At 61.5% G+C, this 54,583-nt stretch carries 59 protein-coding genes and 1 other RNA gene (1 of these 60 cut by a window edge); 26 read left to right on the top strand and 34 right to left on the bottom strand.

The genetic code is table 11. The features are described 5' to 3' along the window. The 6 genes from AC2CHD_RS19635 to hutI all read right to left on the bottom strand — a co-directional run. Positions 1 to 6: the 5' portion of a TRAP transporter small permease subunit gene (locus AC2CHD_RS19635; RefSeq protein WP_229449899.1), read on the bottom strand. Its footprint begins 504 nt before the window's first position; the window shows 6 of its 510 coding nt (coding positions 1–6); its start codon is at positions 4 to 6; the stop codon falls past the left edge of the window. A 58-nt stretch (positions 7 to 64) separates the two neighbouring features. After that, positions 65 to 1,156 carry a TRAP transporter substrate-binding protein gene (locus tag AC2CHD_RS19630; protein WP_229449898.1) on the bottom strand — a complete coding sequence of 364 codons (1,092 nt, stop codon included), beginning with the start codon at positions 1,154 to 1,156 and terminating at the stop codon, positions 65 to 67. A 27-nt stretch (positions 1,157 to 1,183) separates the two neighbouring features. Further along, positions 1,184 to 2,857: a urocanate hydratase gene (hutU, locus tag AC2CHD_RS19625; RefSeq protein WP_484554999.1), complete on the bottom strand. Its 1,674-nt coding sequence runs from the start codon at positions 2,855 to 2,857 to the stop codon at positions 1,184 to 1,186. A gap of 3 nt (positions 2,858 to 2,860) precedes the next feature. Continuing rightward, positions 2,861 to 3,664 carry an N-formylglutamate deformylase gene (gene hutG, locus AC2CHD_RS19620; RefSeq protein ID WP_484554998.1) on the bottom strand — a complete coding sequence of 268 codons (804 nt, stop codon included), beginning with the start codon at positions 3,662 to 3,664 and terminating at the stop codon, positions 2,861 to 2,863. A gap of 169 nt (positions 3,665 to 3,833) precedes the next feature. Further along, entirely contained in the window at positions 3,834 to 5,375 is a 1,542-nt protein-coding gene (gene hutH / locus AC2CHD_RS19615) for a histidine ammonia-lyase (RefSeq protein ID WP_484554997.1), read from the bottom strand. After that, on the bottom strand, positions 5,372 to 6,580 hold the full coding sequence (gene hutI, locus AC2CHD_RS19610; protein ID WP_484554996.1) for an imidazolonepropionase: 1,209 nt from the start codon (positions 6,578 to 6,580) through the stop codon (positions 5,372 to 5,374). The genes hutH and hutI overlap by 4 nt, the downstream gene beginning before the upstream one ends. Before the next feature lie 108 nt (positions 6,581 to 6,688). Between hutI and AC2CHD_RS19605 the strand changes: the two genes are divergently transcribed. The 3 genes from AC2CHD_RS19605 (at position 6,689) to rpe (ending at position 9,491) form a co-directional block, all read left to right on the top strand. Continuing rightward, a complete protein-coding gene (locus AC2CHD_RS19605) occupies positions 6,689 to 8,059 on the top strand; it encodes a formimidoylglutamate deiminase (RefSeq protein WP_484554995.1) in 1,371 nt (456 codons plus the stop codon). Then, positions 8,056 to 8,754 carry a histidine utilization transcriptional repressor HutC gene (locus AC2CHD_RS19600; RefSeq protein ID WP_229449892.1) on the top strand — a complete coding sequence of 233 codons (699 nt, stop codon included), beginning with the start codon at positions 8,056 to 8,058 and terminating at the stop codon, positions 8,752 to 8,754. Before AC2CHD_RS19605 ends, AC2CHD_RS19600 begins: the two co-directional genes overlap by 4 nt. 65 nt (positions 8,755 to 8,819) lie before the next feature. After that, positions 8,820 to 9,491 (top strand): ribulose-phosphate 3-epimerase, encoded by a 672-nt coding sequence (rpe, locus tag AC2CHD_RS19595; RefSeq protein WP_229449891.1) that lies wholly within the window; start codon positions 8,820 to 8,822, stop codon positions 9,489 to 9,491. 73 nt (positions 9,492 to 9,564) lie between these two features. Here the strand turns inward: rpe and pal are convergent, their stop codons facing one another. From pal to ruvC, 9 genes are all read right to left on the bottom strand, one after another. Further along, a complete protein-coding gene (pal, locus tag AC2CHD_RS19590; RefSeq protein WP_065818148.1) occupies positions 9,565 to 10,068 on the bottom strand; it encodes a peptidoglycan-associated lipoprotein Pal in 504 nt (167 codons plus the stop codon). Between the two features lie 182 nt (positions 10,069 to 10,250). Beyond that, entirely contained in the window at positions 10,251 to 11,558 is a 1,308-nt protein-coding gene (gene tolB, locus AC2CHD_RS19585) for a Tol-Pal system beta propeller repeat protein TolB (protein WP_229449890.1), read from the bottom strand. Between the two features lie 70 nt (positions 11,559 to 11,628). After that, positions 11,629 to 12,693, bottom strand: coding sequence for a hypothetical protein (locus AC2CHD_RS19580; protein ID WP_484554994.1), 1,065 nt, complete (start codon positions 12,691 to 12,693; stop codon positions 11,629 to 11,631). A 4-nt stretch (positions 12,694 to 12,697) separates the two neighbouring features. After that, positions 12,698 to 13,153, bottom strand: coding sequence for a protein TolR (gene tolR / locus AC2CHD_RS19575; RefSeq protein ID WP_223021723.1), 456 nt, complete (start codon positions 13,151 to 13,153; stop codon positions 12,698 to 12,700). A gap of 9 nt (positions 13,154 to 13,162) precedes the next feature. Then, positions 13,163 to 13,876 carry a protein TolQ gene (gene tolQ / locus AC2CHD_RS19570; protein ID WP_065818145.1) on the bottom strand — a complete coding sequence of 238 codons (714 nt, stop codon included), beginning with the start codon at positions 13,874 to 13,876 and terminating at the stop codon, positions 13,163 to 13,165. Positions 13,877 to 14,158: 282 nt separating this feature from the next. Beyond that, positions 14,159 to 14,626 (bottom strand): tol-pal system-associated acyl-CoA thioesterase, encoded by a 468-nt coding sequence (gene ybgC, locus AC2CHD_RS19565; RefSeq protein WP_484554993.1) that lies wholly within the window; start codon positions 14,624 to 14,626, stop codon positions 14,159 to 14,161. Then, on the bottom strand, positions 14,623 to 15,669 hold the full coding sequence (ruvB, locus tag AC2CHD_RS19560; protein ID WP_484554992.1) for a Holliday junction branch migration DNA helicase RuvB: 1,047 nt from the start codon (positions 15,667 to 15,669) through the stop codon (positions 14,623 to 14,625). The genes ybgC and ruvB overlap by 4 nt, the downstream gene beginning before the upstream one ends. A 55-nt stretch (positions 15,670 to 15,724) precedes the next feature. Further along, positions 15,725 to 16,345 (bottom strand): Holliday junction branch migration protein RuvA, encoded by a 621-nt coding sequence (gene ruvA / locus AC2CHD_RS19555; RefSeq protein WP_229449886.1) that lies wholly within the window; start codon positions 16,343 to 16,345, stop codon positions 15,725 to 15,727. Then, on the bottom strand, positions 16,342 to 16,857 hold the full coding sequence (ruvC, locus tag AC2CHD_RS19550; protein WP_007007075.1) for a crossover junction endodeoxyribonuclease RuvC: 516 nt from the start codon (positions 16,855 to 16,857) through the stop codon (positions 16,342 to 16,344). Before ruvC ends, ruvA begins: the two co-directional genes overlap by 4 nt. Before the next feature lie 28 nt (positions 16,858 to 16,885). Between ruvC and AC2CHD_RS19545 the strand changes: the two genes are divergently transcribed. Then, entirely contained in the window at positions 16,886 to 17,737 is an 852-nt protein-coding gene (locus AC2CHD_RS19545; protein WP_484554991.1) for a sulfite exporter TauE/SafE family protein, read from the top strand. Here AC2CHD_RS19545 and rcdA read toward each other — a convergent pair. The 3 genes from rcdA to AC2CHD_RS19530 all read right to left on the bottom strand — a co-directional run bounded on the left by rcdA (position 17,703) and on the right by AC2CHD_RS19530 (position 21,050). Continuing rightward, positions 17,703 to 18,236 carry a protease adaptor protein RcdA gene (gene rcdA, locus AC2CHD_RS19540; protein WP_229449884.1) on the bottom strand — a complete coding sequence of 178 codons (534 nt, stop codon included), beginning with the start codon at positions 18,234 to 18,236 and terminating at the stop codon, positions 17,703 to 17,705. The genes AC2CHD_RS19545 and rcdA overlap by 35 nt on opposite strands. A gap of 343 nt (positions 18,237 to 18,579) precedes the next feature. Then, positions 18,580 to 20,232: an acyl-CoA synthetase gene (locus AC2CHD_RS19535; RefSeq protein ID WP_484554990.1), complete on the bottom strand. Its 1,653-nt coding sequence runs from the start codon at positions 20,230 to 20,232 to the stop codon at positions 18,580 to 18,582. Positions 20,233 to 20,276: 44 nt separating this feature from the next. Beyond that, positions 20,277 to 21,050 (bottom strand): sulfite exporter TauE/SafE family protein, encoded by a 774-nt coding sequence (locus AC2CHD_RS19530; protein ID WP_484554989.1) that lies wholly within the window; start codon positions 21,048 to 21,050, stop codon positions 20,277 to 20,279. 248 nt (positions 21,051 to 21,298) lie between these two features. Here AC2CHD_RS19530 and AC2CHD_RS19525 point away from each other — a divergent pair, with 248 nt between their 5' ends. The 9 genes from AC2CHD_RS19525 to AC2CHD_RS19485 all read left to right on the top strand — a co-directional run bounded on the left by AC2CHD_RS19525 (position 21,299) and on the right by AC2CHD_RS19485 (position 29,871). Then, positions 21,299 to 21,946, top strand: a complete 648-nt coding sequence (locus AC2CHD_RS19525; protein WP_484554988.1) for a thiamine phosphate synthase — start codon at positions 21,299 to 21,301, stop codon at positions 21,944 to 21,946. Between the two features lie 2 nt (positions 21,947 to 21,948). Then, a complete protein-coding gene (locus tag AC2CHD_RS19520) occupies positions 21,949 to 22,974 on the top strand; it encodes a tetratricopeptide repeat protein (RefSeq protein WP_229449880.1) in 1,026 nt (341 codons plus the stop codon). 110 nt (positions 22,975 to 23,084) lie between these two features. Further along, the gene (gene efp, locus AC2CHD_RS19515; protein ID WP_229449879.1) at positions 23,085 to 23,648 is read left to right on the top strand and encodes an elongation factor P; all 564 of its coding nucleotides are present in this window, start codon (positions 23,085 to 23,087) and stop codon (positions 23,646 to 23,648) included. 51 nt (positions 23,649 to 23,699) lie between these two features. Then, entirely contained in the window at positions 23,700 to 24,503 is an 804-nt protein-coding gene (locus tag AC2CHD_RS19510) for an inositol monophosphatase family protein (RefSeq protein WP_229449878.1), read from the top strand. Positions 24,504 to 24,761: 258 nt separating this feature from the next. Next, positions 24,762 to 25,772, top strand: a complete 1,011-nt coding sequence (locus AC2CHD_RS19505) for a MotA/TolQ/ExbB proton channel family protein (RefSeq protein ID WP_229449877.1) — start codon at positions 24,762 to 24,764, stop codon at positions 25,770 to 25,772. 1 nt (position 25,773) lies between these two features. Continuing rightward, the gene (locus tag AC2CHD_RS19500) at positions 25,774 to 26,805 is read left to right on the top strand and encodes a peptidoglycan -binding protein (RefSeq protein ID WP_229449876.1); all 1,032 of its coding nucleotides are present in this window, start codon (positions 25,774 to 25,776) and stop codon (positions 26,803 to 26,805) included. Between the two features lie 55 nt (positions 26,806 to 26,860). After that, complete coding sequence (locus tag AC2CHD_RS19495) at positions 26,861 to 28,345, top strand: carboxypeptidase M32 (RefSeq protein ID WP_484554987.1); 1,485 nt, start codon at positions 26,861 to 26,863, stop codon at positions 28,343 to 28,345. A gap of 60 nt (positions 28,346 to 28,405) precedes the next feature. After that, complete coding sequence (locus tag AC2CHD_RS19490) at positions 28,406 to 29,101, top strand: GntR family transcriptional regulator (protein ID WP_484554986.1); 696 nt, start codon at positions 28,406 to 28,408, stop codon at positions 29,099 to 29,101. An 80-nt stretch (positions 29,102 to 29,181) separates the two neighbouring features. Continuing rightward, the gene (locus tag AC2CHD_RS19485) at positions 29,182 to 29,871 is read left to right on the top strand and encodes a nitroreductase family protein (protein ID WP_484554985.1); all 690 of its coding nucleotides are present in this window, start codon (positions 29,182 to 29,184) and stop codon (positions 29,869 to 29,871) included. 20 nt (positions 29,872 to 29,891) lie between these two features. Here the strand turns inward: AC2CHD_RS19485 and AC2CHD_RS19480 are convergent, their stop codons facing one another. Then, a complete protein-coding gene (locus AC2CHD_RS19480) occupies positions 29,892 to 31,697 on the bottom strand; it encodes an ABC transporter transmembrane domain-containing protein (RefSeq protein ID WP_484554984.1) in 1,806 nt (601 codons plus the stop codon). A gap of 206 nt (positions 31,698 to 31,903) precedes the next feature. Here AC2CHD_RS19480 and rpmE point away from each other — a divergent pair, with 206 nt between their 5' ends. After that, a complete protein-coding gene (gene rpmE / locus AC2CHD_RS19475) occupies positions 31,904 to 32,125 on the top strand; it encodes a 50S ribosomal protein L31 (protein ID WP_223021740.1) in 222 nt (73 codons plus the stop codon). Positions 32,126 to 32,191: 66 nt separating this feature from the next. Here the strand turns inward: rpmE and AC2CHD_RS19470 are convergent, their stop codons facing one another. Both AC2CHD_RS19470 and AC2CHD_RS19465 read right to left on the bottom strand, forming a co-directional pair. Next, positions 32,192 to 32,476, bottom strand: coding sequence for an Rdx family protein (locus tag AC2CHD_RS19470; RefSeq protein ID WP_229449871.1), 285 nt, complete (start codon positions 32,474 to 32,476; stop codon positions 32,192 to 32,194). 66 nt (positions 32,477 to 32,542) lie between these two features. After that, a complete protein-coding gene (locus tag AC2CHD_RS19465) occupies positions 32,543 to 33,292 on the bottom strand; it encodes a YebC/PmpR family DNA-binding transcriptional regulator (protein WP_484554983.1) in 750 nt (249 codons plus the stop codon). A 148-nt stretch (positions 33,293 to 33,440) separates the two neighbouring features. On the opposite strand from AC2CHD_RS19465, the gene AC2CHD_RS19460 reads away from it, so the two are divergent. Further along, the gene (locus AC2CHD_RS19460) at positions 33,441 to 34,247 is read left to right on the top strand and encodes an MBL fold metallo-hydrolase (protein ID WP_484554982.1); all 807 of its coding nucleotides are present in this window, start codon (positions 33,441 to 33,443) and stop codon (positions 34,245 to 34,247) included. A gap of 108 nt (positions 34,248 to 34,355) precedes the next feature. Here AC2CHD_RS19460 and AC2CHD_RS19455 read toward each other — a convergent pair whose 3' ends face one another. The 4 genes from AC2CHD_RS19455 to ssrS form a co-directional block, all read right to left on the bottom strand. Further along, positions 34,356 to 35,123, bottom strand: a complete 768-nt coding sequence (locus tag AC2CHD_RS19455) for a TerC family protein (RefSeq protein ID WP_229449868.1) — start codon at positions 35,121 to 35,123, stop codon at positions 34,356 to 34,358. A gap of 69 nt (positions 35,124 to 35,192) precedes the next feature. Beyond that, positions 35,193 to 36,017, bottom strand: coding sequence for a TIGR00282 family metallophosphoesterase (locus AC2CHD_RS19450; RefSeq protein ID WP_484554981.1), 825 nt, complete (start codon positions 36,015 to 36,017; stop codon positions 35,193 to 35,195). A 50-nt stretch (positions 36,018 to 36,067) separates the two neighbouring features. After that, the gene (locus AC2CHD_RS19445) at positions 36,068 to 36,649 is read right to left on the bottom strand and encodes a 5-formyltetrahydrofolate cyclo-ligase (RefSeq protein ID WP_484554980.1); all 582 of its coding nucleotides are present in this window, start codon (positions 36,647 to 36,649) and stop codon (positions 36,068 to 36,070) included. A gap of 74 nt (positions 36,650 to 36,723) precedes the next feature. Next, positions 36,724 to 36,880: non-coding RNA, 6S RNA (gene ssrS / locus AC2CHD_RS19440), on the bottom strand. 124 nt (positions 36,881 to 37,004) lie between these two features. Between ssrS and AC2CHD_RS19435 the strand changes: the two genes are divergently transcribed. Both AC2CHD_RS19435 and AC2CHD_RS19430 read left to right on the top strand, forming a co-directional pair. Next, on the top strand, positions 37,005 to 37,841 hold the full coding sequence (locus AC2CHD_RS19435) for an AAA family ATPase (protein ID WP_484555088.1): 837 nt from the start codon (positions 37,005 to 37,007) through the stop codon (positions 37,839 to 37,841). An 81-nt stretch (positions 37,842 to 37,922) separates the two neighbouring features. Further along, on the top strand, positions 37,923 to 38,369 hold the full coding sequence (locus AC2CHD_RS19430) for a GNAT family N-acetyltransferase (RefSeq protein WP_484554979.1): 447 nt from the start codon (positions 37,923 to 37,925) through the stop codon (positions 38,367 to 38,369). Here AC2CHD_RS19430 and AC2CHD_RS19425 read toward each other — a convergent pair. Continuing rightward, a complete protein-coding gene (locus AC2CHD_RS19425) occupies positions 38,366 to 38,860 on the bottom strand; it encodes a hypothetical protein (protein WP_229449863.1) in 495 nt (164 codons plus the stop codon). The genes AC2CHD_RS19430 and AC2CHD_RS19425 overlap by 4 nt on opposite strands. On the opposite strand from AC2CHD_RS19425, the gene AC2CHD_RS19420 reads away from it, so the two are divergent. Continuing rightward, entirely contained in the window at positions 38,853 to 40,043 is a 1,191-nt protein-coding gene (locus tag AC2CHD_RS19420; protein WP_484554978.1) for a vWA domain-containing protein, read from the top strand. The two genes, AC2CHD_RS19425 and AC2CHD_RS19420, sit on opposite strands and share 8 nt — an antisense overlap. Before the next feature lie 21 nt (positions 40,044 to 40,064). Here the strand turns inward: AC2CHD_RS19420 and AC2CHD_RS19415 are convergent, their stop codons facing one another. The 6 genes from AC2CHD_RS19415 to hemC all read right to left on the bottom strand — a co-directional run bounded on the left by AC2CHD_RS19415 (position 40,065) and on the right by hemC (position 46,256). Beyond that, on the bottom strand, positions 40,065 to 40,850 hold the full coding sequence (locus tag AC2CHD_RS19415; RefSeq protein ID WP_484554977.1) for a glutamine amidotransferase: 786 nt from the start codon (positions 40,848 to 40,850) through the stop codon (positions 40,065 to 40,067). A 5-nt stretch (positions 40,851 to 40,855) separates the two neighbouring features. Next, a complete protein-coding gene (locus tag AC2CHD_RS19410) occupies positions 40,856 to 41,320 on the bottom strand; it encodes a tellurite resistance TerB family protein (RefSeq protein ID WP_223021749.1) in 465 nt (154 codons plus the stop codon). 66 nt (positions 41,321 to 41,386) lie between these two features. Then, a complete protein-coding gene (locus tag AC2CHD_RS19405; RefSeq protein WP_484554976.1) occupies positions 41,387 to 43,027 on the bottom strand; it encodes a heme biosynthesis HemY N-terminal domain-containing protein in 1,641 nt (546 codons plus the stop codon). 6 nt (positions 43,028 to 43,033) lie between these two features. Continuing rightward, positions 43,034 to 44,515: a COG4223 family protein gene (locus AC2CHD_RS19400; RefSeq protein ID WP_484554975.1), complete on the bottom strand. Its 1,482-nt coding sequence runs from the start codon at positions 44,513 to 44,515 to the stop codon at positions 43,034 to 43,036. A 102-nt stretch (positions 44,516 to 44,617) separates the two neighbouring features. Further along, complete coding sequence (locus tag AC2CHD_RS19395; RefSeq protein WP_484554974.1) at positions 44,618 to 45,325, bottom strand: uroporphyrinogen-III synthase; 708 nt, start codon at positions 45,323 to 45,325, stop codon at positions 44,618 to 44,620. Between the two features lies 1 nt (position 45,326). Next, positions 45,327 to 46,256: a hydroxymethylbilane synthase gene (gene hemC / locus AC2CHD_RS19390; RefSeq protein ID WP_484554973.1), complete on the bottom strand. Its 930-nt coding sequence runs from the start codon at positions 46,254 to 46,256 to the stop codon at positions 45,327 to 45,329. A 93-nt stretch (positions 46,257 to 46,349) separates the two neighbouring features. Between hemC and tsaD the strand changes: the two genes are divergently transcribed. From tsaD to AC2CHD_RS19350, 8 genes are all read left to right on the top strand, one after another. Then, positions 46,350 to 47,435: a tRNA (adenosine(37)-N6)-threonylcarbamoyltransferase complex transferase subunit TsaD gene (gene tsaD, locus AC2CHD_RS19385; RefSeq protein ID WP_484554972.1), complete on the top strand. Its 1,086-nt coding sequence runs from the start codon at positions 46,350 to 46,352 to the stop codon at positions 47,433 to 47,435. Continuing rightward, positions 47,432 to 48,418, top strand: coding sequence for an NAD(P)H-dependent glycerol-3-phosphate dehydrogenase (locus AC2CHD_RS19380; protein WP_484554971.1), 987 nt, complete (start codon positions 47,432 to 47,434; stop codon positions 48,416 to 48,418). The genes tsaD and AC2CHD_RS19380 overlap by 4 nt, the downstream gene beginning before the upstream one ends. 15 nt (positions 48,419 to 48,433) lie before the next feature. Continuing rightward, positions 48,434 to 48,730 carry a YciI-like protein gene (locus tag AC2CHD_RS19375; protein ID WP_065818117.1) on the top strand — a complete coding sequence of 99 codons (297 nt, stop codon included), beginning with the start codon at positions 48,434 to 48,436 and terminating at the stop codon, positions 48,728 to 48,730. Further along, positions 48,730 to 49,155: an EVE domain-containing protein gene (locus AC2CHD_RS19370; protein WP_223005402.1), complete on the top strand. Its 426-nt coding sequence runs from the start codon at positions 48,730 to 48,732 to the stop codon at positions 49,153 to 49,155. The genes AC2CHD_RS19375 and AC2CHD_RS19370 overlap by 1 nt, the downstream gene beginning before the upstream one ends. 68 nt (positions 49,156 to 49,223) lie before the next feature. Further along, the gene (locus AC2CHD_RS19365; protein ID WP_484555087.1) at positions 49,224 to 49,823 is read left to right on the top strand and encodes a class I SAM-dependent methyltransferase; all 600 of its coding nucleotides are present in this window, start codon (positions 49,224 to 49,226) and stop codon (positions 49,821 to 49,823) included. A 55-nt stretch (positions 49,824 to 49,878) separates the two neighbouring features. After that, positions 49,879 to 50,286, top strand: a complete 408-nt coding sequence (locus tag AC2CHD_RS19360) for a DUF1761 family protein (protein ID WP_065818116.1) — start codon at positions 49,879 to 49,881, stop codon at positions 50,284 to 50,286. A 78-nt stretch (positions 50,287 to 50,364) separates the two neighbouring features. Then, a complete protein-coding gene (locus tag AC2CHD_RS19355; RefSeq protein ID WP_484554970.1) occupies positions 50,365 to 50,697 on the top strand; it encodes a helix-turn-helix domain-containing protein in 333 nt (110 codons plus the stop codon). Between the two features lie 67 nt (positions 50,698 to 50,764). Beyond that, a complete protein-coding gene (locus AC2CHD_RS19350; protein ID WP_484554969.1) occupies positions 50,765 to 52,453 on the top strand; it encodes a SulP family inorganic anion transporter in 1,689 nt (562 codons plus the stop codon). On the opposite strand, the gene AC2CHD_RS19345 is transcribed toward AC2CHD_RS19350, so the two are convergent. Both AC2CHD_RS19345 and ftsY read right to left on the bottom strand, forming a co-directional pair. Beyond that, on the bottom strand, positions 52,454 to 53,101 hold the full coding sequence (locus AC2CHD_RS19345) for a septation protein A (RefSeq protein WP_484554968.1): 648 nt from the start codon (positions 53,099 to 53,101) through the stop codon (positions 52,454 to 52,456). 2 nt (positions 53,102 to 53,103) lie between these two features. Then, positions 53,104 to 54,462: a signal recognition particle-docking protein FtsY gene (gene ftsY, locus AC2CHD_RS19340; RefSeq protein ID WP_484555086.1), complete on the bottom strand. Its 1,359-nt coding sequence runs from the start codon at positions 54,460 to 54,462 to the stop codon at positions 53,104 to 53,106. Between the last annotated feature and the right edge of the window lie 121 nt (positions 54,463 to 54,583).

The following is a 54,583-nucleotide window of genomic DNA, read 5'->3' as shown; positions in this document are numbered from 1 at the left end:
CAGCATGAAGAGCATCCCCGAATTGAAAGGGGCCGGGCACCAAAGCCCAGCCCCATCGTTGGCATCAGCCGCCGTAATTATAGTCCAGCGCCCGGGCGTTCATCTGCCCGTTGTCCGCGTAGACCATGTAATCGGCAATGCCGGAACGATATTCGAGGAAGCTCTCGACAATGCGCTTCACCAGCTCGTCGTCATCTTCGCGCAACTCGGCGATCACCTCGCCTGCCGCATTGCCCATGGCGACGATCACATCCTCGGGAAGCTGCTTCACCTGCACGCCCTGCTCGGCCACAAGCTGCTTCAGCGCAGCGGCATGCTTGGTCGTGTATTCGGTCCAGACGGGATTGTAGAGCGATTCACAGGCATAGGCGACGGCCTGCTGGAGATCCTCCGGCAGCGCATCATAGGCGGCCTTGTTCACCGCGCATTCCTCCGCCGAGGAGGGTTCGCCGACACCCGGCCAGTAGTAGTTTTTCGCGACCTGATAGAAGCCAAGCGCCGAATCCGTCCATGGGCCGATGAATTCGCCCGCGTCGATCGTCCCGGACTGAAGACCCTGGAACATGTCGCCGCCACCCATGGCTTGCACGGCCATACCGAGCTTGGCGCACATTTCGGAGGCCAGACCGGTGGTGCGGAAACGCAGGCCCTTGAGATCGTCTACTGAATTGATCTCATTGCGGAACCAGCCCTGCCACTGCGGGCCGGAGTTGCCGCAAAGGAACGGCTTCAGCCCGAAGCGGCCATACATCTCGTCATAGAGCGCCTGTCCGCCGCCATGGATCAACCAGCCGAGCTGCTCGTCCGCGCGCAGACCGAAAGGCTGCGAACCGAACAGGAGAATGCCGCGCGACTTGGAGCCCCAGTAGGAGGGAACCGCGTGGTAGAGCTCTGCCGTGCCTTCAGACACGGCATCGAACACACCATTGCCAGGCACCAGTTCGCCAGCGGCATAGAGCTTCACTTCCAGCCGCCCACCGGAGAGCGCGGTGATGCGATCAGCCAGCATCTGCGCCGCAACACCCGGGCCCGGCAGGTTCTTCGGCCAGGCCGTAACCATCTTCCAGGTGATTTTATCCTGCGCGATCGCCGGCGCTGCAAGCCCCGTCGCCACACCGGCAACGCCGGCAGTTTTCAGAAATTGACGTCTTTTCATTTTAGACCCCTCTGTGCTGTTGTTTTGTTAATTTCCAAGAATCCCCGGCAGCCGCAAGCCTTTTTCCTTGGCCCAGTCGAGCGCAATGTCATAGCCCGCGTCGGCATGGCGCATCACGCCGGTTGCCGGGTCGTTCCACAGCACCCGCTCGAGGCGGCGCGCTGCATCCTCCGTGCCGTCGGCACAGATCACCATGCCCGAATGCTGGGAAAAGCCCATGCCCACGCCGCCGCCATGATGCAGCGACACCCAGGTCGCTCCGGAGGCACAATTGAGCAATGCATTGAGCAGCGGCCAGTCAGACACGGCATCCGAACCGTCCTTCATGGCCTCGGTCTCGCGGTTGGGTGAGGCTACGGAACCGGAATCCAGATGATCGCGCCCAATCACCACCGGCGCCTTCAATTCACCCTTGGCCACCATCTCGTTGAAGGCCAGCCCCAGACGGTGCCGGTCGCCAAGCCCGACCCAGCAGATGCGCGCCGGCAAGCCCTGAAACGCGATGCGCTCCTTCGCCATGTCGAGCCAGCGATGCAGATGTTCATTGTCGGGCAGAAGCTCTTTCACCTTCTCATCGGTGCGGTAGATGTCTTCAGGGTCACCCGAAAGCGCCGCCCAGCGGAACGGGCCAACACCACGACAAAAGAGCGGGCGGATATAGGCCGGCACGAAACCGGGGAAGGCAAAGGCGTTCTCCAGCCCCTCTTCCAGCGCCACCTGACGGATATTGTTGCCATAATCGAGCGTTGGGATGCCTTGATTCCAGAAGGCAACCATCGCCTCCACATGCTCGCGCATCGAGGCCCGGGCCGCCTTCTCCACGGCCTTCGGGTCACTCTCGCGCTTCTCGCGCCACTCGGCAACAGTCCAGCCCTTGGGCAGATAGCCGTTCACCGGATCATGCGCGGATGTCTGGTCGGTCACCATGTCGGGCTTCACGCCGCGGCGCACCAGTTCCGGCACGATCTCAGCCGCATTGCCGACCAGACCGACCGACTTTGCCTCACCCGCCTTCGTCCAACGGTCGATCATCTCCAGCGCTTCATCCAGCGTGGTCGCCTTCTCGTCCACATAGCGGGTGCGGATGCGGAAATCGATGCGCGTCTCATCGCACTCGATGGCAAGGCAGCAGGCACCGGCCATCACCGCGGCCAGCGGCTGCGCGCCGCCCATGCCGCCAAGCCCCGCGGTCAGGATCCACTTGCCTTTCAGGTCGCCGCCATAATGTTGGCGCCCAGCCTCGACAAAGGTCTCATAGGTGCCCTGAACGATGCCCTGCGAGCCGATATAGATCCACGAGCCGGCCGTCATCTGGCCGTACATCATCAGACCCTTCTTATCGAGTTCGTTGAAGTGGTCCCAATTGGCCCAGTGCGGCACGAGATTGGAATTGGCGATAAGAACACGTGGCGCATCCTTGTGGGTGCGGAACACGCCCACCGGCTTGCCGGACTGGACAAGCAGCGTCTCATCTTCCTCAAGCGTCTTGAGGGTCGAAGCGATGCGGTCGAAATCGTCCCATGTACGCGCTGCCCGACCAATACCGCCATAGACGACCAGCTCATTCGGGTTCTCGGCCACATCGGGATCGAGATTGTTCATCAGCATCCGGAGCGGCGCTTCCGTCATCCAGCCCTTGGCATTCAGATCGGCCCCGCGCGGTGCCCGGACTTCACGAATGTTGTGACGCGGATTGGTCATGCTTTACTTCCCCTTCAAGGACGGCGCGATCTCGGTAAGACGCGCCAGAATGGCTTTGAGATGCGGCCGCAGGCGTGCCGCCTTTTGCTCGGAATAATCGAACGGTACAGCCTCGCTCTTCAGATGCGTTGCCTGCGCCAGCTCCATCTGGATGGCATGTTCACCGCGATCCGGCCTGCCGTAGTGCCGCGTCGTCCACCCGCCGACAAAGCGGCCATTGAGCACGCTCGAATAGCCGTCCGCCGCAACGCAGATATCCGCTGTCGCCGTCTCGATTTCCGGTGCACAGGTCTTGCCGTGATTGGTGCCGATGTTGAAATCGGGCAGCTGCCCTTCAAAAAGGAATGGGCAGTGAGAGCGGATGGAATGGCAATCATAGAGGATCGCCACGCCATGAAGCGCTTTCACCCGCGCGATCTCCGCCTCAAGCGCCGCGTGATAAGGCCGATGAAAGGCATCCACCCGGTGTCTGACATCCTGTTCTGTCGGCTCTTCCCCCTCGCGCCAGATGGGTCGGTTGTCGAAGTCCGTCAGCGGCACGAGGGTGGTGGTGTTCTGCCCCGGATAAAGGCTCTCGCCCGACGGGTCGCGATTGGCGTCGATCACATAGCGGTGGAACGTCGCCCGCACTGTGGTCACGCCATCAAGAAGGGCATCATAAAGCCTGTGCACATGCCAGTCCGTATCCGTCAGAAGCTGGCCCTGTTCGTTAAGCCGGGCTTTGATCGCCTCCGGCACATGAGTGCCCGTGTGCGGCAAGCCCAGAATCACGGGCGACGAGCCCTGATGCACTTCGACGGGGTTCATTCGCAAATCTCCAGTGTTGGCGTTCGCCCCTCACCCTTACCCTCTCCCTGCAGGCGGGGAGAGGGGGGCGACAACGTTGCGGCCATCGTCCTTCTCCCCGCGAGCGGGGAGAAGGTGCCGGCAGGCGGATGAGGGGCAGTCGCCACATCCAAAAAAGACACGCTCCCGATCAAACCTCACTCCTCAATTCAGGCAGAATGTTTTCGGGGATGCTGGCATTCAGCGCGCCCGATCGCACCAGCTCAATCGCCCGCTCCAGATCGGGCGCCAGATAACGGTCCTCCTCCAGATCAGGCACCGCCTGCCGGATCGCGGCATGCGCGGCGGAGAGCGCTGCGCTCGTCTTCAGGGGCGCGCGGAAATCGACGCCCTGTGCCGCCGTCACCGCCTCGATGCCGATAATGCCGTAGAGATTCTCCGTCATCGGGATAAGCCGCCGCGCGCCATGACACGCCATGGACACATGATCCTCCTGATTGGCGGAGGTGGGCGTCGAATCCACGGATGCCGGATGCGACATCTGCTTGTTCTCGCTCATCAGCGCAGCCGATGTGACCTCGGCAATCATCAGTCCCGAATTCAGCCCCGGCTTCTTCGCCAGAAACGCCGGCAGACCGAAGCTCAACGCCGGATCCACCAGAAGCGCAATGCGCCGTTGGGCAATCGCGCCGATCTCGCAGATGGCAAGCGCAATCTGATCAGCAGCAAGTGCCACCGGCTCGGCATGGAAATTACCGCCCGAAACCACCGTACCGTCCGACAATACCAGCGGATTGTCGGTCACCGCATTGGCCTCGATGGTCAGCGTGCGTGCCGCCTGACGCAAGAGATCAAGGCACGCGCCATCCACCTGCGGCTGGCAGCGTATGCAATAGGGGTCCTGCACCCGCTCATCGCCTTCCAGATGGCTTTCGCGGATCTGCGACCCCTCAAGCAATGCCCAAAGTGCCGCCGCCGTGTCGATCTGCCCCTGATGGCCGCGCAATGTGTGGATTTCCGGATGAAACGGCGCGGAGGAGCCCATGGCCGCATCGGTCGACAATGCCCCGGTGATGAGTGCAGAGCGTGCCGCACGGTGCGCCCGGAACAGACCGGTCAGGGCCAGCGCGGTGGAAACCTGCGTGCCGTTGATCAGCGCCAGCCCTTCCTTGGCTTTCAGCACGATTGGAGAAAGCCCCGCCTTGCGCAATGCCTCGGCACCCGTGAGCCGATCACCCTCAAAGAAGGCCTCCCCCTCGCCCATCATGGCCGCAGCCATATGCGCAAGCGGCGCGAGATCGCCCGAGGCGCCAACAGAGCCCTTCTCCGGGATCACCGGCATCACGCCACGCGCCAGCATTTCCTCGATCAGCGTGACAACGTCCATGCGCACGCCAGAGGCTCCACGTCCGAGAGACAGAAGCTTGAGCGACATGATCAGCCGCACAATGCTTTCATCAAGCGGTGCACCGACACCGCAGCAATGCGAGAGAATGAGATTGCGCTGAAGCGTCTCGACATCGTGCGGCGGAATGCTCACGCTGGCGAGCTTTCCGAACCCCGTGTTCACGCCATAAACTGCCGCATTCCCCCGCGCGATCTGATCGATCCGCAAGGCCGCCGTCTCAATGCCGGCGTGGCAACCCTTGTCGAGACGGACAGGCACGCCATCGCGCCAGATGCGCTCCAGATCCTGGATCGTCACCGCGCCGGGCGTCAAAACAAGCGTCATGCCAGCTCTCCAGAAACAAGGCGGTGAAGCGGGTTGAAACCAATGCGATAGGCAAGCTCGGCCGGATGTTCGACATCCCAGATGGCAATTTCCGCGCGCTTGCCGGGTTCGATCGTGCCTATTTCCTCGGCCAACCCAAGCGCCCGCGCGCCTTCACGGGTCGCGCCCGCCAGCGCCTCTTCCGGGGTCATGCGGAACAGCGTACAGGCCATGTTGATGGTCAAAAGCAGGGAAGCAAGCGGTGAGGAGCCGGGATTGCAGTCAGTCGCAACCGCAATTGGCACACCATGTTTCCTGAGCGCTGCAAGTGGCGGATGCTGCGTCTCGCGCAAAGTATAGAAAGCACCCGGCAGAAGCACGGCCACCGTTCCCGCAGCAGCCATGGCCGCGACGCCCTCCTCATCCAGATATTCCAGATGATCGGCCGACAGCGCACCGTAGGATGCCGCCAGTTTTGCACCACCCAGATTGGAAAGCTGTTCGGCGTGGAGTTTCACAGGGAGGTCGAGCGACTTCGCCTTGTCAAACACCCGGGCCATCTGTTCCGGCGAAAAGGCAATCCCTTCGCAGAACCCGTCAACCGCATCGGCCAGTCCCTCGGCCTGGGCCACCTCCATGCCCGGAAGCACAACCTCATCAATATAGGCGTCTTCCTTGCCGCGATACTCGGCAGGAACCGCATGGGCGGCAAGATAGCTCGTCCTGATCCGCACGGGGCGCAGCGTGGCCAGACGGCGCGCGGCGCGCAGCATCTTCAACTCATCTTCTATGGTCAGCCCGTAGCCCGACTTGATCTCGACCGTCGAGACACCTTCGGCCAGAAGCGCGTCGAGACGTTTCAGCGCATCTTCGACCAGCGCGTCCTCACTCATCGCGCGGGTCGCCGCGACGGTAGAAACAATGCCGCCACCCGCGCGCGCCACTTCCTCGTAGCTCGCACCCTCAAGGCGCATCTCGAACTCTTTCGCCCGGTTGCCACCAAAAACAATATGGGTGTGACAATCCACCAGCGCAGGCGTTGCCAACCGCCCCTCGAAACCCACTCGCTCCCAGTCGAGAAATGCGTGGGGCAATTCGCTCAACGCGCCGACCCAGGCAATTTTCCCATCTTGTATCGCGATCGCGGCATCCTCGATCATCCCGTAGGAGCCTGCATCCTCGCACATGCTTGCCAAGCGGATACCGCTGATGACACTCTGCTTCATGACAGGAAGCCCCCTCCATCCTTGTGCAGGGCATATTGCCTAAGCGCGCTTTATTGTCTAGTATTATCCATATATGTATAGACATAATTAATCTAGGACCGGCACGCGATGCAAGCCATTTTTGCGCAGAATGCTCTCACACCGGACGGTTGGCAAAAAGATGTGCTTGTCGAGCTCAATGATTCGGGCCGCATCAGCAATGTGAGCATCAACGCGCAACCGGCCGATGGCAGAACCACCCACGTTCCGCTGCTCCTTCCGGCCATGTGCAATCTTCACAGCCATACCTTTCAGCGCGCCATGGCTGGTCTCGCAGAGCGGCGTGGCCCGGCTGGCCGCGATAGCTTCTGGACCTGGCGCGAGATCATGTACCGCTTTCTCGACCTGCTATCGCCGGACGATATAGAAGCCGTTGCCGCGTTCGCGTTCATGGAGATGCAGGAGGCTGGCTTTGCCGCCGTCGCCGAATTTCACTATGTCCACCACCAGCCGGGCGGCGCGGCCTACAGTGACGTTGGAGAACTGTCAGCGCGCATCGCCAACGCTGCCGAGCAGACAGGCATAGGTCTCACACTTCTACCAGTCCTGTATCGTTATGGCGGCGTTGACCAGCGCCCACTTCAAGGCGGCCAGCAGCGGTTTGGCAACGATCTCGACCGATACCAGAAGCTGCTTGCCCGCGCCGAGGAGTGCGTCGCCAATCTGTCCGCGGACGCGCATCTCGGCGTTGCACCGCATTCGCTTCGTGCGGTCGGTCTCGACGATCTTCGCGAGGCTCAGTCCATGCGCCCGCACGCCCCCCTCCACATGCACATTGCTGAGCAATTGCCGGAAATCGACGAGGTGCGCGCGGCCTACGGGCAGCGCCCGGTGGAGTGGCTGCTCGACAACTGCCGCGTCGACGAGCGCTGGTGCTTGATCCATTGCACCCACATGACCGACGAAGAAACCGCAAATCTGGCTGAAACCGGCGCCGTTGCCGGCCTGTGCCCGGTCACCGAAGCCAATCTGGGCGACGGTATTTTCAACGGGCCGCAATACCGGCAGGCCGGCGGCGCGCTGGGTGTCGGTTCCGACTCCAACATTCGCATCACCGTTGCCGAGGAGTTGCGTCAGCTCGAATATTCCCAGCGCCTGCGCGACACCGCCCGGGTGGTGCTGGCCGACCATGGACAGTCCTGTGGCCGCACACTTTACGAGGCTGCTCTTGCAGGCGGGTCACAGGCACTCGGCCGCGCCTCCGGTGCGATCCGGCAGGGAGGCTGGGCCGACCTCGTCGCAATCGATCAAACACGCTTCGCAGGTGCTGCCGCCGAGGATGGTTTGTTGGACGGCTGGATCTTCACAGGCGACAATGGCGCCGTTAGCGACGTGTGGTCGGCAGGGCGCCACTGCGTACGCGAGGGCATCCACATCGAACGTGAAACAATCGCCGCCCGCTACACGCAGACTATTCAAAAACTGATGGGGTTGCTGTGACCAGCCGACGCGCTTCATTTCGCACCATACGCGACGAGCTTTCCCGGCGCATCGCCGAGAGAATCTGGCTTCCGGGAACGCTCATACCCGGCGAAGAGGCGCTGGCCGAGGAATTTGGTGCCGCCCGTGCGACCGTCAACCGGGCTTTGCAAGAGCTGGCCCGCGCCGGCATCCTCGAGCGAAAACGCCGCGCAGGCACCCGCGTCGCCCTCCACCCGGTTCGGGAAGCCCGCTTCGTCATTCCACGCATCCGCCAGGAGATCGAAGCGCGCGGTTCCGAATATCGATACCGGCTTTTGAGCGTGGAAGAAGCCAATGCACCGGAAGTCATCTGTGCGCGGTTGAGCCTGCTGACGAAGTCCAACATGCTGCATGTTCGCTGCCTCCATCTGGCAGACCGCGTCCCCTATCAGTTCGAAGATCGCTGGATCAATCTGAACACCGTCCCCGATGCCGGCAAAGCGGATTTCAGCACGATAGGGCCGAACGAATGGCTCGTCGGTCATGCCCCGTTCTCCAATGCCGAGTTTACGTTCATGGCTGGTGCAGCAAGCGCCGATGAGGCTTCCCTTCTGCAGATCCGGGAAGGCGATCCTGTCTTTATCGGCGAACGCATCACTTGGATGAAGGGCGCGCCCATCACGCTCGCCCACCTCGTCCATCCGTCCTCCCACCGCATGGTGACACATCTGTAAGGCACCTCGACAAGCGCGGACAGAGGCGTTAGGGCAGGCCAGTCTCATCGTTCCGGGAAACCGCCATGACCGCGCGCAACACGCTCATCGCCCCTTCCATTCTCGCTTCGGATTTCTCTCGTCTTGGCGACGAGGTCGAAACCGTCGCCAAGGCCGGCGCTGACTGGATACACCTCGATGTGATGGACGGTCATTTCGTCCCCAACATCACCTTCGGCCCACCAGTCATCAAATCCATCCGCGATCGCACCGACAAGGTATTCGACTGCCACCTGATGATCACGCCGGCAGATCCCTACCTCGCTGCCTTCGCCGATGCTGGCTGCGACATCATCACCGTTCACGCGGAGGCCGGTCCTCATCTGCACCGCTCCTTGCAGACGATCCGAAATCTCGGAAAGAAGGCCGGCGTCTCGCTCAATCCCTCCACCCCGGAGAACGTCATCGAATATGTGCTGGATGAGCTCGACCTCGTGCTTCTGATGACCGTGAATCCAGGCTTCGGCGGTCAGGCCTTCATCCCGTCCGTGGTCGAAAAGGTACGCCGCATCAAGGCGATGATCGGCGACCGACCTATCGATATCGAGATCGATGGCGGTGTCTCACCTGCAAACGCCGGGGAACTCACTGCCGCCGGCGCCAATGTGCTGGTCGCCGGATCCGCTGTTTTCAAGGGTGAAGGCGAAGAAGCCTACGCGAAGAATATCGCAGCGATCCGCAATTCAGCAAACGGCTGACCCAAAGCTCCTTCAACAAAAAAGCCGCGCGGACATAGTCCGGCGCGGCTTTTTTATTCGTGGAGGCTGAAGCTTAGCTGCTGCCGCCGTTCAGCACCGTGACCGCGCGGCGGTTCTGCGACCAGCAGGAGATATCGTCGCAGGTCGCGACCGGACGCTCCTTGCCGTAGGAGATGGTGCGAATGCGGTTGGCCGCAACGCCGCGTGCCACCAGGAAGTCGCGCGCAGAAGCTGCACGGCGCGCACCGAGCGCGAGGTTGTACTCACGGGTGCCGCGTTCGTCCGCATGGCCTTCGACGGTGATCGAATAATTCGTGTACTTGTTCAGCCACTGTGCCTGGCGCGTCAGCACCTGCTGCGCGTCCGCACGGATCACCGACGAGTCGAGGTCAAAGAATATCCGGTCGCCGACGCTAACGGTAAATTCCTGCTGTGAACCGGGAGGTCCTCCCGCACCGCCCAGACCGATATCTGCCGCGTTGTTGGGAACCTGTTTATTGGCGCAACCGGCCAAAGCAAGGGCCGCTACCAGAGCGATGCCAACCGGGTTTTTGGCGATAGCTGCAATCGACAGCATTGCCACCTCTCCTTCAGATTAGAGATATTTTGTTCAACGATCAGTAACCACGTTGCCGTTAAGGACCCCTCAAGAAACGCGGTTAACAAACCCCTATCGGTGCAAATCAGAACCGTTATTTCGCGCAAACTAGCTTAAAATACGGCGGAAACGCGGCGTTTCAGTCCGAGGTAGCGGCTATCCTACTCAAGGAGCGGCGACCAGGCCGGATCCGAACCGTAGTTCGCGGTCGGGATCTTCTGCTCGTTGCGACCCGTCAGGTCGATAGAATAGAGCTGCGGACCAGCCGAGCCCGCGGGCTGACGGAAGAACATGATCACGCGACCGTTCGGTGCCCAGGTCGGCCCTTCCTGAAGGAAGCCGGAGGACAGAATGCGTTCGCCGGAACCGTCCGTCCGCATCACACCGATCTGAAATTGACCGCCCGTCTGCTTGGTGAAGGCGATCAGGTCGCCGCGCGGCGACCACACCGGCGTTGAGTAGGTGCCGTCACCGAAAGAAATGCGCTTCGCATCGCCGCCACTGGCGCTCATCACATAGATCTGCGCCCGCCCGCCACGGTCGGAGGTGAACACGATCTGCGAGCCGTCCGGCGAATAGGAGGGCGATGTGTCGATGGCATTGGAGGTCGTCAGGCGCGTCGTGTTGCGGCTTCTCAGATCCATGGCAAAAATGTTGGAGTTGCCGTCGTCGCGCAGAAGGCTCATCACGATCTGCTGACCGTTGGGCGAGAAGCGCGGCGCAAAGGTCATGCCGGGGAAATTGCCGACAAGCTCGCGCTGACCGGTCTCTAGCTGCAGAAGATAAACCTGCGGCTGCCCACCCTCATAGGACATGTAGGTGATTTCCTGGCGCGTCGGCGAGAAACGCGGCGTCAGAACGATGGCGCGCCCGTCGGTCAGGAAGCGGTGGTTCGCCCCGTCCTGGTCCATGATGGCAAGCCGCTTCACGCGGTTGTTGCGCGGACCCGACTCGTCGACATATACGATCCGCGTGTCGAAATACCCGGTCTCACCAGTGAGCCGCTGGTAGATCGCGTCGGCGATGATGTGCGCCACACGCCGCCATTTGTCCTTGCTGGTGAAAAACTGCTCGCCGATGAGCTGCTGCCCTGCATAGGTATCCCACAGTCGGAACTCCGCGCGCAGCCGCCCGTCAGGTGTCTCCGAAACCTTGCCGGTCACCAGCGCCTGCGCGTTGATCACCGTCCAGTCCTGAAAGCGTGGTGCCGCATCCGGATTGGAAATCTTCTCGATGAATGCGCCCTTCTCAATCGGCGCGAACAGGCCGGAACGCCGCAAGTCTGCTTCGACAACGCTGGCGATCTCCGCACCTTTGCCATCCGCGGAGATAAACTCCGTGATCGCGATTGGCAATGGTTCAACCACACCCTTGTTGATGTCGATCTCGACCACTGCCCGTGCCGGCAGCACCGCTACGCCAAGCCCTGCGACCAGCGTCGCGATCAGGAAGGTCGCTCTCATGATCATCTGCATTTGCTCCTGCCTCTCCCGCTTTGGTTAGGCTCCAGCCCCCATCGCCTTGCGAATGGTGCTCAGGTTAAAACATGTCGCTTGGATCGAAGTGGACGATGACTTCGGACCAGGTATCGTATTTCGCTGCCGGCAAATTGTAGGGCGCACACTGCAGAACAGCACGCCTGGCGGATTCCGCCGCCGCGCGCTCCACCATGGTCCCATTGCCGCCGGCAATAATGCGCGGACTGCCCTCGATGTTCCCGCTCGGATCCAGTTTCATCTGAACGGAAACCTTGAGGTTTTCCGCGTCCAGCGCCCCGGCGGGCACGTTCCAGCATCGTTGGATCTGGCCTCGCAGCGCATCCATCTCACTCTGTGAAAGCTTCTCGCCCGGCGTGCTGCGGCTGCCGCCGAGAGACGCCTGCTCTTGCGAGCGCTTTGCGCCTCCGCCAGATGCCTTGTCCTTGTTCAGGAGCGCCGCAACCTCATCAAAAAGTTCATCGGAATTTTGCGATTTCGGCTTGGAAGCGGTCTTCTGTGCTGGCTTGTCCGCGTTCTTGCGCTCAGGTGCCTTGGCCGTGCTTGCCTTGGGGGGCTGAGGGCGCGACTGCGGAACCGGCGCGCTGTTGGGCAGCGCAACGCTCTCGGTCGCTTCGGGTGCTTCCGCCACCACCGTCTCTTCAGGAGCGGGGTCCGGCTTCACCTCCTGCTTGGGTTGAGGCTCCGGCCGCACTTCCGTCGCAGGCACCGGCGTTGGCTCGGCCGCCGCCTGCTGCTGCTCTGGTTCGGGCTTTGGTTCCGGTTTGGGGGTGGGTTTGGGCGCCGGCGGCGGCTCCGCCGTCTTCTCCACCTCGCGGTTGCGCGGTTCGGGTGTGGGCGGCGTTTTCAGGTCGACATCATTGTCGCCTGTGTTCTGCGCGTTCTCCACCGGCTCCGGACGCTTGGTCGGCGTCGGCGCGGGTTTCTCGGAGAGCGCAGCCTTCTTGTCGCCTTCCTGCACCTGCGTCATCGATTCGATCGGGATGATGTCGACAGGCAGCGCTTCGACATCCGCCACCTCAAAGGCGCGCGGCGCCGACAGCGAGAACAGGCCGAACCCCAGCAGCGCCGCGTGCATGGTCACCGATGTAACGAGACCCGCCTTCATTCGGTCAATTGCCTTCTTCCTGCAGCGTGACCAGGCCGAGATTGCGATATCCGGCAGCCGAGATGCGCGCCATCACGCGCATCACCGTGCCGTAGTCGGCCGCGCGATCGCCGCGCACATAGATGCGTTCGTCATAGCCCGAGCGCGCAATCGCCTGCAGCTTCGGCACCACTTCTTCGATCGGCACCTCCGTTTCCTGCAGGTAGATCTGGCCCTCATTGTTGACCGAAACCGTGATCGGCTGTGTCTCGGAGTTCAGCGCCTTGGCCTGCGTTTCGGGAAGATCGATCGGCACGCCGACCGTCAGAAGCGGCGCCGCCACCATGAAAATGATGAGCAGCACCAGCATCACGTCCACGAAAGGCGTCACGTTGATCTCGGAGATCAGGCCCGTGCGCGAGCCGCGGCGGCCACGCCGCCGTCCGTTTCTTCCGCCCGCCGATCCGACTGACATACCCATTGTGCGCTCCTAAGCCGCCTTGGCGGCGACCTTCTCGTCGATCTGGCGTGAGAGGATGGTCGAAAACTCGTCCGCGAAGCCTTCCATCCGTCCGGCAAGCTTGCCCGCGTCCGATGACAGCTTGTTATAGGCAATAACGGCGGGAATTGCGGCCAGAAGGCCGATGGCCGTGGCCAGCAGAGCCTCGGCGATACCCGGTGCCACAACAGCCAGATTGGTGGATTTGGAACCGGCAATCGCCTGGAACGAGGTCATGATACCGACCACCGTGCCAAACAGGCCGATGAATGGTGCCGCCGAGCCAATGGAGGCAAGGAAGCCGAGCCGGCTCTCAAGCCGCTCCATCTCGCGCGTCAGCGCCAGGTCCATTGCCTTGTCGATGCGTGTCTGCAGGCCAATGGGCGAGCGCGCGCCTTTCTCGAAGCTTTTTTTCCATTCCCGCATGGCAGCCACGAAGATCGAGCCCATGCCGGTTGTCTTGCGCTCCGAAAGCGCACGATAGAGTTCCTCGAGCGACTGGCCCGACCAGAAGGTCTTTTCGAAACGATTAAGGGCCGTGCGCATGCGCGCATAGGCAATCAGCTTGTCAACGATGATCGCCCAGGTCCAGACCGATGCGACAAGCAGACCGATCATGACCAGCTTGACCACCCAGCCTGCCTGCCAGAACAGAGCCCAGATCGACAACTCCCCACCCGGTGCGGCGAGCGTAACACTTTCCATGGATCAACATCCTCTTAAGATCAGGGCGGCGTACATCTCGGTCTCGGCCGCGCCCCTGCTTGCGTGCCGTTGCCTGCGTCCGATCCGAGGCGTCCCCGCAAGATGCTTCAACGCCCCTTTATCCGGTAAATTTTGGTGAAAGGAAGGCGCACGGATTCGCTACGGATTTCATGGTTTTCTTCATGAACCGTTATGGTTAATTAAGCGTTAGGAAATAGGAGCGTGGCCAGGGATTCCGTATGGAATCAGTGCTGGGTGCATAAAAGCACCCACCGATATGGTTCATGCCCCCTTTGGCTTGAAGGCGGCGATCCACTCTTTCGGAAACCGCCGTGGCCGTCCGGAAGCGCCAATGATTGCCGCTTCGACTTTCGCCTCCACCAGCACGTTCTCGCCGCGCAGCAGCCGTTGCGCCATTTGAATGCGCGCTCCCGATATCGCCTCTGTGCGTGTCTCCACCGTCACGATATCGTCCACCCGGGCTGGCTGGCGAAAATCGATCTCCATTCGCCGCACCACCCAGGAAAGCACCTCGCCATGCTTTCCATCGGCCAGTTCGGTGTGGTGCACACCGGCCAGCCGCAGGAAATCCGAGCGTCCCCGCTCCAGAAACTCCAGATAGCGGGCATGATAGACAACGCCGGTGAAATCCGTATCGGCGAAATAGACCCGCGCCACGAGCCGATGTCCGAAGTCAGTCAGTTCACCGGAAAGCGCGACGTTCAAACTCCCGTCAGCAGCTTCGTTCATTCCCCATTCCCCTCCTGAAACAGGCTGATCTGCGCTTCCGCCACTTCCTTCGGTGGCTGAAGCCCCATGTGCCGCCAGGCCTTGGCGGCCAGCACACGCCCGCGCGGGGTGCGCTGGATGAAGCCCTGCTGGATCAGATAGGGTTCGATGATATCCTCGATGGCGTCGCGCGGTTCGGAGAGTGCTGCCGCTATCGTTTCGATGCCCACCGGCCCGCCACCGAAGTTCTCCACGATCATGGTGAGGTAGCGCCGGTCGAGCTGATCGAGGCCAAGCGCATCGACTTCCAGCCGAGACAAGGCTTCGTCGGCCACCTTCCGCGTCACCTCGCTCGCGCCCGCCACAGTGGCGAAATCGCGCACCCGGCGCAACAGGCGCCCGGCAATGCGTGGCGTGCCCCGCGCCCGGCGTGCGATCTCCTCCGCTCCGTCATTCGCAAGCGGCAGCCCGAGAATGCGCGAACCGCGCGTAACGATCGATTGCAGTTCATCGACCGTATAGAAATCGAGCCGCACGGGAATGCCGAAACGGTCGCGCAGCGGCGTCGTCAAAAGGCCAAGCCGCGTCGTCGCCGCCACCAGCGTGAACTTGGCAAGATCGATCTTCACCGAGCGCGCGGCCGGCCCCTCGCCGATGATCAGGTCGAGCTGAAAATCCTCCATGGCTGGATAGAGAATTTCTTCCACTGCCGGGTTCAGCCGGTGGATTTCATCGATGAAGAGCACATCGCGCTCTTCGAGATTGGTCAAAAGCGCCGCGAGATCACCCGCCTTGGCGATCACCGGGCCGGAGGTGGAACGGAAGTTCACCCCCAGCTCGCGCGCCATGATCTGCGCCAGCGTGGTTTTGCCAAGGCCGGGCGGCCCGACAAAAAGCACATGGTCCAGCGCCTCGCCGCGTCCACGCGCAGCTTCAATGAACACTTTTAGATTGGCGCGCGCCGCCTTCTGCCCAACGAAATCGTCCAGCGACTGCGGACGCATCGTCGAGTCCAGGTCCTCACCGCGCTTATCGGCTGCAATCAGCCTGTCGCCATCCGTCATCCGCAGACTTCCATTTCACAATCATACAGCGCAAACAGCGCGCTCATGGCCCTGACTAACGCGCCAGTTCCTTCAGGCCAAGCCTGATCAGCGTGCCGGCATCCGCCCCCTCGCCCGCTGCCTTCATTGCGGCAGCGACGGCATTCGCCGCCACGTCGCGTGAATAGCCGAGATTGGAGAGCGCCGATACGGCATCGGCGACAGGCGCAGGCGCAGCCCCCTCACCCAGTTCCTGCTTCAGGCCGATCGTGCCGGTTGCCTCTCCGGCATAGGCAGGGGCCTTGCTCTTCAGTTCGGTCACGATCCGTTCGGCAACCTTCTTGCCCACGCCAGGCGCGCGCGCCACGGTGGCCGCATCCTTGAGCGCAATCGCATTGGCCAGTTCCGAAGCCGAAAGTGTCGAAAGCACCGAAAGCGCCACCTTGGCCCCCACGCCCTGCACATTGTTTTGCAACAGCCGGAACCATTCGCGCTCCAGCGCGGTGCGAAAGCCGTAAAGCCGGATCATGTCCTCGCGCACATAGGTCTCGATGAACAGCGTCACAGCCGTCCCCTCGCCGTCGAGCGCCGCCAGCGTCCGCGCCGGACAATAGGCGACATACCCAACGCCCCCCACATCGATGATGCAGTGGTCTTCGGCGATCTCGTCGATGATGCCCTTCAGTTTACCGATCATTTGAGTGCTTCCATGGCCAGTCGGGAGGTGGCGGATTGCCGGTGATGGGCGTGACATATGGCAATGGCAATCGCATCCGCCGCGTCATCCGTGTCAAACCGCGCCTTCGGCATCAGCACCTTCACCATCATGTGGATCTGTTTCTTGTCGCCGTGACCGACCCCGATAACGGTTTTCTTCACCGCATTGGGCGCATATTCGGCCACCGGCAGACCGGCCCGCGCCGGCACCAGCATGGCGATGCCCCGCGCCTGGCCGAGCTTCAGCGTCGCCGAGGCATCCTTGTTGACGAAGGTCGCCTCCACCGCCGCTTCATCCGGTCGATGGTCATGCAGAATGGCATCGAGACCATCATGCAGCTGGCACAGTCTGGAGGCCAGATCGGCCTTGCCGTCGGACGTCACGGTGCCAGCGCCCACAAAGCGCAGGGAGTTGCCCTGCGCATCGATGATGGCCCAGCCTGTGCGCCGGAGCCCCGGGTCGATGCCAAGAATGCGAATCGGTGTGTTCATGGCACTAACATAGCTGTGGGCAGGCCCATTGCCACGCACAAGCAGCACGAGCGAAGAAGCGGGCTCGCCACCGCCCTTTTCAGGAGATGGAAGTCTGCCCGAATTCGACCTCAGTCTCGCCCTTCTGACCGCCACCGTGCTGGCGGCTGGTGTCGTGCGCGGGCTTTCGGGTTTCGGCACCGGCCTGATCGTCGCCCCGATCGCCGGGGCGCTCTACGATCCTGTCACGGCGGTCGTCCTGCTCGTCATCATCGATTCGCTGCCCACCCTGCCCGTGGCGCTTCCCGTTGTAAAACTCGCCCGCTGGCGCGAGGTTCTGCCGGTGCTTGCCGGTCTGGCGCTTTTCGTCCCGCTCGGGGTCTATATCCTGAAAAACGGAGACGAAACCGTTCTGCGCTGGGTCATCTGCGTGATCATCCTCGCCTGCGCACTCACTCTGCGCAGCGGCTGGCGCTATCATGGCCCGCGCAGCCTGCCCCTCTCCTTTGGCATTGGCGGCATTGCCGGAACCCTGTCGGGCATCGCCGCCATTCCCGGCCCGCCCGTCATCATATACTGGATGGCGTCAACGCTACCGGTCGCGGTTGTGCGCGCCAATCTGATGACCCTTTTCCTGATTTCGGAGATCTTCTCCGCCGGCAACCTGTGGGCGGCCGGCCTGTTCGAGCATTCGCGCGTCATGCTGGGGCTTCTGATGATCCCGCCCTACATGCTCAGCCTGCTCATTGGCGGCAGGCTCTATGGCGTCGCCAGCGACACGACCTACCGCCGCATCGCCTTCACGCTCATCATCGCTTCGGCGCTGATTGCGCTGCCGCTCACCGGCATCGTGTTCGACTGGCTGTTCAGCGGTGGCCGAATGCTGTTTTCAGGAGAGTGATCTGCTCATAAACCGGATTGTTGCTGAAAATATCCGTCCCTTCAGCCCGTGCCGGTTCGCCACCATAGATTTCTTCATCCATCCGGCGGACCAGATCCTGAAGCCGCATGGAGCGCACGACGAGGCTCTGGAACTTCTCCGGAAGATCCGACCAGCCCGGCGCCTGTTCCTGCGGTGAGTGCGTGTCGAGGCGCACCTTGGATTTTTCCGCCGCTACCTGCTCACGGGTCATCTCACCGGAATTTGCAGCCCGCTGCAGAAGAAGCCATGAGGCAAGCTGCATGAGGCGCGTTGTAAGCCGCATGGATTCAGCCGCGTAGAGTGCAGCGCCAGCGCGCGTCAGATGTTTTGCATCGGCCCGCCCATCGCCGTCGAGATATTCCGCAGCTTCCTCCACCAGGCTCATTCCCTGGTTGTAGAGAGGTTTGAATGAATCCGAGAACACGCGATGCTCGGCCAGCTTGATCGTGGTCGCGCGACCGTTCCCGTTTTCAATCATTGTGCCTACGCCCCACCAGATACAATTGTTCCGGCCACCGCCGGTTGATGCGTTCAATCACAAGTGCGCCTGACTCTCAATGCCGGCACGTCACTCAAGAATGGGCTTGTGCACAGCTGTTGGCAAGTTCTTCCTTAACGGAGGGTTAACAGTGAATTTGGACAAAAAAAGAGCCGCGAAGGCGGCTCTCAGGAGTTTAAACAGGGAGGCGTCAAACAGAATGGCTCCAGCCACTCGGTAAGAATCCAGATCACTGGATACACACAGTAAACACGCGTAATGCTTAATGGGTGGTTAACGTCCCGGCTATTTCTTGAAACGAATCCCGCGCATCAGCGCCTGCTCACGGCAGCTCCTTGGCCTGTTCCCGCAGACGGAACTTCTGGATTTTCCCCGTGGACGTCTTCGGAATCTCGGAAAAAACAACCGTTTTCGGACACTTGAAATGCGCCAGAAGCGAGCGGCAATGCGCAATGATCTCCTCTGCGCTCGCTGTTCTTCCCGGCTTCAGCTCCACGAAGGCAACAGGCGTTTCGCCCCACTTCTCATCCGCTTTCGCCACCACTCCGCAAGCCGCAACGCATGGATGCTTGTAAAGCGCGTCCTCCACCTCGATGGAAGAGATGTTCTCGCCGCCGGAGATGATGATGTCCTTTGACCGGTCCTTGAGCTGGATATACCCATCCGGATGCATCACCCCCAGATCACCGGAGTGGAACCATCCGCCGGCAAAGGCTTCCTCTGTCGCTTTCGGGTTCTTCAGATAACCCTTCATCACGATATTGCCGCGAAACATCACCTCGCCGATCGTCTCGCCATCATGCGGGGTTTCGGTCATCGTCTCCGGATCCATCACGGTCAGCCCCTCGAGCGCCGCGTACCGCACGCCCTGACGTGCTTTGCGCGCTGCCTGCCCGGCACCGTCAAGCGCGTCCCACGCGCCCTTCCATTCATTCACCACCGCCGGACCATAGGTTTCGGTCAAGCCATAAAGATGGGTCACCGCAAAGCCCGCCTCGGCCATGGCCGAAAGCACCGTCTCGGGGGGAGGCGCCGCCGCAGTGTTGAACGTCACCGTGTGCGAAAAATCACGCTTCTCATCGTCGGGTGCGTTGAGCAGCGCCGACATCACCACCGGCGCACCGCAAAGATGCGTGACGCGATGGTCGGCAATCGCATCGTACATCTGCCTCGCCCGCACCCAGCGCAGACACACATGCGTGCCGGCGGTCAGCGCCAGCGTCCACGGAAAGCACCATCCATTGCAATGGAACATCGGCAGCGTCCACAGATAGACCGAGCCCCGCGCAAGAGCCGCGTGCACCGTGTTCGCATAGGCCATCAGCGCAGCGCCACGATGGTGATAGACAACCCCCTTGGGATTGCCGGTCGTACCCGACGTGTAATTCAGCGCGATTGCATCCCACTCGTCGTCCGGCATGAACCAGGCAAAGCTCGCATCCCCCGATGCTACGAACGCCTCGTAATCCAGGCTGCCGATACGCTCCCCCTTCGGATAAGGCGCATCGTCCGGATATTCGGGATCGTCATAATCGATCACCAGCGGCTTGACCGAGGCCAGCGCCAACGCTTCCTTCATCACTGCGGAAAACTCGCGGTCGACAATCACCACCTTCGTCTCTGCATGGTCGAGCTGAAAGGCGATGATCGCCGCGTCGAGGCGCGTGTTCAGCGAATGCAACACGGCCTTCGTCATTGGCACGCCGTGATGCGCTTCCAGCATGGGCGGCGTGTTTGAGAGCATGACCGTCACCGTATCGCCCTTGCCGATACCGTGGCTGGCAAGCGCGGAAGCCAGCCTGAGCGACCGCTCCCAGAAACGCGCATAGGTTACACGCTGATTGCCATGAATGATCGCCACCTCTTCGGGAAATACCTTTGCGGCACGTTCCAGAAGCACAAGCGGCGTCAGCGGCTGAAAATTGGCGGGATTCCTGTCGAGATCCCGATCATATGCGTTCCCGGTCACAAACATCCTCCCGCAGTTTTTGACTTATAAAGCATAGGCTCTGGAGATCGTCACCATCCCATGAGATCAAAAACCCCATCGTGAATCAGCTTCAGGGACACGATCAGAACCATCACATACATGAACGGATAAAAGACCGAAGGCTTCATCCGTTTGATCACCCACACGCCGGCAAGCGTGGCCAGTGGAGCAAGCGGGATCAGCATCAGCGAAGCCATCAGGTTGGCACGGTCGAACTGGCCGAGCGCAAAATAGGGAATGAGCTTGACCGCATTGACAATGGCGAAAAACACCACGCTCGTTCCCGTGTAAACCCGTGGATCGTGCCCGAGCGGCAGAGCATAGACCTGGTAGGGCGGTCCGCCCGCATGCGCGACAAAGCTGGTGAAACCCGCCACGCCACCCCAGAAGGCGCCGCGCGGCCGGCTCTGTTCTGCAATGCGCGCTCGCCCGGCCAGCTTCTCGAACGCCCATCGTAGAAAGAAGGCGAGTGTCACCAGACCGACGATGAGGCGCACATGGCCTTCCGTCACGATGGCCGCCGTCGCCCAGCCAATGGCGATGCCCACGAAGGCGCCAGGCAGCATGATCCAGAGTGTCCTTCGATCCATGAAACCCCGCCATGCCCAGAGCGAGACTATATCCATCACGATCAGGATCGGCAGGAGGATGGCCGCTGCCTGCACGGGTGAGACAACGAGAGACAGCAACGGGACGCCAAGCAGAGCCATGGCGCCACCAAACCCGCCCTTGGACAGCCCTACAAGGATAACGGCAGGTATCGCTGCAATGTAGAATGCCGGATCGGAAAGAAGTGAAGTCATGAAACGCGTCTGCGCCCCGCTCGTCGGGCCTCACCCCTCATAGCGCCGTTGCTGTGATTTGGCGAGACTTGCAGGAAATGCTTCAATTTTCCTTGTCGTTCACCCCGCTCGTCGTCTATGCCGCATTCAAACCAAATTGACCGGCAAGAAACGGTCCCGACGAGGTTCCGCGCGGACCAGCGCCCAACAATGAGACGGAACCTTTTCGCCACGCGGGCAAATCTCGAAAAGGTTTGAGGAGTTCCTGTATGACCAACCGCTGCCGCCTCGTATTGATCGCACCGCCGCCTGAAACGGCGGCCAATGACGAAGCTCATCTGGAAGCCGCGCTGGCCGCCGGCGATATCGCCTCACTCATCATCCCCGATTACGGGCAGGATGAGGTGAGCTTTCAGGCTCGCGCCGAGCGCCTCACCCCGCTCGCACAGTCGCGCAATGTTGCCGTGATGATTGCTGGCGCTCCCCGCATCGCCGCCCGGGTCAAGGCAGATGGCATTCACTTCGAGGGCGCGCTCGAGGACCTTGCCGAGATCATCGAAAAATATCAGGATCGCATGATGATCGGAGCCGGTGGCGTCAAAACCCGCGATGACGCCCTCCAATATGGAGAGTTGCAGCCCGACTATCTGTTCTTCGGGCGTTTTGGTTACGACAACAAGCCCGAACCGCATCCCCGCAATCTTGCGCTCGGCGCCTGGTGGTCGGAGATGGTCGAGATTCCCTGCATTGTAATGGCCGGCAATACGGTGGCCTCTGTCGAGCCTGTTGCGGCATGTGGTGTGGATTTCACCGCACTCAGCGCTGCCGTGTTTGCTGATGAGGCTGATCCCGCGGCAGCCGTCTCGGAAGCCAATGCCATTCTTGACCGGACCACACAGCAGGCTGAGGGAGCCTGAGCATGCGCCCACGGACCCTTGCTGCATCAGCTCTTGCGGCCGCATTGTGCGGGCTCGCTGGAAACGCCTTGTCTGCCGGCAATGCCACGGGGGAAACGGCGGAATCCGAAGCGCTTCAGACGAGCGATCGCCTGCAACCGCCCGGCGATCGGCCACTTTCAGCTCCCACTGTCGACCAGGTAGATCCTGATCGGTTCGGCAAGCTACCGGACGCAGCCTATGGCGCATTCCAACGCGGCTACTACATCACCGCGCACAACCTTGCCCTACCCCGCGCAGAGGCCGGCGACGCTGCGGCGCAGACACTCGTCGCGGAGATCTACGCGCGCGGTCTTGGCATGCCCCGCAACGCGAAAAAAGCCGCGGAATGGTATTCGAAAGCAGCTCAGCAGGGTGTTCCCGAGGCCCAGTTCCAATACGCGCTGATGCTGCTTGATGGAACTTTCGTCGAGAAAGACATCGATCGCGCTTTCGAACTCATGCAAATCGCGGCAGACAAGGGGAATCGGCTTGCGCAGTTCAACCTCGCGCAACTCATCCTCGACCGGCAATCGAGCTTCGAAAGCCAGCAGCGGGCGGTGAGCTATTATGAGAAAGCCGCAAATGCGGGCTTGGCGGATGCTCAGTACGCGATGGCGCAGGTTTATGCCAACGGCTTTGGCGGCCGGCAGGTCGATGAAAAACTCGCGCGGAGCTGGCTTGAAAGGTCGGCTATGCAGAATTTTGACACCGCGCAACTGGATCTCGGCACATGGCTGGTGGAAGGAAGGGGCGGCCCTCGCAACATGGAGGCCGGTTTCAACTGGTTGAAGCGTGCGGCCGAGGGGGGCAATGTCGCAGCGCAAAACCGGCTTGCCAAGCTTTACCGCGCCGGCGTGGGTGTCGAGGCGAACACCATTGAAGGTGCAGCCTGGTATGTCTCCGCCCGCCGGGCAGGTCTGATCGACCCCGAGAACGAGGATTTCCTGGCTGGCCTCACGCCCGAGGAAATGAAGGAAGCAATCCAGCGCGCAAACCGCTTGCGCTGAGATTTTCCTTGGCCACAATTTGGCCCGCGGCTTGCCTTGACCCGCATTTTATGGTCTTGGAAGCGCCGAAATGCGCGAGACTGCGCGCTTGAGACCCGCAGGACGATCACATGAAAATCAACGGCAACGAAATCCGCCCCGGTAACGTCATTGAGCACAATGGCGGTCTTTGGGTTGCAGTGAAGACCAACGCTGTGAAACCCGGCAAGGGCGGCGCATACAACCAGGTCGAGCTGAAAAATCTGATCGACGGCACCAAGCTCAACGAGCGCTTCCGTGCGGCAGAGACGGTCGAGCGCGTGCGTCTCGAGCAGAAAGACTTCAGCTTTCTGTATGAACAGGAAGATGCTCTGGTGTTCATGGACTCCGAAACCTATGAGCAGCTTGAACTGCAGAAGGATTTCGTCGGCGACCGCGCCGCGTTCCTGCAGGATGGCATGACCGTCACCGTGGAACTCTATGAGGAAAAGCCCATCGGCATTTCCCTGCCCGATCAGGTCACCCTCACGATCGCCGAAGCGGATCCCGTGGTGAAGGGCCAGACGGCGGCCTCTTCCTACAAACCTGCTGTTCTGGAAAATGGTGTACGCGTCATGGTCCCGCCCTTTATCGAGGCCGGTGAAAAGATCGTGGTCGACACCAACGAACTTACCTATCTGCGCCGCGGCGAATAATTCCGCCCCGGCACACTTACCGAAACTTCAAGTCACAAAGGCTCTTCACCCATGGCCCGTTCGGCGATCATCAATGTCATGGTTCAGGCTGCCATGAAGGCAGGCCGCTCCCTCGCACGCGATTTTGGCGAGGTGCAGAACCTGCAGGTTTCGCTGAAAGGCCCCGGTGACTATGTAAGCCAGGCCGACCGCAAGGCCGAGGACATCATCCACTCGGAGCTGTCGCGTGCCCGACCGGGCTATTCCTTCCTCATGGAGGAGAGCGGTACGGTCGAGGGTGACGACCCGCAGCACCGCTGGATCGTCGACCCGCTCGACGGCACGACGAACTTCCTGCACGGCATTCCGATCTTCTCGATCTCGATTGCGCTTGAGCGGCAGGGGCAGCTCGTCGCCGGCGTGATCTACAATCCGGCCATGGATGAACTCTACACTGCCGAGCGCGGCGGCGGCGCCTTTCTCAACGACCGCCGCCTGCGTGTTGCAGCACGCAACAGGCTTTCCGATGCGGTGGTCGGCACCGGCATTCCGCATCTGGGTCGTGGCCACCATGGTACCGCGTTGCTCGACCTGCGCAATGTCATGGGCGAAACGGCAGGCATCCGCCGGCTCGGTTCGGCGGCTCTGGATCTCGCCTATGTTGCCGCAGGGCGCATGGATGGCTTCTGGGAAGAATGGCTTTCCCCCTGGGACACGGCGGCAGGCATCATCCTCGTGCGCGAGGCGGGCGGTTTTGTTACCGACAAGAACGGCGGCGACAAGATGTTCGATACCGGCCAGGTCGTCGCCGGCAACGAAGCCATTCATCGCGCTCTGCTGAAGACGCTTGCCAAGCCGGCTCCTCAAAAATCCTGACCCGCGCACTGGCGTTCATATCCGCAATCCCCTCACTGCGAGCACATCGAGCGGTGGGGGACTGCGTATTGCCTGCCCGATATGACAGGCAAAAAACAGTCATCTCGCCAGCTTCAGGATAGCTATCGCAAGACAAAAGCTGATGCCTGCATCACAAGACGCTGCGTGCGGCTTTCAATTTCGTCATAATTTCGATTAGAATCCCGCGCGATACAGGAATCATCACTGGTTCCGCATCGCAATGGATACGAGGAGCTGATGGCCTTGCTGAAATCGCGTGAGGACGCCGAACCATCCGTTGGGCTTGATTACGACCCGCATACACTGTCGAGCCCGCAGGTCTTCCTCTATTCCATGCTGGTGTTTCTCGCGATAGCAGGTTTCGTTGCTGCCATCCTTTACCGGCAGATCGCTTCCGCTTTTCAAACGAACCCGGGATTGAACGGTCTGATACTTGGCGTTCTCCTGATAGGCATTCTGCTTGCCTTCATGCAGGTAACACGCCTGTTCCGGGAAGTTCGGTGGGTGAATTCCTTCCGAGCCGGTTCGGACGCTTCGGACCCCGTCCTTCTGGCACCCATGAAAGCGCTCCTGAGCCGAGCGTCCACCATGGCGTTGTCCACCAGCTCTATGCGGTCAATTCTCGATTCCATCGCGACACGTCTTGATGAAAGCCGTGACATCTCGCGCTACCTGATTGGCCTTCTTGTCTTTCTCGGCCTGCTCGGCACCTTCTGGGGCCTGCTTCAGACAATCGGCTCCATCGGGGACACGATCCAGTCGCTTGACCCCGCCTCGGGCAATGCCAACGACGTTCTGGACGCGCTGAAGTCAGGGCTTTCGGCTCCTTTGGAAGGCATGGGAACGGCGTTCTCCTCCTCGCTCTTCGGCCTCTCCGGCTCGCTCATCCTGGGCTTTCTCGACCTGCAGGCTGGCCGGGCCCAGAACCGATTTTACACAGAGCTCGAAAACTGGCTTTCCTCCGTCACGGATCTCAGTTCCGATCTTTCCGAGGCGCGCAATGGTGCATCAGAGGAAATGCAGCAGTTGGCCGACAAGCTGCGTGCCGCTCAGGAGGAGGGCTCCTCCAATCCGCGCCTGACCGCCTCCATGGCCAATCTCGCCGAGGGCATATCCGGCCTCGTCAAGAATATGCGCCAGGAGCAACAGATGATGCGCGACTGGGTGGAGGCCCAGGCCAATGAGCAAAAGGCCATGCGCGCCACCCTGGAAAAACTGTCTGTAGCATTGAAAAAGCGGGATAGCTGACATGGCGCTGGCCCGCGCACGCCGCACCGACCGCCGGGTCGATTACTGGCCGGGCTTCGTGGATGCGATGGCGACGCTCTTGCTTGCCATCATGTTCCTGCTGTCTGTGTTCGTCCTCGCGCAATATTTTCTCAGTCAGGAGATTACGGGCAAAGATGCCGTTCTTGATCGGCTGAATGCGCAGATCAACGAGTTGACGCAACTTCTCGCGCTGGAGCAGGCCAACAGCCAGGACGCCGAGGACACCATCGCCAGCCTGCGCGCTTCGCTTGAGGATGTACGGGCCGACCGCTCGAGACTGGAACAGCTTCTGGCCAGCGGCAGTGGACAGAGTGAACAGGCACAGGCACGGATCGGCGAGCTTTCGGGTGCTCTTGATGAGGAGCGACAGGTCAGCCAGCGTGCGCTCTCACAGGTGGAGTTATTGAACCAGCAGATTTCCGCCCTGCGCAAGCAGATCGGCGCGCTAGAAGCAGCCTTGGAAGTCTCGGAAGAACGGGATCGCGAATCCCGCACCAAGATCGCCGATCTCGGGCGCCGCCTCAATGTAGCGCTGGCGCAGCGCGTTCAGGAATTGAACCGCTATCGCTCCGACTTCTTCGGTCGCCTGCGCGAAATTCTCTCCGACCGCGAAAACATCCGCATCGTCGGCGACCGCTTTGTTTTCCAGTCGGAAGTTCTCTTCCCTTCTGGCGCAACGGAAATCAACCCGAACGGCCAGACCGAAATGCAGAAGCTGGCAGATGCTATTCTCGAATTGCAGAAAGAGATTCCGCCAGAAATCAACTGGGTGCTGCGCGTCGATGGCCACACCGACGATGTCCCCCTTTCCGGTACTGGTCGCTTCCGCGACAACTGGGAGCTCTCGACAGCGCGCGCCACGGCGGTGGTCAAGTTCCTCATCGAAAACGGCGTGCCGGCCAACCGGCTCGTTGCCGCCGGCTTCGGTGAGTACCAGCCGCTGGACACCGACGACACTGCCGAAGCCCGCGCCCGCAATCGCCGCATCGAGCTGAAGCTTACCGAGCGTTGATCTTATTCCACTGCGGAGCAGCCCCTGCTCTGTTTCCACGCGTATGAGGAATTCCATGTCCTTCCAGAAACTCGATGATCTTGGCCACAGGCTGGAAGCGCTCGGCCATGCGCTTGCGATCCTTGGTGCCGACGAGGCAACGCATATGGCGCCCGGCGGCGGCGAAGCGCGTGCCGAAGCCATGTCCACGCTGGCCGGCATGGCCCATCGCCAGGCTACGGCACCGGAAATCGCCGACTGGATCGAAGCGGCAGAGCAGGAAGATCTGAACGCCGATCAGAAAACGGCAGTCGCGGAATTCCGCCGCCACTACATCAACCTCACCTGCCTGCCCTCGGATTTCGTGGAACGCCAGACCCGCACCCGCATGCGCTGCGAACAGCTTTGGCGCGAGGCCCGCCCGAAGGGCGATTGGGCCGGCTTCCTGCCAGCACTCGAAGGCGTTATCGAGATGGCAAGGGAAGAGGCTGCTCGTCGCTCCGACGTGCTCGGCCTTGATCCGTATGATGCCCTGATGGAGCAGTTCGACCCCGGCAACAGAACGGCGGAAATCGCACCCGTTTTCGAGAATTTGAAGGCGTTTCTGGTCGATTTCGTCCCAAACGCACTGGAAATCCAGAAAAAGAAACGGGCGAAGAATCCGCTGCGTCCGCTGTCTGGAAATTACCCTGTCGAGCGGCAGCGCGAGCTCGGTCTGGCGATGATGGCAGCGGTCGGATTCGATCTCACACGCGGCAGCCTCTCTGTCTCGCACCACCCGTTCTGTGGCGGCGTACCAACCGATGTCCGCATCACCACGCGCTATCGGACCGACGAGTTTCTCTCTTCGCTGATGGGCATCCTGCATGAAACCGGCCACGCGCTTTATGAGCAGAACCTGCCATCCGAATGGGCGCATTGGCCGGTCGGCAAGGCGCGGGGCATGGCAATGCACGAAAGCCAGAGCCTGTTTGTCGAAAAGCAGATCGGCAGAAACCCGGCCTTCTGGGAATGGGCATTGCCGGTGGTGGAGAAGCATCTCGGGGAGACATGGTCGAAGGACGAAATCCTCGCCCATGTGCATCAAGTCGAGCGCGGGCTGATCCGCGTCGACGCGGACGAAGTCACCTATCCGCTCCATGTCATCCTCCGTTTCGAGCTGGAGCAGGATCTGATTTCCGGCAAGCTCGAAGCCCGCGACCTGCCGGAAGCCTGGGACGAAAAGATGAAAGCCTATCTCGGCCTCTCCACCATCGACACGCCGCAGGATGGCCCCATGCAGGATGTGCACTGGCCTTCCGCAGCCTTCGGCTATTTCCCATCCTATACGCTCGGCGCGATGATCGCCGCGCAACAATGGGCGGCAATCGAGAGGGATATCCCGGATGTGAACGAGCAGTTTGCACGCGGGCAATTCGAAGCGGTAAACGCCTGGCGGCGCGAGAAGATATGGTCGCAGGCATCGCGGCTCTCAACGCCGGACCTCATCGAACAGGCGACCGGCGAACCGCTCAACGCAGCGCATTTCACAAGACATCTGGAGAAACGCTACGGCAAATAGGCCGTGCCACCCGGACAGGAAGGCTTGTCAGAGCGCCGGCATCGGCACACTCTCGCCACCATGGAAGACACCGATTCCCGATCCACTGTGGAGACAGTGGCCGACGCTCTGACCGAAGCCGTTCGCACCGGACGGCTTGTTCCCGGCCAGAGGTTGACGGAAAGCGAGTTCACTGCCCGGCTCGGCGTCTCACGTTCGTCGGTGCGTGAAGCGTTTCGCCGGCTGACGGCCGATGGTCTTCTCGCGGCGGAACCGCATCGGGGCGTGATGGTTCGCCAGCTATCACGCGCGGAGGTGGACAATCTCTTTCAGGTGCGCGGGGCGCTGGAAGCGCTTGCGGTCACCCTCGCCCTGCCGAAGCTGCATGTCGCTCCGTCGACCCTTGTTACCTTGCAAAGCGATCTGGACGCTGCTGTCGATGAGGGCAACATGAACCGCTTCTCGCAGCTCAATGGCCAGTTTCACCGGCTCTTTCGCGAGACTGCGGAAAACCCCCTCCTCAGCGATACGCTCACACGACTGTCCAATTCGCTCTATTGGCTGCAGTTTCGAGTTCTCGTGGACCGCAGCCACGTGTTCGAAACCAATCGGCAGCACCGGGAAGTGACGGAATGCGTGGTTGCCAACGACGAAGACGGCGCGCGGACCGCCATGCTTCGCCACATCGAGAACGCGAGAAAGCTCATTCAATCGCTGCCTGACGATCATTTTGCGCCACCGAAACAGCACATTGGCAAGAACGCATCGATGGCGTGAACCACGTCGATGCTTGACGTCGAGGCTCGCTTGAACGATTGTCCGACAATCTTATCGGACAAAATAGAGGAACCGTCCGCATGAGCAACAACGCCACTCAGGAATATCGCCCTGTACCGCTTCCCGATTACAGGGAGTATCCGGTGGAGGAAATGCGGGCGCGGGCACGAGCCTTCTATGATGAGATCCGCACCCGGCACACGGTGCGTGACTTTTCAACCCGCCCCGTGCCGCGCGACATAATCGAGACCTGCATCAGGGCGGCAGGAACCGCTCCCAATGGCGCAAACCACCAGCCCTGGCACTTTGCGGTCATCGGCGACCCTGCCGTGAAGAAGCAGATCCGCGAAGCGGCCGAAGTCGAAGAGAAAGCGTTTTACGAGGGACGTGCGGGAGAAGAATGGCTGCAGGCGCTGGGACCGCTCGGTACCGATGCGAGCAAGCCGTTTCTGGAGGAAGCGCCATGGCTGATCTGCGTGTTCGGCGAACGACGCAGCCGTTCTGCCGACGGCGTGAAACGCAAGAATTACTATGTGCCCGAATCGGTGAGCATCGCCACGGGTTTTCTGATCGCAGCCCTGCATCGGGCGGGGCTTGCCACGCTGACCCACACACCCAACCCGATGAGCTTTCTCAACGAACTGTGCGGCCGGGACCCGCACGACAAGCCATATATTTTGATGGTTGTTGGCTATCCCAAAGAGGACGCCACCATTCCCCAGCATGCGATGGAGAAAAAGCCTCTGGAGGAAATCGCGACGTTTATTTGAGGCGGGAGTTCAGCCTCAACTCATTCTGCCGCCTCGCCGGGGGCATCGAACTGAAGGCTTGCTAGGTTCGCATAGACACCGCCTGCCGCAACAAGCTCGGTGTGCGTGCCTTCTTCAACAATACGCCCCTCATCAAGGACGAGAATGCGGTCGGCCTTCAGAACCGTCGACAGCCGGTGCGCGATGACGAGCGTGGTGCGTCCCTTCATCAGATGTTCCAGGGCCTGCTGCACCAGCGTCTCGCTCTGCGAATCGAGCGCCGAGGTTGCTTCGTCCAGAAGCAGAATCGGTGCATCGCGCAGGATGGCGCGTGCAATGGCCATACGCTGGCGCTGACCGCCGGACAGGGTGACGCCGCGCTCACCCACCGGCGTGTCGTACCCCTCTGCCAGATCGCTGATGAAATCATGCGCAAGCGCAGCCCGCGCTGCAGCCTCGATTTCCGCACGGGTCGCATCCGGGCGGCCAAAGGCAATGTTGTCCCCGGCGCTGGCGGCAAAAATGGTGACATCCTGCGGCACAATGGCCATGCGCGCCCGCAGAGCCAGCGGATCCGCCTGCCGAGCGTCGACGCCATCGACACGAACAGTCCCTGTGTCCGGATCATAATAGCGCAACAGCAGTGAGAAGATCGTGGTCTTGCCCGCACCGGACGGACCAACAATCGCGACCGTCTCACCCGGCCTCACCCTGAAGTTCAGCCCGTGCAGAGCCGATCGGTCCGGTCGCGTGGGATAGGCGAAAGAAACATCCTCGAAAGCCACTTCACCATGCGCCGGCTCAGGCAGCGCGGCCGGATTGGCTGGTGCCGTGATGACCGGTTTCTCGGCAAGAAGCTCACTCATACGCTCGGCAGCGCCGGCAGCCTGCGAAAGCTCCCCCCAGACTTCCGAAAGGGCGCCCAAAGCGCCAGCCGCCAGAACCGAGTAGAGCAGGAACTGGCCGAGCGTTCCCGGCGTCATGGCGCCCGAGAGAACGTCACGCGATCCGAACCACAAGACGGCGACAACCGAGCTGAAGGTCATGAAGATGGCAAAGAACGTGAGAAAGGAGCGCGCGAAGATGGACGAGCGTGCAGCGGCGAATGCTGTCTCGATTGCTTCGGAGAATTTACCCCGCGCCGTGGCTTCTCCGGTGAAAGCCTGGAGTGTGCGCATGGCGCCGATCTGTTCGCCCGCATAGGCGGTGGCGTCAGCCAGCGTGTCCTGCGCAAATCGCGACCGCCGGCGCACGGAGCGGCCAAAGGCGACCAGCGGCAAGACGATGACCGGGATCGCCGCCACCACAAGGAGCGAAAGCCGGGGGCTCGTGACGACCATCATGCCCACCGCGCCCAATCCCATAATCACGTTCCGCAAAGCCTGGGAGATCGTCGCCCCCACCGCAGATTTGACCTGTGTCGCATCGGCAGAAATGCGTGACACGATTTCGCCGGACTGAACCGTGTCAAAAAAGCCCGGAGAAAGCCGCGTGACATGATCGAACACGTCGCGCCGCAGATCGCTCACGACACGCTCGCCAAGCGTGATGACGAAGAAATAGCGGCCGGCAGAGGCGACGGCGAGCACGGCCGCCACCACAATCAGCATTGAAAAATAATTGGCGATGAAGATGGAGTCGGATTCCGAGAATCCATGATCGATCATGCGCCGCACCGCAAGTGGCAGCGTCAACGTCGCGATGGCCGCGATAACGAGGAAAAACGCGGCACCGGCAGCCAGCCCGCGATAACGTCCGACATAGGGCAAGAGGCGCCGGAGTGGCTTGAGAGACCGCCGCTTCGCTGCCTGTTCCCTTTCGTCCGACGCCATTCTTCCACGCGCCATCGTCAGTTCCCTTTTTCACACCATGTCCGCGAGCGGCAATTTGTACCCCGCTCAACTCTTGTCTTGTCGCCGGACCTGATGTATAGGCTCGCCAACCAATTCCGAAGCCGTAGCCTTCCTTGGCCGCGGCTTCAAGTTTTCAGGATGGGTGCAATTGCCGCAAGTGCGGTCTTGGTTGTTACCCCGACCAAATTCAGGACAAGCCGATGAAAGCCGAAATTCATCCCGACTATCACACGATCAAGGTCGTCATGACGGACGGCACCGAGTATGAAACCCGCTCCACCTGGGGCAAAGAGGGCGACACGCTCCAGCTCGACATCGACCCGTCCACGCATCCGGCATGGACCGGTGGTCAGCAGTCGCTGATGGACCGCGGTGGCCGCGTCTCCAAGTTCAAGCAGCGTTATCAGGGACTGGGCATCTAACCCGCTCCAACGCAGCAGAGATTGCAAAAACCCGCCTCAAGAGGGCGGGTTTTTTGTTGCTTCCATTTAGGTTGCCGGCTTGTCGATGTGTCCGAGATCACGCTCCGGATCGATCACGTCACGCACGCGCTGTTTCAGCGTCTTGGCATCGGGAAAACCGCCATCGCGCTTCCGTTCCCAGATAAGTGTATCGTCGCAGGAGACCTCGAAGATGCCTCCCGTGCCGGGGCGCAGCGCCACTTCTGATAGCTCCGTGGAAAAGGTGGAGAGAAGCTCCTGGGCAAGCCAGGCCGACCGCAGGAGCCATTGGCACTGGGTGCAGTAGGTGATTGTCACGCGGTGCCCGGACATGCCAAACGTCCTTTGCCAAACGGGCGGGAAGTAGATGCCGGGCCAGAATGCCCGGCAAAAGCGCGGTCAGGCCGCGCTGAGTTTCGCAAGCGTCTCGTCATCGACCTCGAAATTGGCATAGACGTTCTGCACATCGTCGTCATCCTCAAGCGTGGCAACAAGCTTCAGGATCGACTGGGCGCGCTCCTCGTCAACCGGTGTGCCGGTTTGCGGCCGCCAGATCGCCTTGACGGATTCCGCCTCGCCGAGTGCCGCTTCCAGCGCTGAGGTAACATCCCCGATGTCCTCAAAGGCGCAGGTGATGACATGGCCGTTCTCATCCGACTGCACATCTTCGGCGCCGGCCTCGATGGCCGCTTCCATCACCGTGTCGGCATCGCCCTTGTCGGCCGGATAGATGATCTCGCCCACACGGTCGAACATGAAGGAGACCGACCCTGTCTCCCCCAGCGACCCGCCAGCCTTGGTGAAGGCAGCGCGAATGTTGGAGGCAGAACGATTGCGATTGTCCGTCAGCGCCTCGACGATGATTGCCACGCCGCCGGGGCCATAGCCCTCATAGCGCACCTCGTCATAGTTTTCCGCATCACCGCCCGACGCCTTCTTGATGGCGCGTTCGATGTTGTCCTTGGGCATGGACTGGGCCTTGGCGTTCTGGATGGCCAGGCGCAGACGCGGGTTCATCGCCGGGTCGGGCAGTCCCATCTTGGCTGCGACGGTGATTTCGCGCGCCAGCTTGGAAAACATCTTCGAGCGAACGGCATCCTGCCGGCCCTTGCGGTGCATGATGTTCTTAAATTGGGAATGACCGGCCATGGGGCTCCTTCTCACGGTCTTTTGAATGCAACGAAATAACGCCGCCTTATAGTGAAAATGCCGGCCAACGTCCAGAACCGCCGGCTGCCAAACATGGCGCACCGCGGCGCTTTGCCGTAGAATTGGCCGTCCAAAACGGGAGATGCCGATGAACGCCTTCCGACTGATTGCAGCCTTACTGACCATTTTGCTTTTACCGTTTGCCGCAGCGCAAGCGCAAACCGAGCGGCCAAGCACGTGTCTGGCCATGGCTCAGGGATTGCCGAAAGTGATCTACGCCTCCCTTGCTCTCCCAACAGCGGCCAGCGCGGAGGCGGTCAACATCACCTATGCGGGCCACTCCACCTATATCATCGAGACGCCCGCCGGCGTCACCATCGCCACGGATTTCTCGGGAGCGTATGGGGCCAGTCCGGTGCCGCGTGTCGTCACCATGAACAAGGCGCACGGCACCCATTTCACCCGCAGTCCCGATCCGGCCATCGAGCATGTGCTGCCGGGCTGGAACCCGGAAGGTGGGCCGGCGCGGCATTCGCTTCTCGTGGAAGACGTCTATATCCGCAACGTGACGACCGACATCCACCGCTATGGCGCCATGGAGCCGGACGCCAACTCCATCTTCATCTTCGAGGTGGCGGGCCTGTGCATCGGCCATCTGGGCCATCTCCACCACAGGCTCGACGACAGTGACTATGCGGCCATCGGCAGGCTCGACGTGGTGATGGTGCCCGTTGATGGCGGGCTGACGCTCTCGCTCGACGGGATGAGCGAAATCGCACGCCGGCTTTCCTCGTCGGTCATCCTGCCCATGCATCGGCACTCCACACCCCTCAGCGCTTTCACAAGCCGGATGGGCGGTGGTTTCGAGCTCGATTTCCGTGAGGGACGGACGATCACCGTGGCGCTTGACAATCTGCCACGGCGACCGACCATCGTCATCCTGGACGGCGTTTAGCCTTACCTGGAGCGTGTCCGCTTTTCGTTGAATTGCAGACACTCTCCATTTTGCTTTTTGTTCGCAAATCCGAGCGGAAAACCGGTTTCCACTTTTCCTGGAATTGCGCTACTCAGCCGAACCTTCCGCCAGCGCCTTGTCGCGCGCCCGCTTGCGCCGCGCCATCATGTTGAGCCCCTCGACCAGCGCCGAGAAACCCATGGCGGCGTAGATATAGCCCTTGGGAACGTGGAAGCCCATGCCGTCTGCGATCAGCGTCATGCCGATCATCAGCAGGAAAGCGAGCGCCAGCATGACGACGGTCGGGTTGGCCGCAATGAAGCGCGACAGAGGCTCGGCAGCGATCAGCATCACGGTTACGGCCGAGATGACGGCGATGAACATGATCGCGATCTCATCGGTCATGCCGACGGCGGTGATGATGGAATCGATGGAGAACACCAGGTCGAGAAGCAGGATCTGAACGATGGCGGCACCGGCCGTCATCGTGACCTTGCCCATCATGTTCTCCTTGCCGTCGTCGGGATCAACCGAATGGTGAATTTCCTTCGTGGCTTTCCAGACCAGGAAGAGACCACCGGCAATGAGAATGAGATCACGCCAGGAGAAACCGTGGCCGAACAGCTCAAACACGGGTTCGGTAAGCTGCACGATGATGGAAATGGTGGCGAGCAGCGCCAGCCGCAGGATCAGGGCCGCGCTGATGCCGATGCGCCGTGCCCGCGCCTGCTGCTCCTGTGGCAACTTGTTCGTCAGGATGGAGATGAAGATCAGATTGTCGATGCCGAGAACGATCTCAAGCACCACCAGGGTCACAAGCGCGACCCAGGCTTCCGGATTGGAGACAAACTCAAAGTGACCGGCAAGCCATTCCATTGCAGCACCCCTCGCTGGCAATTGTTCAAATATAGCGTTTCGCAGAGTTATGCGTGCACGCGCCCAGCGTCAACGCCAGAAGGCGGGAACGGTTTCCTCAAGCCGGGGACCGAGCCGCAATGGGGCGATCTGCTCGCAAAGCCCGGTACGGTCTGAAATCTCCAGCCCGACACCGCAAATCGTGGCAGGGCCGGACGCGGCCTCGAAGCGCCCTTTTGGCACTTTCGCGGTGAAACGGTTGAGCGGTTCTTCCTTGTCCATGCCAAGCGAGGAATCGTAATCGCCGCACATGCCGGCATCGGAGAGATAGCCGGTGCCGCCATTGAGGATCTGGTGATCGGCGGTCGGCTGGTGCGTGTGTGTGCCCACGACGAGGCTCGCCCGCCCATCCACGAAATGGCCGAAACACATTTTTTCGGATGTGGCCTCGGCATGAAAATCGAGAATGACGGCATCGGCCTGATCGCCCAGCGGACAGGCGGCCAGCACATCCTCCACGCAGGCGAAGGGATCGTCGAGCTCGGGATGCATGAAGACCCGGCCCATGATGTTGGAGACAAGGACCCGGGCACCGTTCTTTGCCATATAGACACCCGAACCCCGGCCCGGCGTGCCCTTGGGAAAATTCGCCGGCCGCAGGAAACGCTCCTCGCGCGGGGCGAAGGTCAGCGCCTCGCGCTGGTCCCAGACGTGATTGCCTGTCGTCACCACATCGGCGCCGGCATCAATCGTGGCGCGGAAAATCTCCTCGGTGATGCCGAAACCGCCCGCCGCGTTCTCGCCATTCACCACAACGAAATCCAGCCGAAAATCGGAAATCAGGCCGGGGAGCTTTTCCCAGACCGCCGTGCGGCCGGCGCGGCCGACCATATCGCCAAGAAACAAAAATCTCATGCGCCGCTTCTAGAGCATCGGAGGCGTGGGTGAAAAGCGCAAAAAACCTCTCACGCTTCAGTGAATCGCCGCAACCCCGTCTCGGTAAGGATTTCCGACAGGGGCTGGTCATGCGCCTCGTCAGGCACGTGTTCGACTTGCTGGCAGTCAAAGGCGATGCCGATCAGGCGTGGCGCACAACCCTTCGCCTTCAACCGCGCTATGGCGCGGTCGTAATAGCCTGCCCCATAACCGATGCGATGACCGCGTGCATCGAAGGCGGCGAGCGGCACCAGCATCACATCGGGATCGAGCACGGGCGCATCTTCACCCGGCCCCATGGTGCCAAAGCCCATATCGACCATTAGCACATCAGGCAGATATTCGCGAAAGACGATCGTGGTTTTGTCGAGAATGGCCGGCAACGCAATGCGTGCACCACGTACGGCAAGTGCGGTCATCAGCGGACGCACGTCCATTTCCGAGCGCATCGGCCAGAAACCGGAGACCACGCCCCCCGGCGACGGCGCCAGCGCATCCGCATGGGTGGCAAGCTGCTGCCCTACCTCCTGGCGCCACGCGGCATCCAGCGCATCACGACGCGCAAGCGCTGCTGTACGAAGCTGTTTCTTCAAATCGCGGGAGGTGCTCATGCGGAATGTTGTGTGGCGTGTCTCGACATCACGCGACGATAATCAGGCAAACCACAGAGAGCAAAGGGAAAGAGTGGCGATCCACGGCGACCGATGGAATACACGATCCCGGGAACCTACAAAGTAGGTGGGCGCCGTGTAGCCAAGCCCACGGGCGAGACCAGGGACAGCTCCCTTAAGGATCGATAAGGCCCCGGGGAATTAGATTCCTGTCGGGAAGCGCAGACCGCAGCACCAATATAGTCTTCCGCCCCCTGCTTCGCCAGAGGCATTCGCGCACTTGCGCCAGCAAGATTCACCCAATAGGGTCGCGCTCGAATTTTGAGATGGAACCACACCGCAAGGACTGATGCGCATGCATTTTGAAGGCACGGCGGATTACGTCGCCGAGAAGGATCTGATGGTGGCCGTGAACGCGGCGATTGCGCTGGAGCGCCCGCTTCTGGTGAAGGGCGAACCCGGCACCGGCAAGACGGAGCTTGCCAAGCAGGTGGCGGCAGCTCTCGGACTTGATCTGATCGAATGGCATGTCAAATCCACCACGCGCGCGCAGCAGGGTCTGTACGAATACGATGCCGTCTCGCGGCTGCGCGACAGCCAGCTCGGCGATGAGCGCTTCAACGACATCAAGAACTACATCAGGCGCGGCAAACTGTGGGAAGCCTTTGCGGCCGACCGCAAAACGGTGCTCCTCATCGACGAGATCGACAAGGCCGACATCGAGTTTCCCAACGACCTGTTGCAGGAACTCGATAAGATGGAGTTCTTTGTCTACGAGACCGGCGAGACGGTGAAGGCGGTCCACCGGCCCATCGTCATCATCACCTCGAACAATGAGAAGGAACTGCCCGACGCCTTTCTGCGCCGCTGCTTCTTCCACTATATCCGCTTTCCCGATGCCGAGACGCTGGCCGACATTGTCGAGGTTCACTACCCCGGCATCAAGAAGAACCTGGTGTCTGCCGCCCTCAGCCAGTTTTATGAAATCCGCGAGGTACCGGGGCTGAAGAAGAAACCCTCCACCTCCGAGGCGCTGGACTGGATCCGGCTTCTGGTCGCCGATGATGTTCAACCCGAAGACCTGCGCGGCGAGGCGAAAAACGCCCTGCCCCGCCTGCATGGCGCGCTGCTGAAGAACGAGCAGGACGTTCACCTCTTCGAGAAACTCGCCTTCATGGCGCGGCGGCAATAGGCGCAAGGCCTGCGCGTTCGTGGCCCTTGCCAGAACGCCACCCCCCGGCCAGACAGTGCCGCGAAGAAGAGGGAGAACACCATGACCGACATCACCATCCGCCCGTTGATAAAAACCGATGAAGCCGAATGGCGCCGGCTGTGGACGGACTATCTGACATTCTACAAGACGAGCGTGCCCGAAGAGGTCTACGCCACCACATGGAAGCGGCTTTTCGACACTGGCGAATACGAACCCAATGGCCTGATCGCCGAGATGGACGGAAAGCCTGTCGGTCTGGTGCATTACATGTTCCACCGTACCTGCTGGACGGTTGGCAACAACTGCTATCTGCAGGACCTCTACGCCGATCCCACCGTGCGTGGAAAGGGCATTGGCCGGGCGCTGATCGAGGCCGTATACGAAAAGGCGGACGAGGCTGGCGCTGCCAACGTCTACTGGATGACGCAGGATTTCAACGAAACCGCGCGCAAGCTCTATGACCGGATCGCGAAACTGACGCCGTTTATCAAGTACCAGCGGCGCTAGGTCCGGCACGCGGTCTTCTTCGGCTGATCCTTCCGCATCTCTCCATTCAACGTATAGCTCTTCTTCAGATACGAGAGCCCTGCGACGAACCACAGATGAGGGAGGGGCCATTGATGGCGATGCTTCCGCTTCCTTTTCTCCGCGAAATACTCGCTGGAAAGAAATTCCGCGACAGACTGTGTGCCCTTGGCACGGTTGCATTCAAGACAGCATGGCAAAGTGTGTAACCCCGGTGCATAGACACGAGGGACAACATGATCACGTGTTGCCTTGCTAAGCGGCAATGGCTTGCCCACGCCGGCACGACGCCGCATTGGAATTCCGCAATAGGCGCACCAGTTCTTACGGTCATCCTGCCACCAGAAACCGATGAGGGACTCCGCCGAACGTATCAGGGAATGCAATTGATCTGTTTCCATGGCACCTAATGTATGGAATTTCTTCCAACATGAGCCAAATGCTAGATGAAAGTTTTTAATCAAAATGTTCATCCCATTCTTTCTTGAGCTGAAAGCCGCGCGCATTCCTGTTTCGCTGCGCGAATATCTTTCACTGCTGGAGGGGATGGAGAAGGAGCTTGTCTCCTATGATGTGGAGGCGTTCTATTATCTCGCTCGCGCGACGCTGGTGAAGGACGAACGGTATATCGACCGGTTCGATCAGGTGTTCTCGCATGTCTTCAAGGGTGTCGAAGCGGTGTCGGGTGGCGAAGGTGTTGCGCCGCAGGCAATCCCCGAGGAATGGCTGCGCAAGCTGGCGGAAAAGCACCTTAGCGAGGAAGAGAAAAAGCTGGTCGAGGCCATGGGTGGCTTCGAAAAGCTCATGGAAACACTGAAAGAGCGTCTTGCCGAGCAGAAGGGGCGGCATCAAGGGGGCAACAAGTGGATTGGCACCGCCGGCACTTCTCCATTTGGCGCCTATGGCTACAATCCCGAAGGCGTACGCATCGGCCAGCATGAATCGCGCCACCGCCGTGCGGTAAAGGTGTGGGACAAGCGCGAGTTCAAAAATTTCGACGATGCGGTGGAGCTCGGCACGCGCAACATCAAGGTGGCACTGAAGCGGCTGCGCCGCTGGGTGCGCGAGGGCGCGGTGGAAGAGTTCGACCTGCCCGGCACGGTACAGGCCACCGCCGAACACGGCTATCTGGATGTCAAAACCCGGCCCGAACGGCGCAACGCGGTGAAGCTTCTGATGTTTTTCGATGTGGGCGGCTCGATGGACGATCACATCCGCATTGTGGAAGAGCTGTTTTCGGCGGCGCGCGCCGAGTTCAAGCACATGGAATATTATTACTTCCACAACTGCCTCTACGAGGGCGTATGGAAGGACAACCGCCGCCGTTATTCCGAAGTGACACCCACTTTCGATGTGCTCCACAAATTCGGGCCCGACTACAAGGTCATTTTCGTTGGCGATGCTTCAATGAGCCCGTATGAAATCGCCTATCCCGGTGGCTCGGTGGAGCACTGGAACGAGGAAGCCGGCCATATCTGGCTGAACCGCGTTCTCCAGCAATGGCCGAATGCGGTGTGGCTCAACCCGGTGCCGGAAAAACACTGGCGCTACACACACTCAATCCAGATGCTGCAGGAGATTTTCTCAGGCCGTATGTATCCAATGACGCTCGCGGGACTGGAAGCGGCCACGCGGGAGCTTTCGCGGAAGCATTGACCCCGAGGAGGCGCGTTTCGATCAGGCCACGCCCCTGCGCCCGACCATACGCCGGCCCACGGGATGCTGCCCCTTCGCTTCGTCTCCTGTCTGCAGCGTTCCGGTACATTCGCGCCCGAAAATCAGTTCCAGAAACTCCACCAGCCACTGTTTCAGGTGCCGGTCCCAGATGAGGCGGCCCCCCAGATGGTCGCGGCCCTGCTGGGCACCGGGCATGACAAAACGATGCGCGCCACGCACCACCCAGCGCTGCATCATGGCGCGGGTGAGCTCGGCATGGAACTGAACGCCCCAGGCGTTTTCGCCATAGCGGAAGGCCTGATTGGGGTAATGCTCGGCGGTGGCCAGAAGCGTGGCATCCTTCGGCAGAGAGAAGCCTTCACGATGAAACTGGTAGACCATTTCCGGCCAATGGAGCAGTTTGCGTCCGGCGTCCGTTGCGCGCAGCGGATACCAGCCGATCTCCACCAGCCCGTCATCATGGCTCTTCACCTGCCCGCCCAGATGCTTCACCAGCAATTGCGCGCCGAGGCAGATACCGAGAAAGGGCTTGTTTTCGCGTAAGGGCACGGAAAGCCAGTCGGTTTCGTGCTTTACGAACTCATCATGATCATTGGCGCTCATGGGGCCACCGAACATCACCACGCCAGCATGATCTTCAAGCGTTTCAGGCAGAAGATGCCCCAGCGGGGGACGGCGGATATCCAACGAGAAGCCACTTGCCTGCAACACCTGGCCAACACGCCCTGCACTGGATGTTTCCTGATGCAGGACAATCAGGATCCTGCGGCTCGGCTCGGTCCCCATGGCAATCAGCTCTTGGCGTGTTTCTCTTGCATTTCCTGGCGCAGGATTACCCGATCCCGATTGTCGACGCCAATAAGCTCCGCCACACGCCAGACAAGGTTGTCTTCCAACTCATGCATTTCGCCATCGGCGAAGACGATACCCCACATGAGGCCGATGAAGGCCTTTCGCGCATCGGCATCCAGATGCCGTTTCAAAACGCTGGTGAAGGCATAGAGGTCGATTGCCTCTTGTTCGGCTTTCTCACCAGCCTTGACGATCTTCTCAAGCTCCGCCCCCGTCAGATTGTAGGTGCTGGACAGGGTTTCCCTGAGCTTTTCGACCTCAGATGCTTCACGAATGCCATCAGCATCGAGAACGTGGAAAAGCAATGCGGCGGCAGCCACACGCGGATCATCTTCCGGCTTCACCGTCGTTTGGCGGCTGCTGCCTGGAAGATCTTTCAGAAAGGACATAATACTGTCGAACATGAGGGCCTGCTGTTCGGATCACGTGGAGGAGCGACCCGCCGTGAAGCGAATCGCGACATCTCAATCTTAAAATAGGCGGAAGGGACTTTGCGTCGAGCCGTTCTTGTCGTCCGGGTCCACGCCGGGGTCGTCAGGCAATGGCGGTTTGACTGGTTCGTCCTTGGATGAAGGATCTGTCTTCAGCCCGTTGACCGGGACGGGTTTCGGCTGCGGCGCGGGCTTCTGTGAACGAGCTTCCGCATCCGCTGCCTTTTCTTCCGGCTTTGCGTCTTTCGGCTTTTCCGCTTCGACAGGCTCTGCCTCGACTACCACCGGATCGGGTGCCGTCTCGTCGGGTTCACGCGCTTCTTCCGCACCCTCTGGTGCTGCGATGGCAGGCGCCGGCGAGAAATCTTCATCGCCTTCGACCACCTGCGCCAGCCGTTCCATGGGCATGCGCCACTCGAACGCATCCAGCTTGCCGGTGACGGGCGAGATCGGCGCCCAGCGGTCCGCCACATAGCCATCGGCGACCCAGGCGGGATCGCGCGGCGCACGCAGCGCCTTGGCAAGCCACTGGCGCACGCGGCCCTGATCTCCGGTCTCGGCTTCCTCGATGTCGGCCATCAGGAGATAGACGCTTTCGCGCGGCCCCAGCCGGGCGGCTGCCTCGCAGGACTCCCGTGCGAGCTTGAACTCGCCCGCGTCGAGCGCCGCACGGCCAACGATCAGGGCCGATTCCACATTGTTGCGTTTCAGCGACTGGAGTTTCTTGGCGCGCGCCAGACGGTCCTGCGTGGAATCACCGGGGCGAGCATGGATATAGGCTTCCGCAATTTCGGGATGCGGTTCTTTCTTCCAGACGGTCTCCAGAACTTTTGAACCCTTGCGCAACTCGTTTTGGCGGAACAGCGCCCTGGCAGCGGTCACAGCCGCAGGCACGAAATCCGGCCGCAGCTTGTGGGCTTCCATGGCGGCGGTGCGCGCAGCCTGAGGATCGGCGTCCAGCACTTCGAGAGCCTTGGCGGTGAGCAACACGGCGCGACGATCGGTGACGCTCTCGCGCGCATCCTTGCCGCTCGGCTTGCGGCTGCCGAGCAATGCCAATGCCCCATCCCAGTCGCCCTCTGCCGTCTTCCCATCCAGTGTGGCGTTCACGGCCCAGTCAAGCTGGGGTGCATCTTCCACCGCCCGCTCCGCATAATGGCGGGCAACCTCGCGCTCACCCATTCGCTCGGCCTCGAGATACAGTCCGCGCAGACCCAGAAGACGCATCTCGGGATCGTCGAGCATCGCGGTGAACTTGTCGCGCGCCGCTTGCCGATCACCGTCCAGCAATGCTGCCTGCGCATCGAGAAGATGGATGAGCGGCTCCTGATCGGAAGAAATGAGCTTGGCCGCCTGCTGGCTCATGCGCCGCGCCAGACCGCCATCACCGGCGCCGGCCGCTATCATCCCGGTGGAAAGCGCCTGATAGCCGCGATCGCGACGACGCACACGGAAATATCGCGCAACCGCATAAGGGCTCGTCCAGATGCTGCGGATCAGCCACCACAGGATCATCACCGCCGCAACGATGGCCACAATTGCGACGGCGGCCACCATGAGCGAAACCTCATAGCGATAGCCCGCGAAGGTGACGACGAGATCGCCCGGACGCTCGGCCAGCCAGGCAAAGCCCAGCCCCAGAAGGAAGACGACAACAAGATAGAAGAGAATACGGAACATCTGCGCTTATGCCCCCTTCAGCGCATCGGCGAGCGCCCTGTTCAATATCTGGTCGGCGGCCTGACGGGCCCTGAGCTTTTCAGCGAAATCGGCGCCGGCCTGTTTGCCTGCCTCCGGCAGAGCCTCGTATTCGGCAAGCGCCTTTTCATAATCATTGGCGACCACGGCCGCTTCCATGCGTGCGGCAATCGCGTCCGGCCCATCGCCTTCGACGCTGCCCACCGGACGCACCACCACGAGCGAGCGGGCGCTGGCCATCAGATTATCGATGATGCCGCCACCGCCATCGCCCGCCTGGCGCGTGGTGGCGGCCACGATGCGGCTCGCCACTTCGGGCGCCTCGGCGGCAAGCGCCGCGCGGCTCGGCACACCGGAGTTCGCATTCGCCTCAAGCGGCGCCAGCGCCTCGGCCTCACCCTCGGGTGCGATGGCAGTATAGGTCTCAAGCTCGCTGGCATAAGGCGTGCCGCGCTCCACAGCAGATTTCAGCGTGGTCGCGGCAATGACCAACGCCATGCGCGGGGCGGCATCCGCCTCCTCAGCCTGCGCCTTCAGCGCGTCGACCTCGGTCTTCAGTGTGGAAAGAGCCGCGGCGTTGTCAGACGCCGTCTGGCTCGCCGTACCGGCCACTTCGGATGCTTCCCGCACGCTGGCCTCTATCGACGAGATCCGGGAGGTTACATCTTCAAGCGCGGCTCCTGTTTCACCGGCTGCCGACAGGCCCTGCGTCTTTTCCTCAAGCGCTGCAAGCCGATCCGAGATCGCCTCAAGTCCCGGCCCCTCGCCGGCTTCGCCTGAGGAGATCGATTCGCGCAGCGCCGTAATCTCATTTCCCAGCTCGGAAAGGCGCTGCTCGGTTGCGCCGGCGCGCTCACGCGCCTCGATCAACGCGGCCTCCACCGCTTCAGTGTTGCCGCTGGCGGCAGGCTGATCGCCCAACCTGCTTTCAAGGGCTGCCACCTGCTGACGGAGTGTTTCCACCGCCGGGTCGGCGGCATCACCGCCCCTGTCGGGAGCCGGCAGGATGCCTCCCCACTGCAGGCCACCTGCAAGTGCCAACGCAACGACACCGCCGACAACACCACCGATAGCCGCACGGCCAGCGCCGCCCCCGCCTGTGGCGGGCGGGGAGCGCTCGGGTTTTGCGGATTTCTTTTCGGCATCAGCCTTGCTGACATGTGCACCACCAGCTTTCGCTTCGCGCCCGAACCCGGCATCCTTGTTCGCGGGCTTGTCTCTGGACGCGGCGGCAGGCTTTTCGTCTTTTGGAGCGGTCGAGGGGGCGGGCTTGGCAGATGTCTCCGTCCCGGAGGCCTCCGGCTTCGCTTCCGCGCCCATTTGCGCGGCCTGCCCGGCTGCCTGTTTGCTGGCTTCACCGGGCGCGTCAGGCTTGTCGACCTTTTCCTTCTTCACCTGATCGGGATCCAGATCGATGGTCACTGGCTCCTTCTGGGTTTTGGAATGACGCGTTCTCGGCGTTTTGACCATCAGGCAACTCCGCTGCAAAAGACTGACCCTGCACTATGTGCAGTGCATATAAGTTCCTATCACACCCCCATGTGGTGAAAACAGGGGCTCACAGGATTGCGGTTACGTCTTTAGCAGAAAGAGCAGACGATCTTCCGACGGAAAATCCGCAATTCGAACGGTTTTTGCGACATCCTGACCCAAAACCCCGGCAATACGCTCTGAGAGACAATAAAATGTCGCAGCTGCCAAATTTGTTCCCAAGACAGACCGCTCCATGAGGCGCACAAGCTGGCTTGCACCATTGGCCGAATAAAGCAGCACGTCATCGACAGGGCGCTCGCCGATAACCGACCGGATAGCGCTCTCTGAAGGATCCAGCGGCAGTGTGTCGTAAATCTCGACCAGACGTGGGCGGTGGCCTGCCGCTCGAAGCCCTGTTTCCAGCACGTGGCGGCGCACACGCCCGCAAAGCACCGTTATATGGGCGGGAGCCGCGAAAGCCCCGTCGATGCGCACCGCCAGCCGCTCCGCATCGCCCGCCTCGTCATCGACCACATTGAGCCCGGCAGCACGCGCGGCATCACCGGTGCGGTGTCCCACGGCGAAGACCGGCTTGCCCTTCAATGCGTCGAAAATGGATTGTGGCGCATGGCGGATCGCATTGGGGCTGGTGACAGCGACAACATCCACCGCTTCGGCGTGGATGGCGGGGTGAAGCGGCACAGTCTCCGTGAGCGGCAGGACGAGGGGCTCGAACCCCATTTCAGCGAGCCTGCCTGCCGTTTCCGAAGCGCCCGGCTCCGGACGCGTGACCAGCACCCGCCGCATCTTACTGCCAGCTATCGAAGAACCGCGTACCGGCCTTCTCGCGGATTTCCGCGCCTGCCTCCGCGCCGAGGCGCACGGCATCCACTGCCAGGCCCTCAGTTGCGATCTCATGGGTCTCACGGCCATCGGGCGTGAGGATCAGACCCGAAAAACGCAGCCTGTCGCCCTCTATGCGGGCAAGGCCTGCAATGGGTGTACGGCAGGAACCGTCCAGTGCACCGAGAAAAGCGCGTTCGCAAAGCAGCGCATCGCCCGTTTCGGCATGATGGATCGCGGCGATCATCGGCCCGATGCGCACATCACCGATGCGGCTTTCGATGCAGATCGCGCCTTGCCCCAGTGCCGGCGGAAAGCGTTCGGGGTCCATCACCTCGGTCGCTATATGCGGCATGCCGAGCCGGTTGAGCCCGGCAAGCGCCAGAAGCGTGCCCTCGGCGACGCCTTCCTCCAACTTGCGCAGGCGCGTCTGCACATTGCCACGGAACATGCCGACATCGAGATCCGGGCGCAGCCGCAGCACCAGCGCCTGACGGCGCAGCGAAGAGGTGCCGAGCTTGGCGCCCCGCGGCAAATCCTCGAGCTTTGCAATGGAGCGGCCAATGAAAACATCGCGCACATCCTCACGTTCAAGAAACGCGGAGATTTCCAGACCGTCGGGCAGAACGGTGGGCATGTCCTTGGAGGAATGCACGGCCAGATCGATGCGGCCATCGAGCATGGCCTCCTCGATTTCCTTGGTGAAAAGCCCCTTGCCGCCGGCCTGCGAGAGCGGGCGATCCTGAATGCGATCGCCCGAAGTGGAGATGACGACGATCTCGAACGCCTCTTCAGGCATGCCATGCGCCGCCATGAGGCGCGCGCGCACCTCTGCCGCCTGAGCCACTGCCAGAGCGCTTCCGCGCGTGCCGATCTTCACCACATCAGTTTGCATGCCGTCATGTCCGTGCTAACCCGCATCCGAACCGGATGCATCACACCCCTAACGGGGATTGGCTGCAACGGCAACATGAGCGGGTAAGGCTGAATGACGCGCATCCTTGGCATCGAGACGAGTTGCGACGAGACGGCGGCGGCCGTGATCGAAAAATCCGGAGAGGAGACCAAAATCCTGTCCAATGTGGTTTTGAGCCAGATTGCCGACCATGCCGCCTTTGGCGGCGTGGTGCCGGAAATCGCAGCCCGCGCCCATGTGGAAGCGCTGGACGGAGTGGTGAAAGCCGCGCTCGATGAAGCGGGCCTCCCGCTAAAAGACATCGACGCCATCGCCGCCACGGCAGGTCCCGGCCTGATCGGTGGGCTGATCGTGGGGCTGACCACCGCCAAGGCGATCGCGGCGGCGAGCGGCAAGCCGCTCATTCCCGTCAACCATCTGGAAGGCCATGCGCTGACGGCACGGCTGACCGACGGGATCGATTTTCCCTATCTGCTTCTGCTCGTCTCCGGCGGGCATACGCAGATCGTTCATGTGGAGGGCGTCGGGCGCTATCAGCGCTGGGCCTCCACCATAGACGATGCGCTGGGCGAGGCATTCGACAAGACAGCCAAGCTCCTCGGCCTGCCCTATCCCGGCGGCCCCAGCGTGGAAATGGCGGCAGCGGAGGGCGACCCGGCGCGCTTTGCCTTTCCGCGCCCATTGAAAGGTGAATCACGACCCGATTTCTCCTTCTCCGGCCTCAAGGCCGCGGTGCGGCGTGAAGCCACCGCACTTGCGCCACTCAGTGAAAAAGACATCGCCGACATCTGTGCGTCATTCCAGCAGGCGGTGACCGAAACACTGACCGACCGGCTTGCTCGAAGTCTCGCCCGCTTCCGGGAAACGCATCCCGATCTCAAAACTCCGGCCCTTGTGGTGGCGGGCGGTGTGGCGGCCAATCAGGCAATTCGCTCTGCACTCGATACACTCTGCGAGAAGGCCGGTTTCCGGCTCATCGCCCCGCCCTTGCGCCTATGCGGTGACAATGCCGCGATGATCGCCTGGGCCGGTCTGGAAAGGTTGGCAGCAGGCCTTGAAGAAGAGGAGACCCTCGGCTTCGCCCCGCGCCCGCGCTGGCCGCTGGATCAGGCATCGGCCCCACTCTTCGGCGCGGGCAAACGGGGAGCAAAGGCATGAGAACACCATGGACCATCGCTGTTCTGGGCGCAGGCGCATGGGGGACGGCGCTGGGCGCGACAATGCTCACGAGCGGGCATCGCGCCAAACTTTGGGCGCGCGACGAAGCGCTGGCACTGGCGATCAATGCCGATCACATCAACGAACGCTACCTGCCCGGCTTGAAGCTCGATCAAAAGCTTGCTGCAACGAACAGCATGGAGAATGCACTCGAGAATGCCGACTGCATTCTTGCCGTGACACCAGCGCAGACCCTGCGGGCGGTTCTTGCCGATGCCGGCCCGCATGTGCCGAAGGGGGTACCCATCGTGCTATGCGCCAAGGGCATCGAACGCGAGACGGGCAGGCTAATGTCCGAAATCGCCTCCGAGATGCTGCCTGAAAACCCTGTGGCCGCGCTGTCCGGGCCGAGCTTCGCCAGCGATCTGGCGCGCGGCCTGCCGACCGCCGTGACGGTGGCGGCAAAAAATGCCGGTCTGGCGATGACGCTCGCCGAACAGCTCTCCGCGCCGCGCCTGCGCTGCTATTCGACCGACGATCTAACGGGCGTTGAAATCGGCGGCGCGCTGAAGAACGTTCTGGCCATCGCTGCCGGCGCCACACACGGAGCCGGGCTCGGCGCCAGCGCATCGGCAGCGCTCATCACGCGTGGTTTCGTGGAATTGCGGCGCATCGGCGAGGCCTTCGGAGCGCGGCCCGACACGCTGATGGGGCTTTCCGGTCTCGGTGACCTGATCCTGACCTGCGGCTCAGAGCAATCGCGCAATTTTGCCTATGGAGCAGCGCTCGGTCGCGGCGAGAGCCTTGAAGGCCGGCCGCTTGCCGAAGGCGCCCATACGGCCGGCATCGCCGCGCGCATCGTGCGCGAACGCGGCCTCGAAGCACCCATTATCGAAAGCGTGACAGAACTTCTCAAAGGCAGGCTGACTGTGCCGGCTGCTATGGAAGCCCTGCTTTCGCGCCCGCTCAAGAGTGAAACCTGACAAAAGGGGAAAGGCATGATCTTCGCCATCATCTGCCGGGACAGGCCCGGCCATCTGGAAACGCGCATGAGCACACGGCCCGAACACGTGGAATTCCTGAACGGGCTCAACGAAAACGGCGCACTGAAATTTGCAGGGCCATTCCTTGACGATGAAGGCAAGCCCTGCGGCAGCCTTGTCGCGGTGGAGGCCGAGGACCAGGCGGCAGCGGAACTGATCGCCGCCGCAGACCCCTATGCTCTTGCGGGCCTTTTCGAATCCGTTGAAATACGGGCCTGGAACTGGGTCTTCAACAATCCGGAGAATGCGTGATGGCCTATTGGCTGTTCAAGTCCGAGCCTTCCACCTGGTCGTGGGAGATGCAGAAGAAAAAGGGTGACAAGGGCGAGCAGTGGGACGGCGTGCGCAACTATCAGGCGCGCAACAACATGCGCGAGATGAAGCTCGGCGATCTCGGCTTCTTCTACCACTCGGTCAAGGAAACCTCTGTGGTGGGCATCGTGGAAGTGTGCGCGCTGGCGCATCCCGACACCACGACGGATGACCCGCGCTGGGAATGCGTGGATATCCGCGCCGTCAAGGACATCCCCCGTCCCGTCACGCTGGCCGAAATCAAGGCCAACCCGGCGCTGTCGGAGATGATTCTGGTCAACAATTCGAGGCTTTCCGTGCAGCCGGTGCGGCCTGACGAATGGGCCGAGATCTGCCGCATGGGCGGCCTCGACAAGGCGCCCTGAGCCTTTCCCCCGTGCGGCGCATCACCCCGGACAATGCGGCGGCGTTCATCCACGCCAACACGGCGCTGATGCGCCCGCCACATGTGCCGGAGATCGCGCTCCATCTGGCCGATGAAGCACACGATCTTTGGCAACGCACGGAGGAGGAGCTTGCAGAGATCGGCCTGCCGCCCCCTTTCTGGGCCTTCGCATGGGCGGGTGGTCAGGGGCTTTCGCGCTACATTCTCGATCACCCCGAAACCGTGCGGGGGAAAACCGTTCTCGACTTTGCGACCGGATCCGGGCTTGTCGCCATCGCCGCCATGAAGGCAGGCGCGAAACATGTTCTGGCAGCGGACATCGACCCGTTCAGCGGACCGGCCTGTGCGCTGAACATGGCCGCGAACGATGTGCAGTTCGAGACCACGCAGGAAGACCTCACCGGCGCAACAGGCGAATGGGACGTGGTGCTTGCCGGCGATGTGTTCTACGACCGGGCGATGACCGACACGCTGGTGCCATGGTTCGAGCGCCTGTCAGACACAGGCGCGACGGTCATTGTCGGCGACCCCGGCCGGAGCTACCTGCCGCGCGAACACCTTGCCGAACTGGCGAGTTATATCGTGCCGGTGACCCGTGCGCTCGAAGACGCAGAGGTGAAGCGTACTACCGTCTGGCAATTCGCTTGACCGCTTTGTGGAGTGCGGGTTCAATCCGCCCTGCTGGACATGTGAGGAGAACCCCATGGATTTCGCCGGTCTCAACTATCTCGCCATCCTCGTTGCCGCCATCGCAGCGTTCATGTTCGGCGCCATTTATTACGGCGCGCTCGGCAAGCCATGGATGAAGGCCGCTCGCATCAAGCCCGAAGACGCCAGGATGGAACCGTCGCTCTTCATCACCTCATTCGTGGCCGAACTGATCATGGCATGGGTTCTGGCCGGCGTGATCGGCCATCTGGGCGCAGGCCAAGTGACCTTCTGGAACGGCGTTGTCTCCGGTGCCTTCATCTGGCTCGGCTTCATGGCCACGACCGTTGCTGTCAACCAGCGCTATGAAGGCTTTGGCTGGGACCTGACCCTGATCGACGCCGGCCACTGGCTGGGTGTCGCCCTTATCATGGGCGGGGTGATCGGACTTTTCGGCGTCTGACCCGTTTAAAACCATCAATATTGATGTTCTAGACATCAATACTAAAAGACTGTATATACTCTCGAAGACGGAGCGCCAATGATAACCGCAGCACAGATGCGCGCCGCCCGAGCCCTTTTGGGCATCGACCAGAAGCAGCTGGCCGAGCTTTCGGGCGTTTCCCTGCCGACTATCCAGAGGATGGAGGCAAGCGAAGGCAATGTGCGCGGTGTGGTCGACACGCTTTCCAAGGTGGTCGAGGCGCTGGGGGCAGCCGGCATCGAGCTGATCGGTGACCATGCACCCAGCCACGGCACCGGACGTGGTGTACGCTTCAGAGAGCCATCCCCGGCAAAAGGCGAAAACCGTCTGAGACAACGCAGTTCCAGCAAAAGTGGAACCGGTTTGCGTCCAGAACTGCGGGAACGATGAGAACGCAACGGCGACCGCCTGCAAATCCGCCGACGGCCTTCCGCTGCCGATGGTATGAGGCTTTCCCATGCAGGCGAGCGCCACGCGCCCCGGCTTCACTGCTCTGTTCACACCCAAACTGCTGACCGTGCTGCGCGAGGGCTATGGTCCTGCCGCGCTCAAGGCCGACATCGTTGCCGGCCTGACGGTCGCGATCATCGCGCTGCCCTTGTCCATGGCCATCGCCATCGCTTCGGGCGTGCCGCCGGAGCGCGGGCTCTACACGGCCATTGTCGGCGGCTTTCTGGTTTCAGCGCTTGGCGGCAGCCGGTTTCAGATCGGCGGCCCGGCGGGCGCGTTCATCGTGCTCGTTTTCGCAACGGTGCAGGCGCACGGCATGGACGGGCTGATCCTCGCCACCTTCCTCTCCGGTTTCATCCTGCTTGCCATTGGTCTCTTGAGGCTCGGCACCTTCATCAAATATGTGCCTTACCCGGTCACGGTGGGCTTTACCTCCGGCATCGCCGTCATCATCCTGACGAGCCAGCTCAAGGATTTCTTCGGCCTGACGCTGACGGGCGCGGAACCCGGGCCATTCATTCCCAAATTGCAGGCGCTGGCGGAAGCCGCGCCGACGGTGAACGCCGCAGCACTTCTGCTGGCGCTTGGCTCGGTGGCGGCGATCGTCGGGCTGCGCCGCTGGCGGCCGCATTGGCCGGGCTTTCTGATCGCCGTGGTGGCGGCCACGCTGGTCGCATGGGCGCTGGGTCTGCCGGTGGAAACCATCGGCTCGCGGTTTGGCGGCATTCCGCAGATGCTGCCTGCCCCGCACCTGCCGGACCTGAGCACCGAAAAGATCATGGCGGTTCTGCCCGCCGCGTTCTCGTTTGCGCTTCTGGGCGGCATTGAGAGCCTGCTTTCGGCGGTGGTGGCCGATTCCATGACCGGCCGCCGGCACCGCTCCAACAGCGAGTTGGTGGCGCAGGGCGCGGCCAATATCGGTTCGGCGCTGTTTGGCGGTTTCTGTGTGACCGGAACCATCGCACGCACGGCAGCCAATGTGCGGGCCGGCGCGCGCGGGCCTGTTTCGGGCATGCTGCATTCACTGTTTCTTCTGGCGTTCATGCTGGTGGCGGCGCCGCTGGCACGCTTCATCCCGCTTGCAGCCCTTGCCGCAATTCTGGCGGTGGTTGCATGGAACATGGCGGAGAAGCACCAGTTCGCAGCACTGCTGCGCTCCTCGTGGGGCGACGCTGTGGTGCTTCTGGTGACGTTTCTGCTGGTGGTGTTCCGCGATCTGACGGAGGGCATTCTGGTGGGCTTCGGCCTCGGCGCGCTGCTCTTTTTGCACCGCATGTCGGAAGCGGTGCGCGTGGAGCATGGCGTTTCATCGCTGACCGATCAGCCTGACAATGGCGAACGTCCATACAACGCCGAGATTGCAACCGACGACGATGTGGTTGTCTATCGCATTGCCGGCGCGTTCTTCTTCGGCGCAGCGGCTGCGGTGGGGGCCGCACTCGACCGGATCGGCGGCCAGCCAAAAGCCTATGTCATCGACATCGGCTCGGTGAGCTTTCTCGATTCCACGGCGGCTGCAACCATTGAAGGTTTCGTGCGCAAGGCGCGCCAGAAGGGAACGAATGTCTATCTCGTGGGGGCGAGCCAGCCGGTGCGCAAATTGCTGCGCACCCACGGGATGCGGCCACCCGCACTCCGGTTCTACAGCCGGCTGGACGACGCCATCGCCGCTGCAAGGCGGGATGCGGCTGAGTAGCTACTTCGTGGGCTCTTCCAGCGAGTGCTTCATGATCAGCGGCATCTGGCTCATCGTGAAGAGAATGGTGATCGGCATGATGCCCCACACCTTGAAGGCGACCCAGGTGTCGGTGGAGAACATCCGCCACACCACCTCGTTGACCACCGCCAGGAAGATGAAGAACAGGCCCCAGCGCAGAGTGAGCTTGCGCCAGCCTTCCGCATCCAGCTTGAAAGCGGAATCGAACACATAGCCGAGCAGCGACTTTCCGAAGGCGAGACCGCCCAGAAGCACCACGCCGAACAGCGTGTTGACGATGGTCGGCTTCATCTTGATGAAGATTTCGCTGTGCAGGTAGAGCGTCAGCGCGCCGAACACGAACACCACCACGCCCGAAACGAGCGGCATGATGGGAAGAGTGCGGGTGAGAATCCAGGAGGCTGTGAGCGCAATGGCCGTCGCGGCCATGAAGAGCGCGGTCGCCACAAAAAGCGGTCCACCGAGACTGCCCAGCGCCGGGAAACGCTCCACCAGCCACTCACCACGCGAATTGGCGAAGAAGAACACCATGAGTGGCCCCAGCTCCAGCGCCAGCTTTAAGAGCGGGTTGATCTCCTTGCGCTTGGGATCGGCGGGATCGCGTTCGAAGACGGGTTTTTCGCTCACGCTTACTGAACTCCTGCAATCGCCTTGGCGAAATCACTCGCCGAGAAGGGTTCGAGATCGTCGACCTGCTCGCCGACGCCGATGAAATAGACTGGCAGCTTGTGCTTGGCGGCGATGGAAACAAGGATGCCGCCGCGCGCCGTGCCATCGAGCTTGGTCATGACCAGGCCGTTGACGCCGGCAACATTGCGGAAGATTTCGACCTGATTAAGGGCATTCTGCCCGGTGGTTGCATCCACCGTCTGGAGGACGGTGTGCGGCGCATCGGGATCGTGCTTGCCAAGCACACGCACGATCTTTTCAAGCTCGGCCATCAGCTCGGCCTTGTTCTGCAGGCGTCCGGCGGTGTCGATGATCAGCACGTCGGAGCCGGCTTCCTTCGCCTTTTCATAGGCATCATAGGCAAGACCCGCCGCATCCGCGCCGAGTTTTGAGGAAACGACCGGCGAACCGGTGCGCTCGCCCCAAATCTTGAGCTGTTCGATCGCGGCGGCGCGGAACGTGTCGCCGGCCCCCAGCGTCACCGAAAGCCCGCCCTCGGTGAGCTTTGCAGCCAGCTTGCCGATGGTGGTCGTCTTGCCGGTGCCGTTGACACCGACCACAAGGATGACATGCGGCTTGTGCGACAGGTCGAGCTCGAGAGGCATGGCGACGGGTGCCAAGACCTTCTCGATTTCCTCGGCCATGACAGCCTGCACTTCTTCACCGGAAACATCCTTGCCGTAACGGCCCGACGCCAGCGCGTCGGTGACACGCATCGCGGTCTCGAGCCCCAGATCGGCGCGCAGGAGCACGTCTTCCAGATCCTGAAGCGTGTCGTCGTCCAGCTTGCGCTTGGTGAATACGCCGGCGATGGAATCGCGCAGCTCGCGCGATGAACGCGAAAGCCCCTCGCGCAGACGCTGGAACCATGGCTTGCGCGGTTCGGACGCTTGTGGCTCGGGCGCCTTCTCTTCCACGCGCTCAACGGCTTTGGAGACGGCGATCTTGCCTGCGGCAGCGGCTGGCGCGGATTCGGCGACGGACGTGATGTCGTCAACCTCGCGTCGCCCCTCATCCTCACCTTCTCCCCGTTCACGGGGAGAAGGGGGCACGGGCGCCGCGTCTGGTTCTGCGGCCTTCGGTTCCGGGGCTTCGTCGGCCTCGGCCTTTTCCGCAACCTCGATGACGGGCTCCGCTTCCTTCTCCCCGCCTGCGGGGAGAAGGTGGTCCGAAGGACCGGATGAGGGGCGGGCGTCGTCGGCCGAGGGTGTCGGCGCGGCTTCGACGGCGGGCGTGATGTCGTCAACGTCGCGCTGCCCCTCATCCTCACCTTCTCCCCGCTCGCGGGGCGAAGGGGTCGCGGGCGCTGCGTCTGAAATTTCGACCCTAGGCTCTGGCTCTGGCTCTGGCTCTGGCTCTGGCTCTGGCTCTGGCTCTGGCTCTGGCTCTGGCTCTGGCTCTGGCTCTGGCTCTGGCTCTGGCTCTGGCTCTGGCTCTGGC

This window comes from Nitratireductor sp. ATLC21 (assembly GCF_057196525.1).
This window is presented reverse-complemented; position numbering and strand designations above follow the sequence as displayed.

Excerpts from the sequence above, each read along its gene's own strand:
- AC2CHD_RS19630 (WP_229449898.1), bottom strand. The coding sequence starts at position 1,156 with ATGAAAAGACGTCAATTTCTGAAAACTGCCGGCGTTGCCGGTGTGGCG.
- hutU (WP_484554999.1), bottom strand. The coding sequence starts at position 2,857 with ATGACCAATCCGCGTCACAACATTCGTGAAGTCCGGGCACCGCGCGGG.
- hutG (WP_484554998.1), bottom strand. The coding sequence starts at position 3,664 with ATGAACCCCGTCGAAGTGCATCAGGGCTCGTCGCCCGTGATTCTGGGC.
- hutH (WP_484554997.1), bottom strand. The coding sequence starts at position 5,375 with ATGACGCTTGTTTTGACGCCCGGCGCGGTGACGATCCAGGATCTGGAG.
- hutI (WP_484554996.1), bottom strand. The coding sequence starts at position 6,580 with ATGAAGCAGAGTGTCATCAGCGGTATCCGCTTGGCAAGCATGTGCGAG.
- AC2CHD_RS19605 (WP_484554995.1), top strand. The coding sequence starts at position 6,689 with ATGCAAGCCATTTTTGCGCAGAATGCTCTCACACCGGACGGTTGGCAA.
- rpe (WP_229449891.1), top strand. The coding sequence starts at position 8,820 with ATGACCGCGCGCAACACGCTCATCGCCCCTTCCATTCTCGCTTCGGAT.
- pal (WP_065818148.1), bottom strand. The coding sequence starts at position 10,068 with ATGCTGTCGATTGCAGCTATCGCCAAAAACCCGGTTGGCATCGCTCTG.
- tolB (WP_229449890.1), bottom strand. The coding sequence starts at position 11,558 with ATGATCATGAGAGCGACCTTCCTGATCGCGACGCTGGTCGCAGGGCTT.
- AC2CHD_RS19580 (WP_484554994.1), bottom strand. The coding sequence starts at position 12,693 with ATGAAGGCGGGTCTCGTTACATCGGTGACCATGCACGCGGCGCTGCTG.
- tolR (WP_223021723.1), bottom strand. The coding sequence starts at position 13,153 with ATGGGTATGTCAGTCGGATCGGCGGGCGGAAGAAACGGACGGCGGCGT.
- tolQ (WP_065818145.1), bottom strand. The coding sequence starts at position 13,876 with ATGGAAAGTGTTACGCTCGCCGCACCGGGTGGGGAGTTGTCGATCTGG.
- ybgC (WP_484554993.1), bottom strand. The coding sequence starts at position 14,626 with ATGAACGAAGCTGCTGACGGGAGTTTGAACGTCGCGCTTTCCGGTGAA.
- ruvB (WP_484554992.1), bottom strand. The coding sequence starts at position 15,669 with ATGACGGATGGCGACAGGCTGATTGCAGCCGATAAGCGCGGTGAGGAC.
- ruvA (WP_229449886.1), bottom strand. The coding sequence starts at position 16,345 with ATGATCGGTAAACTGAAGGGCATCATCGACGAGATCGCCGAAGACCAC.
- ruvC (WP_007007075.1), bottom strand. The coding sequence starts at position 16,857 with ATGAACACACCGATTCGCATTCTTGGCATCGACCCGGGGCTCCGGCGC.
- rcdA (WP_229449884.1), bottom strand. The coding sequence starts at position 18,236 with ATGATTGAAAACGGGAACGGTCGCGCGACCACGATCAAGCTGGCCGAG.
- AC2CHD_RS19535 (WP_484554990.1), bottom strand. The coding sequence starts at position 20,232 with ATGTTTGTGACCGGGAACGCATATGATCGGGATCTCGACAGGAATCCC.
- AC2CHD_RS19530 (WP_484554989.1), bottom strand. The coding sequence starts at position 21,050 with ATGACTTCACTTCTTTCCGATCCGGCATTCTACATTGCAGCGATACCT.
- AC2CHD_RS19525 (WP_484554988.1), top strand. The coding sequence starts at position 21,299 with ATGACCAACCGCTGCCGCCTCGTATTGATCGCACCGCCGCCTGAAACG.
- AC2CHD_RS19520 (WP_229449880.1), top strand. The coding sequence starts at position 21,949 with ATGCGCCCACGGACCCTTGCTGCATCAGCTCTTGCGGCCGCATTGTGC.
- efp (WP_229449879.1), top strand. The coding sequence starts at position 23,085 with ATGAAAATCAACGGCAACGAAATCCGCCCCGGTAACGTCATTGAGCAC.
- AC2CHD_RS19510 (WP_229449878.1), top strand. The coding sequence starts at position 23,700 with ATGGCCCGTTCGGCGATCATCAATGTCATGGTTCAGGCTGCCATGAAG.
- AC2CHD_RS19505 (WP_229449877.1), top strand. The coding sequence starts at position 24,762 with ATGGCCTTGCTGAAATCGCGTGAGGACGCCGAACCATCCGTTGGGCTT.
- AC2CHD_RS19500 (WP_229449876.1), top strand. The coding sequence starts at position 25,774 with ATGGCGCTGGCCCGCGCACGCCGCACCGACCGCCGGGTCGATTACTGG.
- AC2CHD_RS19495 (WP_484554987.1), top strand. The coding sequence starts at position 26,861 with ATGTCCTTCCAGAAACTCGATGATCTTGGCCACAGGCTGGAAGCGCTC.
- AC2CHD_RS19490 (WP_484554986.1), top strand. The coding sequence starts at position 28,406 with ATGGAAGACACCGATTCCCGATCCACTGTGGAGACAGTGGCCGACGCT.
- AC2CHD_RS19485 (WP_484554985.1), top strand. The coding sequence starts at position 29,182 with ATGAGCAACAACGCCACTCAGGAATATCGCCCTGTACCGCTTCCCGAT.
- AC2CHD_RS19480 (WP_484554984.1), bottom strand. The coding sequence starts at position 31,697 with ATGGCGCGTGGAAGAATGGCGTCGGACGAAAGGGAACAGGCAGCGAAG.
- rpmE (WP_223021740.1), top strand. The coding sequence starts at position 31,904 with ATGAAAGCCGAAATTCATCCCGACTATCACACGATCAAGGTCGTCATG.
- AC2CHD_RS19470 (WP_229449871.1), bottom strand. The coding sequence starts at position 32,476 with ATGTCCGGGCACCGCGTGACAATCACCTACTGCACCCAGTGCCAATGG.
- AC2CHD_RS19465 (WP_484554983.1), bottom strand. The coding sequence starts at position 33,292 with ATGGCCGGTCATTCCCAATTTAAGAACATCATGCACCGCAAGGGCCGG.
- AC2CHD_RS19460 (WP_484554982.1), top strand. The coding sequence starts at position 33,441 with ATGAACGCCTTCCGACTGATTGCAGCCTTACTGACCATTTTGCTTTTA.
- AC2CHD_RS19455 (WP_229449868.1), bottom strand. The coding sequence starts at position 35,123 with ATGGAATGGCTTGCCGGTCACTTTGAGTTTGTCTCCAATCCGGAAGCC.
- AC2CHD_RS19450 (WP_484554981.1), bottom strand. The coding sequence starts at position 36,017 with ATGAGATTTTTGTTTCTTGGCGATATGGTCGGCCGCGCCGGCCGCACG.
- AC2CHD_RS19445 (WP_484554980.1), bottom strand. The coding sequence starts at position 36,649 with ATGAGCACCTCCCGCGATTTGAAGAAACAGCTTCGTACAGCAGCGCTT.
- AC2CHD_RS19435 (WP_484555088.1), top strand. The coding sequence starts at position 37,005 with ATGCATTTTGAAGGCACGGCGGATTACGTCGCCGAGAAGGATCTGATG.
- AC2CHD_RS19430 (WP_484554979.1), top strand. The coding sequence starts at position 37,923 with ATGACCGACATCACCATCCGCCCGTTGATAAAAACCGATGAAGCCGAA.
- AC2CHD_RS19420 (WP_484554978.1), top strand. The coding sequence starts at position 38,853 with ATGTTCATCCCATTCTTTCTTGAGCTGAAAGCCGCGCGCATTCCTGTT.
- AC2CHD_RS19425 (WP_229449863.1), bottom strand. The coding sequence starts at position 38,860 with ATGAACATTTTGATTAAAAACTTTCATCTAGCATTTGGCTCATGTTGG.
- AC2CHD_RS19415 (WP_484554977.1), bottom strand. The coding sequence starts at position 40,850 with ATGGGGACCGAGCCGAGCCGCAGGATCCTGATTGTCCTGCATCAGGAA.
- AC2CHD_RS19410 (WP_223021749.1), bottom strand. The coding sequence starts at position 41,320 with ATGTTCGACAGTATTATGTCCTTTCTGAAAGATCTTCCAGGCAGCAGC.
- AC2CHD_RS19405 (WP_484554976.1), bottom strand. The coding sequence starts at position 43,027 with ATGTTCCGTATTCTCTTCTATCTTGTTGTCGTCTTCCTTCTGGGGCTG.
- AC2CHD_RS19400 (WP_484554975.1), bottom strand. The coding sequence starts at position 44,515 with ATGGTCAAAACGCCGAGAACGCGTCATTCCAAAACCCAGAAGGAGCCA.
- AC2CHD_RS19395 (WP_484554974.1), bottom strand. The coding sequence starts at position 45,325 with ATGCGGCGGGTGCTGGTCACGCGTCCGGAGCCGGGCGCTTCGGAAACG.
- hemC (WP_484554973.1), bottom strand. The coding sequence starts at position 46,256 with ATGCAAACTGATGTGGTGAAGATCGGCACGCGCGGAAGCGCTCTGGCA.
- tsaD (WP_484554972.1), top strand. The coding sequence starts at position 46,350 with ATGACGCGCATCCTTGGCATCGAGACGAGTTGCGACGAGACGGCGGCG.
- AC2CHD_RS19380 (WP_484554971.1), top strand. The coding sequence starts at position 47,432 with ATGAGAACACCATGGACCATCGCTGTTCTGGGCGCAGGCGCATGGGGG.
- AC2CHD_RS19375 (WP_065818117.1), top strand. The coding sequence starts at position 48,434 with ATGATCTTCGCCATCATCTGCCGGGACAGGCCCGGCCATCTGGAAACG.
- AC2CHD_RS19370 (WP_223005402.1), top strand. The coding sequence starts at position 48,730 with ATGGCCTATTGGCTGTTCAAGTCCGAGCCTTCCACCTGGTCGTGGGAG.
- AC2CHD_RS19365 (WP_484555087.1), top strand. The coding sequence starts at position 49,224 with ATGCGCCCGCCACATGTGCCGGAGATCGCGCTCCATCTGGCCGATGAA.
- AC2CHD_RS19360 (WP_065818116.1), top strand. The coding sequence starts at position 49,879 with ATGGATTTCGCCGGTCTCAACTATCTCGCCATCCTCGTTGCCGCCATC.
- AC2CHD_RS19355 (WP_484554970.1), top strand. The coding sequence starts at position 50,365 with ATGATAACCGCAGCACAGATGCGCGCCGCCCGAGCCCTTTTGGGCATC.
- AC2CHD_RS19350 (WP_484554969.1), top strand. The coding sequence starts at position 50,765 with ATGCAGGCGAGCGCCACGCGCCCCGGCTTCACTGCTCTGTTCACACCC.